This is a genomic window from Pseudomonas sp. IT-P253 (assembly GCF_949768125.1).
GTDB lineage: Bacteria > Pseudomonadota > Gammaproteobacteria > Pseudomonadales > Pseudomonadaceae > Aquipseudomonas.
In genome coordinates, this window is record NZ_CATKPT010000008.1 from 1 (window position 1) to 57671 (window position 57671).

Sequence of the window (57671 nt, forward strand, 5' to 3'; positions counted from 1 at the left end):
GACACTAGCAGCGCCGGGGGCGGTGTGTTTAGGGAAGGACCGTCCACAATGCGAACCCGGCGTACCAGAGCACCGCGGCTCGCAGCAGCAGTTCCCAGATCCGGTCCAGGTTGTTGATGCCGTCGGGCCCGACCACCGGCGCCGGGATTTCACCGGCCACCATCCCGACCTTTTCGATCAATTGGGCGGCGCTGATGTTCCAGTTCAGCAATTCGTGCAACATCACCCGGCCGACCGCAACAAAGTTGCCCACTAGCGCAAAACTCACTGCCAGCAGGCGCACCGGCACCCAATCGAACGCGTGACGCAGCTTTGCGGCACGCTCGACCACAGCGGGGTTCTGCCCGTGTTCTTCGGCCAGGGCCAGCAGTCGATAGCTCAATGCCGCGACGGGCCCCAGCAGGAAGTACCAGAAAATCACCGCGAAAAAGCTTTGATAGGCCTCCCACAACAGATGCCCTTCGACCCGTTCCAGCAATTGCTCGCCATCGTCGGCGCAAATACCCACGTCGCGTTGCGCAACATGGGCGGCAGCTTGCAGGTCTTCCCGGCGCCAGGCATCACGGAAGGGCCCCAGGCCGGCCAACAGATCACCGCGTCCCAAACTGTAAATCACCACCAGCAAATGCAGCGGCAACACCAGCAGACCGTAGGCCACCGGGTCCAGCACCACCAGCAACAAACCCAGCAACGCCACCGGCAACAACACCAGCACTACCAGGACCAGCCACGGACTTTTCGCCAGGCGTGGGCTGGACTCAAGCTTGTTCAACTCGCGTACCCAACCACCATCACGTTGAACCCGATGGCGCAGCGCCGAGAACTTCTCGATCCAGACGGCCAACAGCAGCACAAGAAAACTCATTGTTGTTCCTCTTTTGCCAGGACGGCACGATAGCGTGCCCAGTCGAACGCCGGTCCCGGATCTGTTTTGCGCCCAGGTGCAATGTCGCTATGCCCGCAAATACGCTGTGCGGTGATGGCCGGGAAAGCGTTTTGCAACTGCCGGGTCAAGGCTGTCAACGCTCGATACTGTGCGTCAGTGAACGGTAGATCATCCGTGCCTTCAAGCTCGATGCCCACGGAAAAATCGTTACAGGTTTCCCGCCCTTCGAAACTGGAGACGCCGGCGTGCCAGGCGCGTTCAAGGCACGAGACAAACTGAGTGACGGTGCCGTCACGTTCGATCAAAAAGTGCGCAGATACCCGCAGGTCAGCAATCCCTTCAAAGTAAGGGTGCTCCATGACATCCAGACGATTCTGGAAAAATTCCTGCACCTTGCCGGTGGCGAACTGCGCCGGCGGCAGGCTGATGTTGTGGATCACCAGCAGGGAAATTTCGCCCGAGGGGCGCGCATTGTAGTTGGGCGAGGGGCATACACACACGCCCTGACACCAACCGCTCGCGGGGTCCAACTGCATACAGGTTCCTTCTATGACGACTGCGTTGCCCCCAGTATGCCGCGATAGACCCTCGGCGCGCGATCACTTGCCGTGATTGAGGCGCCGCAGGTGGTCGATCACCGAATCCAGGGCCCGGTCGAACAACAACGTGTCGTCGAGCGCGCGCACCGTGCCATGGCGGAACTCCAGAGCCAGGTCGGTGCGACTGCGCTCCTGCACTTTCATCCCGGTACGGTCGACGAAAATGTACTTGCCGCTGGCATCGATGACCGCCGCCAGTTTGCAGCGAAGGGTGTGTTCCTCGTCTTCCTTGAACTCGACCCAGCAGCCCAGACGCAGGCGACCGACCTGAAGCAAACCCGCATCGTCCTCCGGCAAACGGATCGAGGCAGCCTCCACCGGGCCTTCGTCGGCCGTTCGCAGAAAGTCGGCTTCCCTCACCTCGATCATCACCGGTTCATTCCCTGCCTGTTCAAGTGCCTGCCGCGGACGCTCGAACAACTGAACGTGCAAGCTTTCCAGCTCGCTGAAAAACTCACCGGTGGCGAACGGATCGAACGCCGAACCGTTCAGCCCGTCACGCAATGACTTGAGCAAGCCCGGCACCAGCGCCAACAAACGCAGGCTCGCACCGGGTTCATCATGACGCTGCACACTCCAGATCAGTTGCTCCATGGTTTGCACATCAGCATGCCACTCGGCTGAGTCATCGCCGTGTTTGAGGCAAGTCAGCAGCAGCACGTTGCTCCAGGCGTCCCGGACAAATACCACGACGCGCTGTGGCAAGACTTTTCCCTGCAACGCCTGATTCAGCACCTGCTCGACGCGTTGGCGGGCCATTTCGGTTCTGACGCGCCCCTCTTCGGCGTCTCGGGTTCGCTGCTCCAGCAGATCGCTGCGCCGGCGCTCGTCGCTGGTGAACGCGAGAAAATCCGCCAGCAGTTCTGAAAAGATCGCCGGGTCATCGACAAAATCATCCAACAAGCGCTGCACCACTTGCTCGATGCGCAAATACAGGCTGTCGCGTTCATGGTCATCGCACTCGCCCCAGCCCATCGCGGCCGTGGCGATTTCGTTGAGCAGGCGCCGGGCCGGGTGACTGCTGCGGCTGAAGAAGCTCTTGTCGAGCACCGCGACCTTGAGCATCGGGATCTGCAATCGGCCGATCAACGCCTTGAGGGAATCAGGCAGGTTGCGGTCGTCGAGAATGCGTTCGAAAAGCAGGGCGATCAGATTGATCACATCTTCGTCGGCCACCTCGACAACGCGCGACTTGCCGCTTTTGACGCTGATCCTGGTCAGCAATTGTTCGAGCTGGTTTCGCAGGTCAAAATCGTCCTGGGCCGCTGGCGCCGGCACGTATTGCTGCAAGTGCGAGAGCAGCCGCAACAGGTCGCGGGTGGAAATCGGCTGGGTCTGGGCACTGACTTCGAGCGTCGGTGCGACACTGCCGCGCACATGGCGCAGCAGCTCTTGCAAAGCCGCAAAGACGGCGTGCACACCGTCGTCGATCTGCGTTCCGTTTGAGCGGGCGCTGGCCTGCGCCGTGTCAGTACGAACACTGGCGGTCGCACGATCCGTGGCCCTGCGCGCGGGGGCGGGCTTGAGGTCGGGCAGCACGCCAGTGGCGATCAGCAGTTGATTAGCGTCGGCATAGAGCTGATTGGCATCACTGAGGACATAACGTTCGAACAGTTTGAGGATGATCAACTTGACCTTGATCTCCACGCCCAGATTACGCCCGGCCTGCAAGAAGTACTCGCAGAGCATCGCCGGTCCCAAGGGGTTGTGTCGATCGGCCAGTGGCTTGCCCAGCAATGCGCTGAGTCGCGCAGTCAGTTGGTCAAGGGCGAAACCGTCGCGGTTCAGTACTTTGCTGACCATGGCGTCCACCGCCACGTTGCGCTCCAGGTCGTCATTAGGTGGCGACATCGAGGATTCGACGGCCAATGCCCGTGGCAGGGTTGCTTGAGTGATGTCGAGGGGAGTGAGGCTGACAAACGCATCGAAGAATTGCTCGAGAAAGACCCGTTCGATGCTTTTTCGCTTGAGGCGCAGGTCGCGCATGGCCTCGAAGAAAAGATGCCGCTCAACACCATTGCGAGCACGATCAGCCATTTCAAACAGGGTATCGTCGGCGTTGTCGAACAGATCCTGCAAACCACGCCTGAGCTGCTGCTCAGCCTTGTCGCGAACCTGAAGCAGAATCACAGGCAGGCGGGCGAGCGGCGAAGGAATCGCCTGATCGGCAGTGGCCCTGTGCAAAGGCACTACTTTCCCGTCGTTGTGCATCCAGCCTCCTGACACGGGGAGTGGGTTGGTAAAGCGAGAAACGTCAAAGTCATGACGTCAAACGCAAGGCGAATTATCTGCAAAAGGTGTCACTTGTACCAGCAGACTCTGCACGCCTCCTGGAAATAGACACTTACGAATGACCGTTGCGCAGGCCGATTTCTCCAGGGAATCGACCAAATGCAGACTTCAGAGCGATCTGAACCACGCGGATGCCTTGGGTTGCCCTGCGCCATGGCCCTATAATCGAGCCACTTTGTTTGTGGAGTCCGTTATGCCGAATCTACGTCTCGCCGATTTGACCGCCGAAATCGAAGCCAACGTGCGCCGTGCGTTGCTCGAAGACATCGGCAGCGGCGACATCACCGCGCAGCTGATCCCGGCCGAACGGCTGGCCAAAGCCACCATCATTACCCGGGACGACGCTGTCATCAGCGGCACAGCGTGGGTCGATGCAGTATTCCGACAGCTGGACCCGCGTGTAGCGGTGCACTGGCAGGTGCGCGACGGTGAACGGGTGAAACCTAATCAGGCGCTGTTCCACCTCGAAGGCCCGGCACGCTCGCTACTGACCGGTGAACGCTGTGCGCTGAACTTCCTGCAATTGCTCTCTGGCGTGGCCACGCGCGCGCAATACCTGGCGGATTTCGTTGCCGGGACCCAGGTGAAGCTGCTCGACACCCGCAAAACCCTCCCGGGCCTGCGCCTGGCCCAGAAGTACGCCGTGACCTGTGGCGGCTGCCACAATCACCGCATCGGCCTGTATGACGCGTTTCTGATCAAGGAAAACCATATTGCCGCCTGCGGTGGCATTGCCGAGGCCATTAAGGCCGCGCACAAGATTGCCCCAGGCAAACCTGTAGAAATCGAAGTAGAGAGCCTGGGTGAGCTGAAAGAGGCGCTGGCCGCTGGTGCAGACATCATCATGCTCGACGAACTGAGCCTGGATGACATGCGTGAAGCCGTTCGTCTGAACGCGGGCAAGGCGAAGCTGGAGGCCAGCGGTGGCATCAACGAAAGCACGCTGCTGCCCATCGCCGACACCGGGGTGGATTACATTTCGATTGGCGCGATGACCAAGGATGTGAAGGCTGTGGACCTGTCGATGCGTCTGAGCCTCTGATCAAACGCCTGCCTGTGCTCCACTGTGGGAGCGAGCTTGCTCGCGATGGTCGTTAACGATAACGCGTGTTTACTGGCTAAACGCGGCGCTCTTTAGCCCATCGCGAGCAAGCTCGCTCCTACAATGTCGGCTGGTGTTTTTTCAGACCACCAGATTGTTCATCTCGCAGTACTCTTCCCACTCGACGCCCAGCACCTCGGCCGCCTCTTTATGCAATTCCAGGCGCTTCGCCTCGAACTCTTCCGGGGTCGAGGTGTACTTGAGCGTCAGCTCCCAAGGCTGCAAGCCCTGAGCTTCCGCCTCATCCTCGAATGCCCACTGGATCTGGTCCTTCTGATCATCGGCAGGCAAGTCCTTGATCTCTTCCATCAACTCGTGCGCGTCTAGTGCGTACTTTTTGAGCGCTTCTTCGTGTCTGGCTTCTTGGGTCAATTCTTTAACGGTCATGGCGTTCTCTTTGATCTGGGGAATGGAAGATGGATCTGGATCATCAAGGATCTCTCTGACGCAAAAAAACCGTTTAAAGCCCGGTTTGTCTGGCCTTCAGAACCATTCGGGATCGTCTGAAAACAAGGTGTCGCTGGTGCCCGAGACAGGAATTGAACCTGCGACCTTCGCGTTACGAGTGCGCTGCTCTACCAACTGAGCTACACGGGCCGTGGGCTAAACCTAGCACTGACCGTAGAGTCAGGCAACTTTGTACACCGTTAAGATTTTTTGATTTTTCTCCAGACAGCAAAACGCCCCGAACCAGTCGGGGCGTCTTGTTGTTCAGCGGTCAGGCGCGGGGGTGATTAAACGCCCGAAGCCTTGGCTGCTGCTACGTCTTTGATGGACAGCTTGATACGGCCGCGGTTGTCCACGTCCAGTACCAGAACTTCCACTTCCTGGCCTTCTTTCAGGATGTCGGTCACTTTCTCGACACGAGCGTCGCTCAGCATCGAGATGTGTACCAGACCGTCCTTGCCAGGCAGGATGTTGACGAATGCGCCGAAGTCGACGATGCGCTCAACCTTACCGACGTAGATTTTGCCGATTTCTGCTTCTGCGGTGATGCCCAGAACGCGCTGGCGTGCTGCTTCAGCCGCTTCCTTGGTTTCGCCGAAGATCTTGATCGAACCGTCGTCTTCGATGTCGATCGAAGCCTTGGTCTCTTCACAGATCGCACGAATGGTCGCGCCGCCTTTACCGATGACATCACGGATTTTGTCGGTGTCGATTTTCATCGCGATCATGGTCGGAGCGTTTTCCGACAGCTCGGTACGCGACTGGCCAATGATCTGGTTCATCTGACCGAGAATGTTCAGGCGCGCTTCCAGGGCTTGGCCCAGAGCGATTTCCATGATTTCTTCGGTGATGCCTTTGATCTTGATGTCCATCTGCAGCGCGGTCACACCTTTGGCGGTACCGGCTACTTTGAAGTCCATGTCGCCCAAGTGATCTTCGTCACCCAGGATGTCGGTCAGGACGGCGAATTTCTCGCCTTCTTTAACCAGACCCATGGCGATACCGGCAACCGGTGCCTTCATTGGAACGCCGGCGTCCATCAGTGCCAGGGAAGCGCCGCAGACCGAAGCCATGGAGCTCGAACCGTTGGACTCGGTGATTTCCGACACAACACGGATGGTGTACGGGAACACGTCGGCAGCAGGCAGCATGGCCTGAACCGAACGACGAGCCAGACGGCCGTGACCGATTTCGCGACGACCAGCGCCACCCATGCGACCACACTCACCTACCGAGAACGGAGGGAAGTTGTAGTGCAGCATGAACGGGTCTTTTTTCTCGCCTTCCAGGGTGTCCAGCAGTTGTGCGTCACGGGCAGTACCCAGCGTCGCGACTACCAGAGCCTGTGTTTCGCCACGGGTGAACAGCGCCGAACCGTGGGTCTTTGGCAGAACACCGACTTCGATGTTCAAAGGACGTACGGTCTTGGTGTCGCGGCCGTCGATACGTGGCTTGCCGTTAACGATGTTTTCGCGAACGGTGCGGTATTCGATTTCGCCGAAAGCAGCTTTGACTTCGCTGGACGAAGGCTGGCCTTCCTCACCGGACAACTTGGCAACCACCTGGTCTTTCAGTTCGCCCAGACGAGCGTAACGGTCGGCCTTGATGGTGATGGTGTAAGCCTGGGAGATCGCGTCGCCGAACTCGGCACGGATAGCGCCCAGCAGAGCAGTGGCTTCAGGCTGTGGAGCCCAGGCCCAGGTCGGCTTGGCAGCTTCGGCAGCCAGTTCTTTAACAGCGTTGATCACAACCTGGAACTCGTCGTGAGCAAACAGTACCGCGCCCAGCATCTGGTCTTCGGTCAGCTCTTTGGCTTCCGATTCAACCATCAACACGGCTTCCGAAGTACCGGCAACGACCATGTCCAGGCTCGATGCTTTCAGTTGTTCGTAAGTCGGGTTCAGCAGGTAGCCGGTGCTTTCGTGGAACGCAACGCGGGCAGCGCCGATCGGGCCATCGAAAGGAATGCCGGAGATGGCCAGGGCGGCCGAGGTACCGATCATCGCAGCGATGTCCGGATCGGTCTTCTTGCTGGTGGAAACGACGGTGCAGACAACCTGCACTTCGTTCATGAAGCCTTCTGGGAACAGCGGACGGATCGGACGGTCGATCAGTCGGGAAGTCAGGGTTTCTTTCTCGGAAGGACGGCCTTCGCGCTTGAAGAAACCGCCAGGGATCTTACCGGCAGCGTAAGTCTTTTCCTGGTAGTGAACGGACAGAGGGAAGAAGCCCTTGCCTGGATCGGCTTGTTTGGCACCGACTACGGTCACCAATACGCTGACGTCGTCGTCAACGGTGACCAATACTGCGCCGGAGGCCTGACGGGCGATGCGGCCAGTCTCGAGGGTAACGGTCGACTGACCGAACTGGAATTTTTTGATTACCGGGTTCACGGTGTCCTACCTTCTTTTGTGGCTCTTGGGGAACTTGTCTTCTTGCGAAATTCTTGGGCAATGTCGGGAATCGGCCCAACGCCTGTCCAGAGTAAAACGTATATCCAGATAAAACTTGAGGCTGGGAGCCTGCCATGCGCCAGCGGGAAACCCACTGGCGTACGACAGACAACCAACCTCTAGCGCAATCGCTTATTAGCGACGCAGACCCAGGCGACCGATCAGAGCCTGATAACGACCCAGATCCTTGCCTTTCAGGTAGTCCAGCAGCTTACGACGCTGGTTTACCATGCGGATCAGACCACGACGGGAGTGGTGATCTTTACCGTTGGCCTTGAAGTGACCTTGCAGCTTGTTGATGTTGTGAGTCAGCAGTGCAACTTGCACTTCTGGCGAACCAGTGTCACCAACAGCTTGCTGGTAGTCAGCTACGATTTGAGCTTTTTCTTGAACGTCGAGAGCCATGAGGCAATCCTTTTATCAGGAAACTGTTTCAAAGAAACAGCTTCAACAGGCCAGGGACAAATCCCTGTATCTAAAAATGAGTAGTGACCGTGCCTGTTAACAGCCACCCTCTTCCGGTCATTCTGACCGAATCAGTCGACGCGGCGCGATGCGCCCGTCTTCGCTCACTTCACCGATACCGATGAAGCGACCGTTGTGATCCTGTACCCGCACCATGCCGAACTTCGGCGCGTCCGGGGCTCGTACCGGTTGGCCGTTAAGCCAGTAGAACGAGCTGTGCTCCGAGAACTGCAACAGTGGCCAATCCAGCAGGCCGCTGTCGGATGGCATCAAGAAGCGGTCGACCGCTTCGTTACCGCCTTCGGCATGTACGGCTTCCAGCTCTTCAAGCGTGACAGTTTGCGCCAGCGTGAAAGGCCCGGCCTGGGTACGTCGCAATTCAGCGACGTAAGCGCCACAACCGAGTTGCTCACCAATGTCCTCCACCAGGGTGCGGATATAGGTGCCTTTGCTGCAATCCACCGCAAGCCGCGCAGTATCACCTTCGAAGGCCAGCAATTCCAAGCGCGCAATAGTAACAGAACGCGGTTCACGCTCCACTACTTCGCCTGCACGAGCCAACTTGTACAGCGGTTGACCATCACGCTTGAGTGCCGAGTACATCGGCGGTATCTGACTGATTTGCCCACGAAAATTGGGCAGCACCGCTTCGACATCGGCGCGACCAACGGTCACCGGGCGTTCCTGCAAAACTTCACCTTCGGCATCAGCCGTGGTGGTGGTCTTGCCCAGTTGCGCCAGGGTTTCATAAGCCTTGTCGGAATCGAGCAGGTATTGCGAGAACTTGGTGGCTTCACCAAAGCACAACGGCAGCACACCGGTGGCCAGCGGATCGAGACTGCCGGTGTGTCCGGCCTTCTCGGCGTTCAGCAACCAGCGGACCTTCTGCAACGCGGCATTGGAGGTGAACCCCAGCGGTTTGTCGAGCAGGATGATACCGCTGACGTTACGACGGATACGTTTGACCTGAGCCACCGATTACTCCTTGGTGTCTTCGGCTTCAGCCGCCACCGGGTGCTGATTGTCTTCAGCCACCGCACGCTCGATCAGCGCCGACAGGTGCGCACCACGCACGACGCTTTCGTCGTAGTGGAAGTGCAACTGTGGAACGCTGCGCAACTTCATCTCACGGGCCAACTGCATGCGCAGGAAACCGGCGGCGGAGTTGAGCACCTTGATGCTTTGCGCGATGTCTTCGGCGTTGTCCTGCCCCATCACGGTGATGAAAATCTTGGCGTGACCGACGTCACGGCTGACTTCAACAGCGGTAATGGTGACCAGGCCGACGCGCGGGTCTTTGACTTCACGACGGATCAGCTGTGCCAGCTCACGCTGCATCTGATCGCCGATACGTTGGGTACGGCTGTATTCTTTTGCCATGTCTTGTTACCTGTTACTGCCTCACGGTGAAACCCGTGGGGTCTGAAAGCGGCAAACGCCCGGCCTGACAAAAGCCAGACCGGGCGTTGCGTTTAGAGTCCTGCTGATGCGCCGCGCAACTGCATGCGGCTGGCCATCACGGCTCTTGAAGTGCGCGAGTTAGAGGCTGCGAGCAACCTGAACCTTCTCGAAGACTTCGATCTTGTCACCGACTTTGACGTCGTTGTAGCTCTTCACGCCGATACCGCATTCCATGCCGGCACGTACTTCGGAAGCGTCATCCTTGAAGCGGCGCAGGGATTCCAGCTCGCCTTCGAAGATAACGATGTCTTCACGCAGTACACGGATTGGACGGTTACGGTGAACAACACCTTCGATAACCATGCAACCGGCGATCGCGCCGAACTTCGGCGAACGGAACACGTCACGCACTTCAGCGGTACCCAGGATGTTCTCGCGAACATCGCTGCCCAGCATACCGGTGAGGGCTTTCTTGACGTCTTCAATGATGTCGTAGATCACGTTGTAGTAACGCATATCCAGACCTTCCTGCTCGACGATCCTGCGAGCGCCAGCATCGGCACGCACGTTGAAGCCGAACAGTACAGCATTGGAGGCCAGTGCCAGGTTGGCGTCGGACTCGGTGATACCACCGACACCGCCACCGACAACACGCACTTGCACTTCGTCGTTACCCAGGCCATTCAAGGCACCGTTCAACGCTTCCAGCGAACCACGGACGTCAGATTTGAGGACGATGTTGAGCGTCTTCTTCTCTTCCTGACCCATGTTCTCGAAGATGTTTTCAAGCTTGCCAGCGTGAGCACGGGCCAGTTTGACTTCGCGGAACTTGCCTTGACGGAACAGAGCCACTTCACGGGCTTTCTTCTCGTCGGCAACCACGCTCATCTCGTCGCCAGCATCCGGAGTACCGTCCAGGCCGAGGATCTCGACAGGGATGGAAGGACCGGCTTCTTTAATTGGCTTGCCGTTCTCGTCGAGCATGGCGCGAACGCGGCCATAGTTCGAACCGACCAGCACCATGTCGCCTTGGCGCAGGGTACCGTCTTGAACCAGAACGGTTGCAACCGGGCCACGACCTTTGTCGAGACGCGATTCAACCACAACGCCACGGCCAGGAGCCGAAGGAGTCGCTTTCAGTTCGAGAACTTCGGCTTGCAGCAGGACAGCTTCGAGCAACTCGTCCACACCAGTACCGACTTTCGCCGAAACCGATACGAACGGGGTGTCGCCGCCCCACTCTTCCGAGGTCACGCCGTGAACCGACAGTTCGCTACGGATGCGATCGAGATCGGCGCCCGGCTTGTCGATCTTGTTCACTGCAACAACCAGCGGAACACCGGCAGCCTTGGCGTGCTGAACGGCTTCAACGGTCTGCGGCATTACGCCGTCGTCCGCTGCAACCACCAGGATCACGATGTCGGTCGCCTTGGCACCACGGGCACGCATGGCGGTAAACGCGGCGTGACCTGGGGTGTCGAGGAACGTCACCATACCGCGGTCAGTTTCAACGTGGTACGCACCGATGTGCTGGGTGATACCACCGGCTTCGCCAGCAGCTACCTTGGCACGACGGATGTAGTCGAGCAGCGAGGTCTTACCGTGGTCAACGTGGCCCATTACGGTCACGACTGGTGCACGGGAGAACGACTCACCTTCAAACTTCAGGGACTCGGCCAGGGAATCTTCCAGGGCGGTGTCGCTGACCAGGGTCACTTTGTGGCCCAATTCCTCGGCCACAAGCTGAGCAGTTTCCTGATCCAGTACCTGGTTGATGGTCGCTGGAGTACCCAGTTTGAACATGAACTTGATGATTTCAGCAGCCTTGACCGACATCTGCTGGGCGAGATCGCCAACAGTGATGGTCTCGCCGATCTTCACTTCGCGCACTACAGGGCCGGTTGGGCTCTGGAAACCGTGAGCGTTGCGTTTCTTCAGCTTGGCCTTGCCGCGACCACCGCGACGGAAGCCATCGCTTTCTTCGTCGGTAGTACGTGGCGCAACCCGTGGAGCAGGCGCTTTCTCTTTGACCGAAGCACGATGCGGAGCGTTTTTGCGCTCACCATCGCCACTGCCACGACGACTGTTATCGTCGGCACGTGGTTTGTCCGGACGGCGCTGTTCGTTCTGCTTGCGAGCATCGGCAGACGGTGCCGATGCCGGTGCAGCAGCCATAACCGGAGCGCTTTCACGCACTGGCTCGGCAACCGCAGCAGGTGCTGCGACAGCGTCGGTAGTAGCGGTTCGCGCAGCAGCAGGCTGGCGACGCGCTTCTTCTTCGGCGCGACGCTTGGCTTCTTCTTCAGCCTTCTGACGAGCAGCATTTTCTACTGCGCGACGTTCGTCCAGTTCGCGTTTGCGCTCGGCTTCGATTTCTTCCGGACTGCGCTGTACGAAAACTTTCTTTTTACGGACTTCAACGCTGATGCTTTTGCTGCCAGCAACACGCAGGGTGCTGGTGGTTTTACGCTGCAGCGTGATCTTGCGTGGTTCTTCCACTTTCGCCTTGTGGCTGCTTTTCAAGTGAGTCAGCAAAGATTGCTTCTCACTGTCAGTCACATGTTCTTCGGCGGCGGTGTGCGGCAGACCTGCCTCACGCATCTGCTGCAACAGGCGCTCTACCGGTGTTTTGACCTCATCGGCCAGTTGTTTCACCGTGACTTGCGTCATGCACTTCTCTCCTCAGGCCGCGCCTAATTACTCGAACCAGTGGGCTCGGGCGGCCATGATCAACTTGCCGGCACGATCATCGTCAATGCCGTCGATGTCGAGCAGGTCGTCAATAGACTGCTCGGCCAGGTCTTCGCGGGTAATTACGCCGCGCACCGCCAGTTCCATCGCCAAATCCTTGTCCATACCCTCAAGCGAGAGCAGGTCTTCGGCCGGATGGGCGTCTGCCAGCTTTTCCTCAGTAGCGATGGCTTTGGTCAACAAACGATCCTTGGCACGAGCACGAAGCTCGTTGACGGTTTCTTCGTCAAAGCCGTCGATGTTGAGCATTTCTTCCAACGGTACGTAGGCAATCTCTTCCAGGCTGGTGAAGCCTTCATCTACCAGCACCTGTGCCAGGTCTTCGTCGACTTCCAGCTCGTCGATGAAGTTGCGCAGGATGTCGCCGGTTTCTGCTTGCTGCTTAGCCTGGATGTCCGATTCGGTCATCACGTTCAGGGTCCAACCAGTCAACTGGCTAGCCAGACGCACGTTCTGACCACCACGACCGATGGCCTGAGCCAGATTGTCTGCGCCGACGGCGATGTCCATTGCATGGGCATCTTCGTCAACGATAATTGCCGCCACTTCAGCTGGCGACATTGCATTGATCACAAACTGAGCCGGGTTATCGTCCCACAGGACGATGTCCACACGCTCGCCGCCCAATTCGCCGGACACTGCCTGGACGCGCGAACCGCGCATACCGATGCAAGCGCCTTGCGGATCAATGCGTTTGTCCTTGGAGCGGACCGCGATCTTGGCGCGCGAACCCGGGTCACGGGAGGCGGCCATTACTTCGATCAGGCCTTCAGCGATTTCCGGCACTTCGATGCGGAACAACTCGATCAGCATTTCCGGCGCGGTACGCGACAGGATCAGCTGCGGGCCGCGGTTCTCGGTGCGGATTTCCTTGAGCAGCGCACGCAGACGCACGCCAACCCGGAAGGTTTCGCGAGAAATGATGTCTTCACGAGCCAGCAACGCCTCAGCGTTGTTGCCCAGGTCGACGATCACGTTGTCGCGGGTCACTTTCTTCACGGTGCCGGAGATGATTTCCCCCAGGCGCTCGCGATAGGCGTCAACGACTTGAGCACGCTCGGCTTCGCGAACTTTCTGCACGATGACTTGCTTGGCAGTCTGTGCAGCGATGCGGCCAAACTCGATGGATTCGATCTTTTCTTCGACTACATCACCGACCTGGGCGCCTGGATGCGTTTGGGCAACCTTGCTCGGCCAGGTTTCGATGGCCGGATCGTCCAGGTCTGCTTCTTCGACGACCGTCCAGCGACGGAATGTCTCGTAAGCACCGGTGTGGCGATTGATTTCCACACGCAGATCGACTTCGTCCTCGAAACGTTTTTTGGTAGCAGTGGCCAGGGCCAGCTCCAGCGCTTCAAAAATTACGTTTGCCGGTACGCCCTTTTCATTGGATACCGACTCAACAACCAGCAGTACTTCTTTGCTCATCGTACGCCTCGCCTTTCGCAAGCCATTGGATCCGCGGGATCCGCGTCTCAGTCAAAACTGGGAATAATGTTGGCCTTGTCGATCATATCGATCGGCAACAGGAACTCATGGTCTTCAACCTGCACCACGACGTCCTGCTCTTCTACACCGCGCAGAAGGCCCTGAAAGTTGCGTCGTCCTTCAAAAGGCGAGCGCAGCTTGATCTTCACTTGTTCACCGGCAAATTTTGCAAACTGCTCAATAGTGAACAGCGGGCGTTCCATGCCAGGCGAGGAAACTTCAAGGGTGTATTCAACGGCGATTGGATCTTCAACATCCAGGACACCACTGATCTGACGACTGACGATGGCACAATCGTCCACCAGCACGCCGCCCTCTTTATCAATATAAACGCGCAACATTGAGTGGCGACCTTGAGCCGAAAACTCAATACCCCAGCATTCATAGCCTAGGGCCACGACCACCGGGGCCAGCAAGGCCTGCAACTCTTCTAGCTTGCTCGACACCTGAACCCCCTCGTGCATGTATGTGCATGCTGTGCAAAATAAAAAAATGGGCGAAACGCCCATCCTTGAAACGCCGTTGAATAGCGGCGTTGAAAGTGTCCAGCTAACAAAAAGCCCCTTAAAAGGGGCTCCTTAAACTGGTTGCGGGGGCCGGATTTGAACCGACGACCTTCGGGTTATGAGCCCGACGAGCTACCAGACTGCTCCACCCCGCGACAAAGCTGGGGCGGAAGTATACGACCGATCCCTGACAGGGTCAATGTAACCTTCCACCTACAAGAAAGCCCGCAACAGCGGGCTCTCCTGATAATTGGTACCGAGAAGGGGACTCGAACCCCTACACCCTATGGGCACAACCACCTCAAGGTTGCGTGTCTACCAATTCCACCACCTCGGCAATACTACGTTTGAAACCCTTCTTACTTTTGCTCTTGAGCTGGAGGTACGTCAGTCGCTGGAGTAGCCGACTTTTGCTCTTGAAGCACCGGTACATCATCAGAAGCCGGCTTTTGCTTTGGAACTTCCAACACTGCCGGGTTTGGCAAACCTACTTGAGTCAGCTGGTGAGCCTTCTCTTTAGCAAAGTAACCTAACCCTAAGCTGGTTATGAAGAAACCGGCGGCAAGTATAGCAGTAAACTTACTAAGAAAGGTAGAGGAACCTTGGCTTCCGAACACAGTATTTGAAGCACCTGCTCCGAAAGACGCGCCAGCATCCGCACCTTTACCCTGCTGCAGCAAAACCAGAGCAACTACGCCCAATGCACCCAGCAGATGAAAAACGACTACGACTGTTTCCAGCATTTTTTCAGTTTCCCGCGGCGCGACAAATCGCACCGAACTCATCTGCATTCAGGGACGCTCCACCAATGAGCCCCCCATCGATATCCGGCATGCCGAACAGTTCGACCGCATTGGCCGCCTTCACGCTGCCGCCGTATAGAAGCCGCACACCTTGCGCGACTTCAGAATTCTCTGCCGCCAACTGAGCGCGGATGGCTGCGTGCACATCCTGCGCCTGTTGCGGCGAAGCAGTCAGCCCGGTGCCAATGGCCCAGACCGGCTCGTAAGCGATTACTGCCTTTGCAAACGCACCAACACCCAGCTCTTCTATGATACTGCCCAGCTGACGCAAGACAACCTCAAGAGTTTTTCCGGCTTCGCGCTGCTCAAGGGTTTCCCCTATGCACAACACCGGAATCAAGCCACATGCCTGTGCCGCTGCGAACTTGCGATTCAGCATACCGTCTCGCTCGCCCATAATCTGGCGGCGCTCGGAGTGCCCGACAAGCACAAGGGAACAACCTGCATCCACCAACTGACTCGGCGCGACCTCACCGGTCAAGGCGCCCTGCATGGATTCCACCGCAGAATTCTGCGCGCCGACCAAAATCGACTTTCCTTTCAAACCATCAATCACTTGATTGATATGCAAGCAAGGCGGGAACACCGCAACATCAACACCGCTCGGCAAGGCCAAATGACTAAGGCCGTTGATCAGCTCAGCGACGCTGGCGCGGGTACCGTGCATCTTCCAGTTACCAGCTACCATAGGGCGACGCATGCTGTACCTCGTCGGTCAAAGTGGGCGCAGATGTTACCCAACACAATGATGGCTGGCAAGCCGAAATCAGACAGAAACTTCAGTAACCAGATTTGCCAGCTCTTCGGCGTAGCCGCGAACCTGTGCTTCATCTTCGCCTTCAACCATTACACGCACCAATGGCTCCGTCCCGGACTTGCGCAACAACACGCGCCCACGGCCGGCCATCGCCTTGGTAACGCGCTCACTGGCCTCTTTAACCAACGGATGATCGAGCGGGCTCTCACCCCCTCCGAAACGCACGTTAATCAACACCTGAGGGCATTTGCGCAGCGCCTGACGGGCTTGCGCCAGCCCTTCGGAGCGAGTCTTGAGCGCCATCAGCACTTGCAGCGCAGCGATGATCGCGTCGCCGGTAGTGGTGTGATGGAAACAGACGATATGTCCCGAGTTTTCGCCACCGACCATCCAGTCGCGCTCGAGCAGATCAGCAATCACATAACGGTCGCCCACATTGGCACGGACAAATGGAATCGATAGATCCGCCAGGGCCAGTTCAAGCCCCAGGTTACTCATGAGCGTACCCACTACGCCGCCCTGCAACCTACCGTGGTCTTGCAGATCGCGAGCAATGATGTACAGCAGTTCGTCACCGTCGACGACAGCGCCAGTGTGATCGACCATCAGAACCCGGTCACCATCGCCATCAAACGCGATACCCAGGTCGGCATGCTCAGCCAACACGGCAGCCTGCAACTGAGCCATGTGGGTCGAACCGCAGTTTTCGTTGATGTTCAGACCGTTTGGTTGCGCGGACAGCACGACAACATCGGCGCCCAGCTCACGGAACACGCTAGGTGCGACCTTGTAGACCGCGCCATGAGCGCAGTCGACCACGATTTTCAGGCCAGCGAAGTTGGTGCCTGTCGGCACACTGCTCTTGCAGAATTCAATGTAACGACCCGAGGCATCGTTGATTCGCGACACCTTGCCGATCTTGCTCGACTCAACCACGGTCATCGGGGTGTCGAGCAACTCCTCGATCATCAACTCGACTTCGTCTGGAAGTTTGGTGCCCTTCCCGGAGAAAAACTTGATGCCGTTGTCGTCGTGTGGATTGTGCGAGGCGCTGATTACGATTCCGGCTTCCGCATGAAATGTACGCGTCAGATAGGCAATGGCCGGCGTCGGCATCGGCCCCAGAAGCATTACGTCAGCGCCCGCCGACGTCAACCCCGCCTCGAGCGCGGACTCGAACATGTAACCGGAAATCCGGGTGTCCTTGCCCACCAGCACTTTGCACGCACCCATTTTGCGGAACGCCATGCCAGCGGCCCAGCCGAGCTTGAGCATGAAGTCAGGAGTAATCGGATATTCACCAACCCGACCACGAATGCCGTCAGTACCAAAGTATTTCTTAGTCATAAGCGCTCCATCATTCTTATTCCGATGATTGTACTGCGGCGATCATCCTCACCACATCGACTGTTTCGGCTACATCGTGGACGCGCAATATACGCGCCCCCTTGAACGACGCCAGCGCCGCGAGCGCAAGACCGCCATACAGACGCTCCCCGACCGCTCGATTCAAGGCCTGGCCGATCATGCTCTTTCGCGAAACCCCGACCAACAGAGGCCGCCCCAAGGCATGCAAGGCTTCCATATGCTTGAACAGGCTTAGATTGTGCTGCAAGGTTTTAGCGAAGCCAAAGCCAGGATCAAGGATGATCCGCTCAGCAGGAATCCCCACCGAGGCACACTGAGCCATGCGATCGGCGAGAAACACGCCCACTTCTTTCGTAACGTCCTGATACTGCGGATTGTCCTGCATGTCGCCCGGCTCACCGAGCATATGCATCAGACAGACCGGCAGACCTGTGGCCGCAGCCGCATCCAGAGCGCCATCGCGCTGCAGTGAACGAACATCATTGATCAACCCCGCCCCTAGTCGTGCGGTTTCGCGCATGACGGACGGCGTGGAGGTATCGACCGAAATGATCACATCCAGTTCGCGATGAATGCGCTCAACGATGGGGGCTACGCGCTCCAGCTCTTCGAGTGGTGAAACCGCCCTGGCACCCGGCCGGGTCGACTCACCACCGACATCAATCAGCGTCGCGCCAGCCACCACCATGGCTTCGGCGTGGCGCAGGGCCGCATCGAGCTGGCTGTATTGGCCGCCATCAGAGAAGGAGTCAGGAGTGACATTGAGAATGCCCATGACATGCGTCTGGGCCAAATCAAGAACCCGATTGCCGCAAGGCAACCGGGTCGAGGACTGAACAAAAGTCATTTCAAACCTTAAACGTCAGCAGCCGGACCGCCGATCGGTGTTTCCGGACGCTCATCCTGCACCACCGGAGGTGTTCCGGAAGTACCGGTGCCGCCCGACCAGTCACGAGGTTCGCGAGGCGTACGACCTGCCATGATGTCGTCGATCTGATCGGCATCGATCGTTTCGTACTTCATCAAGGCATCAGCCATGGCATCGAGCTTGTCACGGTTATCCGTAAGGATCTGTTTGGCCGTGCCGTAGCACTGGTCAATGATGCTGCGAACTTCGGAGTCGATCAACTTGGCGGTCTCACCGGAGAAGCTTGCACTCTGACCACCACCGCCGCGACCAAGGAATACTTCACCCTCTTCTTCGGCATACATCAACGGACCGAGTTTTTCCGACAACCCCCACTTGGTCACCATGTTCCGTGCAATCTGGCTGGCTCGCATGATGTCGTTGGACGCACCAGTGGTCACGCCATCGAAGCCCAGAGTCATTTCTTCAGCAATACGACCGCCGTACAACGAGCAGATCTGGCTGATCAGTGCACGCTTGGACAGGCTGTAGCGATCTTCTTCCGGAAGGAACATGGTCACACCCAGCGCACGACCGCGCGGGATGATCGACACCTTGTAGACCGGGTCATGCTCTGGCACGACACGACCGACAATGGCGTGGCCCGCTTCGTGATAAGCGGTGTTCTGCTTCTCTTTCTCGGACATGACCATGGATTTGCGCTCGGCGCCCATCATGATCTTGTCTTTGGCCAGTTCGAACTCTTTCATTTCGACGATTCGCTTGCCGGTACGAGCAGCAAACAACGATGCTTCGTTCACCAGGTTTGCCAGGTCGGCACCTGAGAAACCAGGCGTACCGCGAGCGATCACAGCCGGAGCAACGTCGTCACCCATCGGCACTTTACGCATGTGAACTTTGAGAATCTGCTCCCGACCACGAATGTCCGGCAGACCAACCACGACCTGACGGTCGAAACGGCCTGGACGCAGCAACGCAGGGTCCAGTACGTCCGGACGGTTGGTTGCGGCAATGACGATGATGCCGTCATTCATTTCGAAGCCATCCATCTCCACCAGCAACTGGTTGAGAGTCTGTTCGCGCTCGTCGTGACCGCCACCCATGCCGGCGCCACGATGGCGACCAACGGCATCGATTTCATCGATGAAGATGATGCATGGAGCATGCTTCTTGGCCTGCTCAAACATGTCACGTACACGGCTGGCACCGACACCCACGAACATTTCGACGAAATCGGAACCGGAAATAGTGAAGAACGGCACTTTGGCTTCGCCGGCAATCGCCTTGGCCAACAAGGTTTTACCAGTACCAGGAGGACCCACCATCAGTACGCCGCGAGGAATACGACCGCCCAGGCGCTGAAACTTGCCCGGATCACGCAGGAACTCGACCAGTTCGCCGACTTCTTCTTTAGCTTCGTCGCAACCGGCAACGTCGGCCAAGGTGGTTTTCACCTGATCTTCGGAAAGAAGGCGTGCCTTGCTCTTGCCGAAGCTCATTGGCCCGCCCTTGCCCCCGCCACCGCCCTGCATCTGCCGCATGAAAAACATGAAAACGGCGATGATCACCAGGATCGGGAAGCTTGCGACCAGGAGTTGAGTCCAGATGCTTTGCTGTTCAGGCTGCTTGCCTTCGACTACGACGTGGTTATCCACGAGATCGCCGATAAGACCGTTATCCGTAATTGCAGGACGAATGGTCTTGAAGCTGTCGCCATCGTTGCGCTTGCCGGTAATCACGTAGCCGTCAACCGCCACGCGCTCGACCTTGCCATCCTTAACCTGCTGGATGAAGTCGGAATAGTTGAGGGTCTGCGGCTCGTTAGGGCTGGAGAAGTTGTTCATCACCGTCACCAGGACAGCCGCGATGATCAACCACAGGATCAGATTCTTTGCCATATCGTTCAATTAACTACCCTCTGAAGCAAGCTCCGCTAATGGCGCGCGCTTCGCATGATATTCACCGGCCTAACTTACTACATTACCTACGGCTCTGGCAGGCGCCGTCTGTAACCCTTTGTGAAACACTTTCTACACAATATTCGCTAAAGCTCACGGGGCGAAATACGAAAAACCTATCACCCCGGTCGAAAAACCTCTTATTCCTCACTGCGCCCGCGGAAACCACGGCCCAGCAAGTACTGCTCACGGGAGCGGTCACGCGACGATTTCGGCTTGCGCGTCGTAACCTTCTCGAACTGCTTGCGAACGCTCTTGTGGTATTCGTCGAAACCTTCACCCTGGAAGATCTTGATCAAAAAGTCACCACCTGGCTTCAACACTCGAGTCGCCAGATCCAGTGCCAACTCGCACAGGAACATCGATTTCGGCATATCAACAGAGGCCAGTCCACTCATATTGGGGGCCATATCGGAAATCACAAGGTCCACTTCCTTATTTCCGACCGCTTCAAGGATTTGTGCCAGTACGGCGTCCTCAGTGAAGTCGCCCTGAATGAAGGTCACATCAGGGATGCTGTCCATTTCCAGGATGTCGGAAGCAATCAGCGTCCCTTGCCCGCCAATCAGACGACTGGTCACCTGGGACCAGCCACCCGGGGCTGCACCAAGGTCGATAACGCTCATGCCAGGACGGATCAGACGGTCTCTTTCCTGAATTTCCAGCAATTTGTAACTGGCACGGGAGCGATACCCGTCTTTTTGCGCCATTTTGACGAATGGGTCGTTGAAATGCTCTTGCAGCCATTTAAGGCTTGTCTTGGAACGGGCCACGGGCCACCTCGAAAATAAAACGGGTCGTGATTAACTGGGCGGTCCCGGACTCGCTCGGGTAAACTGGCCGCCGCTTTTTACAAGATCAGACGCAGGGGTCAGATTATGCCGCTCACTCAAGAGCAGAAGAAACAGTACAAATCCATTGGCCACCATCTGAAACCAGTTTTGATTGTGGCTGACAACGGTTTGACTGAAGGTGTGTTAGCCGAACTTGAACGCGCGTTGGCGGATCACGAGCTGATTAAAATCAAACTCAACATCCTCGATCGCGAATCGCGCCTGGCGTCCATTGCAGAGCTCTGCAAGGTCGGCAAAGCGGATCTGGTTCAGGTCATCGGCAAGATGGCACTGATTTACCGCAAGAACTTCAGCGTCAACAAGCAGCTGTCGAACGTCCATCGCTTCAAGTGATGGCAAGGGTCAAGGGTGTGCTTCGCGCACCCTGCCACTCCATCCCGGCACCGGTTGCAACACCAGCACCAGCCCGGAAAAGCCCAGAACAAGATAGCTGAACACCTGCCAACGCACTGCATCCGGCCAAAAGACGCGCGCGACGAAAAACATCGCACTCGCAGACAGCGCCATCAACAGCAGTTGCCCACGAATATCGCACCATAGACTGACAAGGCCCTCGGCCTGAATCAGCACCAAAGCCTGAAAAATCACACACGCTGTGGCGAATCCCACCATCAGCGAATTCAGCATGCCTGCAATTTCGTCGATCAGCAGCGGTGCCAGGCCAATTTGCCCCAGCACCGGCAGCAGACCGATGTGCAACAGCCACAGGCCGCCAACCCACAACATCTGAGTCAGCTGCCAAAGCATGGCGCCCGCACGGAGCGGGCGCGTTCTTTCAGAGGTGGCGAACTTCGACAATCTCGTACTCGATCACACCACTGGGTGTTTTCACGGCGACCACGTCACCCTCTTCCTTGGCAATCAAGGCACGGGCCAGTGGCGATCCAACGGAAATCTTGCCGAGTTTGAAGTCAGCTTCATCCTCACCCACGATGTGGTAAGTGACGCGCTCATCCGACTCGACGTTAGCGATTTCAACAGTGGTGCCAAAAATCACTTTACCGGTGTGAGCAATGGTCGTGACATCAATGATGACCTGATTCTGAATCCGGCCTTCGATGTCACGGATCCGCGCCTCGACCATACCCTGCTGCTCGCGAGCAGCATGGTATTCAGCGTTCTCCTTCAAATCACCCAACTCGCGGGCCGTACCGATATCCTGGCTGAGCTTCGGACGAACGACCTTGGTCAGGTGAGCGTGTTCTTCTTCCAGGGCTTTGGCGCCCTGGACGGTCATTGGGTACTTGATCATGCCTTCAATCCTGCGTGTAGATCCTGCAAGCGGCGCACGGTCTTTTCGGGACCGAACTTCAGCGCTTCACAGATAGCTTCGCCAGCAGCAATGGTGGTGGTGCAGTAAATCTTGTGCTGCAAGGCATTACGACGAATGGAATACGAGTCAGCGATCGACTGACGACCTTCGGTGGTGTTGATGATCAGCGTGACTTCGTCATTCTTGATCATGTCGACCACGTGCGGACGACCTTCGGTCACCTTGTTCACACGACGCACTTTCAAGCCTGCGGCTTCGATCATCTTGGCAGTACCGGCAGTAGCAACCACTTCGAAGCCCAAGTTGATCAGATCACGGGCCACGCCTGCAACCAGTGGCTTGTCGTCGTCACGCACGCTGATGAACGCGGTACCGCCGGTCGGCAGCAATTCGCTGGCGCCCATCTGAGCCTTGGCGAATGCTTCACCGAAGGTGTCGCCCACGCCCATCACTTCACCCGTGGACTTCATCTCCGGGCCCAGGATCGGGTCCACGCCAGGGAACTTGGCGAACGGAAATACCGCCTCTTTCACACTGTAGAAGTTCGGAATGATTTCTTTGGTGAAGCCGATTTCCTTCAGGGTTTTACCGGCCATGACGCGAGCCGCGATCATTGCCAGGGAAACTCCGATGCACTTGGACACGAACGGTACGGTACGGGACGCGCGCGGGTTGACTTCGATGACGTAGATGTCTTCGCCCTGCAGCGCCAACTGAACGTTCATCAGGCCGACAACACCCAGCTCCAGGGCCATTTTCTTGACCTGTTCGCGCATTTCGTCCTGGATGTGGCCAGGCAGCGAGTACGGCGGCAGGGAGCACGCGGAGTCACCGGAGTGAACGCCGGCCTGCTCGATGTGCTGCATGATTGCGCCGATCACCACGTCAGTGCCGTCGCAAACTGCATCCACGTCCATTTCGATGGCGCAGTTGAGGAAGTGGTCAAGCAGCACCGGGCTGTCGTTGGACACTTTCACCGCGTCACGCAAGTAGCGCTTGAGCTCTTCTTCTTCGTAAACGATTTCCATCGCACGGCCGCCCAGGACGTAGGACGGACGAACCACCAGCGGGTAGCCAATCTTGGCCGCTGCGCGAATCGCTTCGTCTTCGCTGCGCACAGTGGCGTTTGGCGGCTGACGCAGGTTCAGACGCTCAACCATTTGCTGGAAGCGTTCACGGTCTTCTGCACGGTCGATGGCGTCAGGGCTGGTGCCGATGATCGGCACGCCGGCTTCTTCCAGGGCACGCGCCAGTTTCAGCGGGGTTTGGCCGCCGTACTGGACGATCACGCCTTTCGGCTTCTCGACGCGGACGATTTCCAGCACGTCTTCCAGGGTTACCGGCTCGAAGTACAGGCGATCGGAGGTGTCGTAGTCGGTGGATACGGTTTCCGGGTTGCAGTTGACCATGATGGTCTCGTACCCGTCTTCGCGCAGTGCCAGCGCTGCGTGTACGCAGCAGTAGTCGAACTCGATGCCTTGGCCGATACGGTTAGGACCGCCGCCCAGGATCATGATCTTGTCGCGACCCGACGGCGCGGCTTCGCACTCTTCTTCGTATGTCGAATAGAGGTAGGCGGTGTCGGTGGCGAACTCGGCCGCGCAGGTGTCAACACGCTTGTAGACCGGGAACACTTCGAGCTTGTGACGGTGGCGACGCAGGCTCTTCTCGGTCACACCGAGCAATTTGGCCAGACGCATGTCGGAGAAGCCTTTGCGCTTGAGCTTGAACATCATGTCGCGGTCGATGCTGGCCAGACCCAGGGTCTTGACCTTCTCTTCGTCCTTGATCAGATCTTCGATCTGCACCAGGAACCACGGATCGATCATGTTCATGCCGAAGATATCTTCGACCGACAGACCGGCGCGGAAGGCGTCAGCCACGTACCAGATGCGCTCGGCACCCGGCACGGTCAGTTCGCGCTTGAGCACGCTCATGCTTTCCGGGTTGCTCAGGTCGAGTTTTTCGTCCAGACCGCAAACGCCCACTTCCAGACCGCGCAGTGCTTTCTGCAGGGATTCCTGGAAAGTGCGGCCGATGGCCATGACTTCACCGACCGACTTCATTTGAGTGGTCAGGCGAGCGTCGGCTTTCGGGAATTTCTCGAAGGCGAAACGTGGCAGCTTGGTGACGACGTAGTCGATGGACGGCTCGAAGGACGCAGGAGTAGCGCCGCCGGTGATTTCGTTCTGCAGCTCGTCCAGGGTGTAGCCGATCGCCAGCTTGGCAGCGATACGCGCGATCGGGAAACCAGTGGCTTTCGAGGCCAGTGCCGAAGAGCGGGATACCCGCGGGTTCATCTCGATCACGACCATACGGCCGGTGTCCGGGCAGATGCCGAACTGAACGTTGGAGCCGCCGGTTTCAACGCCGATCTCACGCAGTACCGCCAGGGAGGCGTTACGCATGATCTGGTATTCCTTGTCCGTCAGGGTTTGTGCCGGAGCCACGGTGATCGAGTCACCGGTGTGCACGCCCATCGGGTCGAAGTTTTCGATCGAGCAAACGATGATGCAGTTGTCCTTCTTATCGCGGACAACCTCCATCTCGTATTCTTTCCAGCCGATCAGGGATTCGTCGATCAGCAGCTCTTTGGTCGGCGACAAGTCGAGACCGCGGGCGCAGATTTCTTCGAACTCTTCACGGTTGTAAGCGATACCGCCACCGGTGCCGCCCATGGTGAAGGACGGACGGATGATGCACGGGAAGCCGAGCTTTTCGAGGACCGCGTTGGCCTCTTCCATGCTGTGGGCGATACCCGAGCGCGGGCAGTCCAGGCCGATGGATTTCATCGCCTTGTCGAAGCGCGAACGGTCTTCAGCCTTGTCGATGGTGTCAGCGTTGGCGCCGATCATCTCTACGCCGAACTTCTCCAGAACGCCTTCGCGCTCCAGGTCCAGTGCGCAGTTCAGGGCGGTCTGGCCACCCATGGTTGGCAGCAGCGCGTCCGGACGCTCTTTCTCGATGATCTTGGCAACGGTCTGCCACTTGATCGGTTCGATGTAGGTCGCGTCGGCCATGTCCGGATCGGTCATGATGGTGGCCGGGTTGGAGTTCACCAGGATGACGCGGTAGCCCTCTTCGCGCAGGGCTTTACAAGCCTGGGCGCCGGAGTAGTCGAATTCGCAGGCCTGGCCGATTACGATCGGGCCAGCGCCGAGAATCAGGATGCTTTTAATGTCTGTACGTTTTGGCATGGGTTTGTCACTCAAATCCGCAGGTCAGTCGGCAAGCCGTCTTGTTCAATCTTTGAAGCCTTGAGGGGGTCGCCGGTGCGGGACCGCCCTCAAGCTTTGCTGCATCAAGGCGAGCGATTAGCGTCGCTTGGCCATTTCGTTGATGAAGCGATCGAACAGTGGTGCTACGTCGTTCGGGCCAGGGCTGGCTTCAGGGTGACCCTGGAAGCTGAAGGCGCTCTTGTCGGTACGCTCGATGCCTTGCAGGGTGCCGTCGAACAGCGATTTGTGGATCGCCCGAACGTTGGCTGGCAGGGTCGTTTCGTCTACCGCAAAACCGTGGTTCTGGCTGGTGATCATCACAACGCCGGTGTCCAGATCCTGAACCGGGTGGTTGGCGCCGTGGTGGCCGTGACCCATTTTCAGGGTCTTGGCACCAGAGGCCAGGGCCAGCAGCTGGTGACCGAGGCAGATGCCGAATACCGGAATTTCGGTCTCCAGCACGTCCTTGATCGCCTGGATCGCGTAGTCGCAAGGCTCCGGATCACCAGGGCCGTTGGACAGGAATACGCCGTCCGGCTTCAGAGCCAGCGCTTCAGCGGCTGACGTTTGAGCCGGCACCACGGTCACGCGGCAACCGCGCTCAACCAGCATGCGCAGGATGTTCAACTTGACGCCGTAGTCGTAGGCAACCACGTGGTACGGCAGTTCAGACGCGTCGATGGTTGCGTGGCTGTCAGTTTTCAGATCCCAGACAGTCGAGCGCCACTCGTACTTTTCTTTGGTGCTGACGACTTTCGCCAGGTCCATGCCTTTCAGGCCTGGGAAACCCTGAGCGGCGGCGATGGCGGCTTCTTCGGAAATGTTGTCGCCAGCCATGATGCAGCCGTTCTGCGCGCCTTTTTCACGCAGAATGCGTGTCAGGCGGCGAGTGTCGATACCGGCGATTGCCACAACGTTGTTGGCTTTCAGGTAGTCGGACAGAGACATCGTGTTACGCCAGTTGCTCGCAACCAGCGGCAGGTCACGGATGACCAGGCCAGCGGACCAGACGCGGTCGGACTCGGCGTCTTGCGGCGTGGTGCCGGTGTTGCCGATGTGCGGGTAAGTCAGGGTAACGATCTGTTGGGCGTAGGAAGGATCGGTAAGGATTTCCTGATAGCCGGTCATGGCGGTGTTGAACACCACCTCACCAACGGTTTGACCGTCGGCTCCAATGGCTTCGCCGCGAAAAATGCTGCCATCAGCAAGGGCGAGTATGGCTGGCTTAGTCAAGAAGACCTCCCGTAAATAAAGCCTGAAAGGGCGATCGCAGGTTGTAAAAAAGCGGAGTGACGTATGGACACGTCACCCCGCTTCTTCACCGAATAATTCTGCGCGCTTTTAGTGGACACACTAAAGCTGTAGCTTACAGAAAAAGGCATTTTTGGTCTACCGCCAATGAGCCTTAAAGGCTGGAGAATGCGACAGGACGTCGCTTGGCGGAGTAAAACCGGGCTCAAACGCTACGTCTGAACCCGATTTCGGGCACATATTAACGCAGGTCGAGCACATCTTGCATGTCATAAAGGCCTGGTTCACGACCATCCAGCCACAAAGCAGCACGTACCGCCCCCTTGGCGAAGGTCATGCGACTGGAAGCCTTGTGCGTGATTTCCAGGCGCTCACCCTCACAGGCGAACAGCACGGTGTGATCGCCGACCACATCACCACCGCGAACAGTGGCAAAGCCAATCGTTTCACGCTCACGCACACCGGTGTGCCCTTCCCGGCCATACACCGCGACCTTCTGCAGATCACGGTCCAGCGCGCTGGCGATTACCTCACCCATACGCAGCGCCGTACCTGAAGGCGCATCGATCTTGTGCCGATGGTGAGCCTCGATGATTTCGATATCCGCCTCATCGCCGAGCACACGAGCTGCCATATCCAGCAGCTTCAACGACAGGTTCACACCCACACTGAAATTGGCCGCGAAAACGATAGGAATGTCCTTGCCCGCCTCCGCCAGCAAGTGCTTCTGCGCAGCATCCAATCCGGTCGTGCCAATCACCATGGCCTTGCCCGCCTTACGGCAGAACGCCAGGTTTTTCAACATGACTTCCGGGAGGGTAAAGTCGATCAACACATCGAACTCATCCGCCACTGCGTCCAGATTACCGGACAACGGCACACCGATACGTCCCAGCGATGCCAGCTCCCCAGCATCCACACCTATCAGCGTGCTGCCGGGTCGCACGATGGCGGCCGTCAAACCGGTCAGCGGCGCGCGTTGCTGCACCGCTTCGACCAGAATCTTGCCCATGCGCCCGGCGGCACCCATCACTGCAATACGTCGCATGCCTGTCTCCTTACAAATCGCCGAAGAAACGCTTCACGCCTTCGAACCAACCGGTGGTTTTCGGCGAATGACTGTTGTCGTCCGCCAGCAGGCTGCGGAACTCTTCCAGCAACTCGCGCTGACGACGACCCAGATTGACCGGCGTTTCGACCGCCACACGGCACATCAGATCACCAGCACCACCGCCACGCACTGGCGCAACGCCTTTGCCGCGAACACGGAACTGCTTGCCGGTCTGGGTCCCTTCCGGGATTTTCAGCTTGACGCGACCATCAAGGGTCGGGATTTCCAGCTCGCCACCCAATGCAGCATCTACAAAACTGATCGGCACTTCGCAGAACAGGTGCTTGCCGTCGCGCTGGAAGATCGCGTGCTCGCGCACATTGATCACCACGTACAAGTCGCCAGTAGGGCCGCCCTGCGCACCCGCCTCGCCTTCACCGGACAGGCGAATGCGATCACCGGTATCGACACCGGCCGGCACTTTTACCGACAGGGTTTTGTATTCTTCGACACGCCCTTCGCCATTGCAGGAGTTGCACGGATCGGAAATGATTTTGCCTTGACCATGGCAACGCGGGCAGGTTTGCTGCACCGAGAAAAAGCCTTGCTGCATGCGGACCTGACCGATACCGCCGCAAGTCGGGCAGGTGATCGGCGACGAGCCTTTCTTGGCACCCGAGCCGTCGCATGGCTTGCAGTTGACCAGTGTCGGAACACGGATATTCACGGTCGTGCCGCGCACCGCTTCTTCCAGATTCAGCTCCAGGGTGTAACGCAGGTCGCTGCCGCGCTGCGCGCCGCCACGGGAACCGCCGCGACCGCCACCAAAGAAGTCACTGAAAACATCACCAAAGATGTCGGAGAAGTTCTGACCACCAAACCCGGCACCGCCACCACCCATGCTTGGGTCGACACCGGCATGACCATACTGGTCGTAGGCTGCGCGCTTGCTGGAATCGGACAGCACTTCGTAGGCTTCATTAGCCTCTTTGAACATATCTTCCGACGATTTGTCATCGGGATTACGGTCCGGGTGGTGCTTCATCGCCAGGCGACGGTAGGCCTTTTTCAGGTCCGCTTCGCTTGAGCCACGCTCAACACCCAATACTTCGTAATAGTCACGCTTTGCCATAAGTCTTTGCACTCTTAAGGACGTTTGACAAACCTCTCCTGAGCCTCGCCAAACTCGTTGAGCCCCAATACAGGCCCGGACCCAACTCACGTCAATTCAACGATCCTGGTCTTTGATTCAATGCGGTACTTTCGGCTCGAAAAGCAGGAGCATTCCCGGCCATACCTTCAGCACTGGGGCGGAGTGAATGGCTTGTTCGTTAGGCAACTCCGGCGCCCGAACCCCATACCCTGCGTTGCTGCTCCTCCCCATAGCGAGCTATGAGTCGTCGCAGCGCCTTGGTTATGGCGTCCAGGCATCCGAACTTGCTCTAACGAACAAGCCACTCACTGCGCCTTGGTCGCATGCTGTAAAAATTCACTAACTCCAGACACGCCAACGCGGGAGCAAGCTCCCGCGCGGCGACATCCTACCAGTCACCGCCTGAAGGCAGTCAACCGGGCGACCAATAACTTACTTGTGGTCTTTGACTTCTTCGAACTCAGCATCGACAACGTCGTCCGCTTTTTCAGCTTTTTCGTCGTGCGGTGCTGCGCCTTCAGCTGGCTGAGCCTGTTCGGCATACATCTTCTGCGCTACTGGAGCGGAGACTTTCGACAGCTCTTCAACCTTGGCTTCGATTGCAGCCTTGTCGTCGCCTTTAACAGCGGCTTCCAAAGCAACCACAGCCGCTTCGATTGCAGTCTTTTCTTCGGCAGTCACTTTATCGCCAGCGTCAGCGACCATTTTGCGAGTCGAGTGAACCAGCGCATCGCCCTGGTTGCGAGCGGTTGCCAGCTCTTCGAACTTGCGGTCTTCGTCGGCGTTGGTTTCAGCATCGCGAATCATCTGCTGAATCTCTTCCTCGGACAGACCGGAGTTGGCCTTGATCACGATCGACTGAGTCTTGCCGGTGGCCTTGTCTTTGGCGCCTACGTGTAGGATGCCGTTGGCGTCGATGTCGAAGGTCACTTCAATTTGCGGCACGCCACGTGGTGCTGGTGGAATCTCGGCCAGGTCGAACTTGCCCAGGGACTTGTTCTGGGCAGCTTGCTTACGCTCGCCTTGCAGCACGTGAATGGTCACAGCGCCCTGGTTGTCGTCGGCTGTCGAGAACACTTGCGATTTCTTGGTAGGAATCGTGGTGTTTTTCTCGATCAGCGCGGTCATCACGCCACCCATGGTTTCGATACCCAGGGTCAGCGGGCTGACGTCGAGCAGCAGAACGTCTTTCACGTCGCCGGCCAATACTGCGCCCTGGATAGCAGCACCCATGGCAACGGCTTCGTCAGGGTTCACATCTTTACGCGCTTCTTTACCGAAGAATTCGGTCACCAGCTTCTGAACCAGTGGCATACGGGTCTGACCGCCGACCAGGATCACGTCGTTGATGGCGCCAATGTCGATGCCGGAGTCTTTCAGAGCGATGCGGCAAGGTTCGATGGTGCGTTGAACCAGGTCTTCTACCAGCGCTTCGAGCTTGGCGCGGGAGATTTTCACGTTCAAGTGCTTGGGACCGGTGGCGTCTGCAGTGATGTACGGCAGGTTCACGTCGGTCGACAGAGCAGAGGACAGTTCGATCTTGGCTTTTTCAGCGGCTTCTTTCAGGCGCTGCATCGCCAGCGGGTCACCTTTAAGGTTCATGCCGCTTTCTTTCTTGAATTCGTCGACGAGGTAGTCGATCAGGCGAATGTCAAAGTCTTCACCGCCCAGGAACGTGTCACCGTTGGTGGCCAGTACTTCGAACTGGTGCTCGCCATCGACTTCAGCAATTTCGATCACGGAAACGTCGAAAGTACCACCGCCCAAGTCGTAAACGATCACGGTGTGATCGCCTTTCGCCTTGTCCATACCGTAAGCCAGAGCGGCTGCGGTTGGTTCGTTGATGATACGTTTTACGTCCAGGCCCGCGATACGGCCGGCGTCTTTGGTCGCCTGACGCTGGCTGTCGTTGAAGTAAGCCGGAACGGTGATGACCGCTTCGGTCACTGGCTCGCCGAGGTAGTCTTCGGCAGTTTTCTTCATTTTCTTCAGAATTTCAGCCGAGATTTGTGGCGGCGACATTTTCTGGCCGTTCACTTCAACCCAAGCGTCGCCATTGTCAGCCTTGGCGATTTTGTAAGGCACCATCTTGATGTCTTTCTGAACGACTTCTTCGTCGAACTTACGACCGATCAAACGCTTCACCGCGTACAGGGTGTTGTGCGGATTGGTCACTGCCTGACGCTTGGCCGACTGACCCACGAGGATCTCGCCATCGTTGGCATAAGCGATGATCGACGGCGTAGTACGCGCGCCTTCAGCGTTCTCAATAACTTTGGCTACGCCGTTTTCCAGCACGGAGACGCAGGAGTTGGTAGTCCCCAGGTCGATACCGATAATTTTGCCCATGTTCACTCTCCCGAAACTTTGGATTTGGTTGCCGCAGCAGTGGTGGCTAACTGCGGTAGCACTTAAACGCTTGACTTCTAAATGGGGGCCTTGCGGCTAATTTCAAGCCTGCTCGTCAATCGAAGGCGAAACCGGCGCAGGCGCCTTGCTGACGACGACCATGGCCGGACGCAGCAGGCGCCCATTGAGCTGGTAGCCCTTCTGGAACACCTTGAGCACGCTGTTCGGCTCAACGTCGGCGCTTTCCTGCATGGCCATCGCCTGATGATGAACAGCGTTGAACGGCTCGCCATGCGGATCGATCGCTTCCAGGTGATAACGCTTCAAGGTGTCTTGAAACATCTTCAGGGTCAGCTCGATGCCTTCGCGCATTGGGCGAATGCTTTCGTCGTCCGGGTTGGACAACTCCAGGCCTCGCTCCAGGCTGTCAACGATCGGCAGCAAGTCGCTGGCGAATTTTTCCAGCGCGAATTTGTGAGCCTTTTCGACATCCTGCTCGGCGCGACGGCGGACGTTCTGCAGATCGGCGGCTACACGCAAAGCCTGATCCTGTGCGCCTGCCAGTTGCTCTTCGAGCACTTGTACACGAGCCGCCAGGTCTTCACCCGAAGCCGCGGCCCCTTGGTTGGCGTCTTGATTTTGCGTATCCACTGTCTGTTCGTCAGCCATAGATTTCTCCTTTCAATATCGTCCGCGAGCTCAACTCGCGCTTCTGCCCAGCTATATGGGGCCGCAAAAACGAGCTTCAAGGGGGACTTGATGATTAACCCTACAAAAACAACTGCATTGTCACTCCATACCGCTCCAAGTATTTCGTCGGACCAAGCACATCGAGCTAAAGGAGGGCATTGTCAGCCAGAAACAAAACACTGTATAAATAACCAGACCTAAAGCCTGGGAGCGGCCTTTATGCTGGTGCACCTGTCCGTACACAACTACGCCATCGTTGAACATCTCGATCTCGAACTCGATCGCGGGATGAGCGTGATCACTGGGGAAACCGGCGCCGGCAAGTCGATCATGCTCGACGCCCTGGGCCTGACCCTGGGCGATCGCGCCGACAGCGGCGTGGTCCGTCCCGGCGCCGACAAGGCGGACATCCTGGCAACGTTCGACCTGATCGACATTCCGGAAGCCAGCGCCTGGCTGGCCGAGCGCGATCTCGAGAGCGACGGCCCCTGCATCCTGCGCCGGGTCATTACTGCAGAAGGGCGATCACGCGGCTATATAAACGGCACGCCCTGCCCGCTCGGCGATCTCAAGGCATTGGGTGAGTTGCTGATCGATATCCACAGCCAGCATGAGCACCAGTCCCTGCTCAAGACCGACACCCACCGCCGCTTGCTCGACGAATACGCAGGCGCCACCGACCTTGCCCGCCAGGTACAGTTGGCCGCCCAACGCTGGCGCCAGACCCGCCAAGAGCTGGAGCGCCTCTCCAACTCCGGCGACGAGCAACGCGCTCGCCATCAGTTGCTCAGCTATCAACTGGAAGAGCTGGAAAACCTCGGCCTCGGCGAAAACGAGCTGGAACAACTGGAGCAGGAACACAAGAACCTCACCAACGCCGAAACCCTGCTGGGCATCTGCCGACAAGTGGTCGAACAGTGCAGCGAAAGTGATTCCGGCAATGTCCTGAATGCGTTGACCGCCAGCCTCAATCGCTTGTCGAGCGTCAACAATTCGATCGGCGCCCTGGGTGAGGCCAGCAGCCTGCTGACCAGCGCGCAGATTCAGGTTGAAGAAGCCGTGGGCGAGCTGAATCGCTTCCTTGATAACTTTGACGCCGACCCAGCGCGCCTTCAGTACCTGGAAGAACGCCTTGATGCGATCTATACCATGGCGCGCAAACACCGTATCCAGCCAACCGAAGTTGCCGATATGCAGCAAAAACTGCTGGATGAAATCGAAACCCTGAATGCCAACGATGAATCCATCGAACGACTGAGCGACGAACTGGCCGCTTACGCCCGCCACTATCAGGAGAAAGCGAGGGACCTGAGTGACTTGCGCCATCAAGCTTCGAACAGCCTGGCCAGTGCCGTGGAGCAGGAAATCCAGCGTCTGGGCATGCCCGGCGGGCGCTTTACCATCGAACTGCGCCCCAACAGCAGCGATGAACTGCTACCTAATGGCCTGGAACAGGTAGAACTATTGGTGAGCGCCAACCCCGGGCAGCCGCTCAAAGCCCTGGCGAAGGTTGCATCGGGTGGCGAACTGTCGCGGATCAGCCTGGCCATTCAGGTCATCACCGCGCAGACCTCTCGCGTACCTACTTTGGTGTTCGACGAAGTGGACGTGGGCATCGGTGGCCCGACCGCCGAGATCGTCGGCCAATTGCTACGCCGACTCGGTGAACGCGGGCAGGTTCTGACGGTGACTCACTTGCCGCAAGTGGCAGCACAGGGTCATCAGCACCTGTTTGTGCACAAAGTGCGCGGCGAGGATGCGACTCACACGGCGGTCTCCAAGTTAAGCAAGAACGATCGTGTCGAAGAAGTGGCGAGGATGCTGGGCGGCATTGATCTGACCAAGGAATCCTTGGCTCACGCGAAGAAAATGGTCATCACCGCAAAAATTTAACAACAGCAGAAAGCACGAAGGCGACCCTGGGGTCGCCTTCGCTCGTTTCGCGAACCTTTAATTCGCGCGACATGCTTACTTTTTCTTGCGTACGTACAGCACCAAATTGTGATCAACCATCTCGAAGCCATATTTGTCGACGATGGCTTTCTGTAGCCGCTCGATTTCTTCGTCGAAGAATTCGATGACTTCACTGGTCTCGACATTGACCATATGGTCGTGATGCTTGCCGTCGTCCAGCTCGAAGACCGCATGGCCTCCGTCGAAGTTGTGCCGCACCACAAGGCCAGCTGCCTCGAACTGAGTCAGAACACGGTAAACCGTGGCCAGGCCGACGTCCTCACCAGCCTCCATCAGCGCCTTGTATACATCTTCGGCGCTCATGTGGCGTTGCTCGGCGGAATCGAGCATTTGCAGAATTTTGACCCGTGGAAGGGTCACTTTGAGGCCGGCTTTGCGTAGTTCGCTATTTTCAACCATGGTCAGCTTTCTCGCGATGCTGCTTCGCAGCTTCTCTTAATGCGGGTATGATCGGCGTTTACGTTGTCCCAGCCAAGATAGTGGAAGTCGCCCACCGATGCAAAACACCAAGCTCTTGCTAACCAGTTTCACCTTTGTGGGACTGCTCGCACTCGCCGGTTGTTCATTCCCCGGGGTTTACAAAATCGACATCCAGCAGGGCAATGTCGTCACGCAGGACATGATAGACCAGTTACGCCCGGGAATGACCCGCAAGCAAGTACGGTTTATTATGGGCAACCCGCTGCTGACCGACACGTTCCATGCCGATCGCTGGGATTACCTGTATAGCCTGCAACCCGGTGGCGGTGAACGCCAACAGGAACGCATTAGCGTCATCTTCAGCCCTAACGACCAGCTTGTCAGCCTCTCTGGTGACTTCAGACCAGGCGTGAGCCGCGACGAAGCCATTCTGGGCAAGGACAGCGGCACGAAAGTGACCACTCCTGTAGAGAACGCCGAGAAGCCGAAACCGGAAAAACCGGTCAAGCCAGGTTCGTTGCTGGACCAGATTCAGAAGGACGTCGACGGCGTAGAAACCGTTCCGGTCCCGACTCCAGAACCTCTGGAAACCTCGCCGCAATAATTTGCGACGCAATAAAAAACCCGGCATCTCCGGGTTTTTTATTGCCTGACGTTCAGCACGTTATTGATTTCGAGCCTTGGCCTCGGCAGCCTTGACGGCACGCAACCGGCGAACCTCTTTCGGATCAGCCAGCAATGGCCGGTAAATCTCGATGCGATCCCCCGCCTGCATCAGTCGCGTGTCTGGATCAACGATCACTTTGCCGAAGATCCCTACCGGACAATCAACCAGATTCAGCTCTGGAAACTCCCTGGCCATCCCCGATTTCAACAAAGCCGCCCGCACAGTCGTGCCTGTGGGCACCGTCAGGCAGAGAAGCACCTGACGATCAACGGCGGCATACACCACCTCAACCTCGATCATGAGCTCAACCATGCATCTGCTTGGCGCGTTGGCAGAACGCATCGACCAGCGTATTAGCCGCCTGATTGAACAACGGTCCCAAGGTCGCGCGAACAATCGGCCCGGCGTAATCGAACGACAGGTCCAGACTGATCTTGCAGGCCTTATCGGTTAATGCCTTGAACACCCAGATGCCATGCAACTGAGTGAACGGACCCTCCTCGAGATTCATCTCGATTGATTGTCCGGGCACCAAAATATTACGCGTCACAAAGTGCTGGCTGAGGCCACCCTTGGCCACACCCACGCTGGCGCGCATGTGCTCGGGCGAGCTTTCCAGCACTTCGGCGGCAGAGCACCACGGTAGAAACTCCGGATAACGTGCCACGTCGTTGACCAGGTCATACAGCGCTTGTGCCGGGTACGGCAGCAAGGCCGAACGTTGAATGTGTGTCGTCATGTCAGCGTCACTTCCACAGCTGGGCGGCAAACACTACGAGAATGCCGATGGGCGCCACATAGCGCATCAAGAACAAGGACAGGGCGAATAGCACCGGGCTACGGATCGACAACTCGTCGCGCACCGTTTCACGGCCCATCACCCAGCCCGCAAACACCACGAAACACAAACCACCGAGTGGCAACATGATCCGCGAAGTAAAGAAATCAATGACCCCAAAGAAGTCCAGGCCACCGGCAGCGCCCCACTGGTAGAGATGAAACATCCCACCGTCGCTCACGAAAAATTTGGCCTGCTTCCAGATATTGAAGGAAAACACCGTGCCCAGACCGACAAACCAGCAGATGAACGCCAGCCAGAAGGTCACCCAGGCGCGGCTGACTTTTGTCCGTTCAACCAGGTAAGCCACCATGGGTTCGAGCAAGGAAATCGCTGAACTCCAGGCCGCAATCGCCACCAACACGAAGAACACTACGCCCATCAGCTGGCCGAACGCTACGTTACCAAAGGCAAATGGCAGGCTGACAAACATCAGACCAGGGCCTTCGCTCGGGTTCAGGCCGGCGGCGAACACAATCGGAAACAATGCCAGACCGGCCACCAGGGAAACGAAGGTGTCGAGCAACGCCACGCCAACGATGGTGCCGGAAATCGATGAATGCTTAGGCATGTAGGCGCCGTAGATCATGATCGAGCCGACCCCTACGCTCAGGGAGAAAAACGCGTGCCCCATCGCGGGCAGTAAACCGTCGAGTACTTTTTCCGGGTGGAAGTCGAACATGAAATGCACGCCCTCCATGAAGTGGCCGGTGGTCATGCTATAGCCGAGCAGAACAATCACCATCACAAACAGCAGCGGCATCATGATCCGCAAGCTGCGCTCCAGACCGGCGACCACACCCTTGGCGATCACGGCCGCGGACAGCAGCATAAATATTGTGTGCCAAAGTGTCAGGCGCCAGGGATCGGCGATCACATGACCGAAGTACGCGCCGACCTGATCGGCCGTCACACCCTGGAAGTCACCGCGCCCCATGTCGATGATGTAATCCAGCGACCAGCCGCCGACAACACTATAGAAAGACAGAATCAGCAAAGCCGTGATCATCCCGGCAAAGGCGCCCCAGGACCATTTCGCCGAATGCCCCGCTTCCAGCGCCAGCACCTTCAAGGCATTGGCCGGGCTCTGGCGGGCACGGCGGCCGATCAGGGTTTCCGCGAGCATGACGGGCATACCGATCAGCGCGATACAGACCAGAAACATCAACACAAACGCGCCGCCACCATAGACGCCGACCATGTACGGGAACTTCCATATGCTACCCAGCCCCACGGCCGAACCGGTCGCGGCGAGTATGAAGACCCAGCGGCTAGCCCAACTGCCGTGGACTGAAACCTTGTCTGTCGACATCCTTAACACGCCCAAGCATTCAAAAAAGAGGCCGCATTGTCCGGGATTCAATCAACCTGCTCAAGCACGCAGCATCACCGTAGCCGACTCGCTTGCAACTCCCTATAATGCCGCCCCTATGGCTAAACAGAAGAAACACCCAACAGGGACCATCGCGCAGAATAAAAAGGCGCGACACGATTACTTCATCGAACATCGGTTCGAGGCTGGTCTGGTCCTGGCCGGCTGGGAAGTAAAAAGTCTGCGGGCAAGCAAGCTCCAACTGGTTGACAGTTATGTGCTGCTCAAGGATGGCGAAGCCTGGCTGCTCGGCAGCCACATCACGCCCCTGATGACGGCCAGCACCCACGTCATCGCTGACCCGACCCGCACCCGAAAATTGCTGCTCAACCGGCGCGAGCTGGAAAAGCTGGCCGCTGCCGTGCAGCAAAAGGGTTACGCCTGCGTGTGCCTGTCCTGGTATTGGAGCAAGCACATGGTCAAGTGCGAGATCGCTTTGGGCAAGGGCAAGAAGGAATACGACAAGCGTGATACCGAACGCGAACGCGACGCCGGTCGCGAATTGCAGCGTGCGGTTCGCAACAAGGGCAAGGAAGATTAATCTTTCACCTTGAGATCGCTTTCGCGGGCAAGCCTCGCTCCTACGGGACTCCCTGTAGGAGCGAGGCTTGCCCGCGAACGTTTCACCGCAAATTTACCTGACTACATCCCCTTGCGTCGCTCCGCCCGAGCCATGCGCTGTACTTCTTGCCGCACCTCCTCGAGTACTTCCTGCACATACAAGATGTGTCGGCTGGAGACTTCCCGCGCCTGTTCCGCCCTGCCTTCGATAATGGCCGTGTACAACTCCCGGTGCTGAGTAATCAGCATGTCGCGGGTTTCGGTGCGCTGCTTGTACATGCCGCCAATGTTGGTCACCACGTTACGCTTGAGCAGATCGAACAGCCCGCGAATGGTGTGCAATAACACCGCGTTGTGACTGGCCTCGGCGATTGCCAGGTGAAATTTCGCATCCGCCGCGCCCTCTTCCGCACGACTGACTTCATCGTGACGTGTGTAGCAGTCCTGCAATTCGTTGAAGGCCGTGGTCAGCCGCTCGCGATCAACATCCGTCGCACGCAATGCCGCGTAGTAGGCGCATGAGGCTTCCAGGGTATGGCGAAACTCCAACAGATCGCGCTGAGCTTCGGGATTACTTTCCAGCAGGTGCAACAGCGGATCGCTAAAGGTCGACCCCAGCGACTCCACCACATAATTCCCGCCGCCCTGACGACTGACCAACAGCCCTTTGGCCGCCAGTTTCTGAATCGCTTCACGCAACGAAGGGCGTGACACGCCGAACTGCTCAGCCAGCGCGCGCTCGGCCGGCAAGCGCTCGCCAGCTTTCAGCGTGCCTTCGAGGATCATTCCCTCAAGCCGCTCGACAATATCGTCAGACAAACGGCGCTGACGAATCTGATCAAACCCCATAACTCATTTCTCCAAGGTCCCGACGGCTCGCCGGGGCCTCTATTCTGGCCCATAGGCGCTGCGCCAGCACCTACTCAGGCGGTATTTGATCGAGCGGTCCGCGGGATCTGCGCATCGCGTATTCGACAAAAGTTTTAGGGCGGCAAATTGACACACCACCTAGAAGGCTTTTACCCTAGCCAACAGCGATTGTAAATTGGTATTACCAATTAACCAAGCACGCTGACAGTGCCTGACCAACAACAATTAGGGGCCACCCCATATGCAAACCTGGCAACAGCTCTATACCCCGCTCGGCAGTCTCGGCGTGTCCGCGCTCGCAGCCGTTATCCCCATCGTATTTTTCTTCCTGGCGTTGGCCGTGTTCCGCCTCAAAGGCCATGTGGCCGGCAGCATCACGCTCGCCCTGTCCATTGCAGTGGCCATCTTTGCCTTCCAGATGCCGGTCGACATGGCTTTCGCGGCAGCCGGGTATGGCTTCGCCTACGGTTTGTGGCCGATTGCCTGGATCATCGTGGCGGCCGTATTCCTCTACAAATTGACGGTCAAGAGCGGCCAGTTCGAAGTGATCCGCAGCTCCGTGCTGTCGATCACCGACGACCAGCGCCTGCAAGTGTTGCTGATCGGCTTTTGCTTCGGTGCGTTTCTTGAAGGTGCAGCCGGTTTCGGCGCACCGGTAGCGATTACCGCCGCACTGCTTGTAGGACTGGGTTTTAACCCGCTGTACGCCGCAGGTCTCTGCCTGATCGCCAACACCGCGCCGGTCGCCTTCGGCGCCTTGGGGATTCCGATCATTGTTGCCGGGCAAGTCACCGGCATCGACGCGTTCAAGATTGGCGCCATGACCGGTCGTCAACTGCCGCTGCTGTCGCTGTTCGTGCCGTTCTGGCTGGTGTTCATGATGGACGGCATGCGTGGCGTGCGTGAAACCTGGCCAGCCGCATTGGTGGCCGGCTTGAGCTTTGCCGTCACCCAATACTTCACCTCGAACTTCATCGGCCCGGAACTGCCGGACATCACCTCGGCGCTCGTCAGCCTGATTTCCCTGACACTGTTCCTGAAAGTCTGGCAGCCAAGACGTGCCGCTGGCCAACACATCGCCGGCGCAGTCTCGGCTTCCGTGGTCACCGCCAGCGTCGGCGGTTTCGGCCAAAAGCGCACAACAGTGGCTTCGCCCTTCAGCCTCCTGGAAATTTTCAAAGCCTGGTCGCCGTTCCTGATCCTCACCGTATTGGTCACCATTTGGACCCTGAAACCGTTCAAGGCGATGTTTGCCGCTGGCGGCTCGATGTACAGCTGGGTGTTCAACTTCGCGATCCCGCACCTGGATCAGATGGTGATCAAGGTCGCACCGATCGTGACCGCTCCGACCGCCATTCCGGCGGTGTTCAAACTTGATCCGATTTCCGCGACCGGCACGGCTATTTTCTTCTCCGCACTGATTTCGATGCTGGTACTGAAGATCAACATCAAAACTGGTCTGACCACTTTGCGAGAGACCTTCTACGAGCTGCGCTGGCCCATTCTCTCCATCGGCATGGTGCTGGCTTTCGCCTTCGTCACCAACTACTCGGGCATGTCATCCACCATGGCGTTGGTATTGGCCGGCACTGGCGCGGCGTTCCCGTTCTTCTCGCCATTCCTCGGCTGGCTGGGCGTGTTCCTGACCGGTTCCGATACGTCGTCCAACGCGCTGTTCAGCTCATTGCAAGCGACCACCGCACACCAGATCGGCGTCAACGATGTGCTGCTCGTGGCGGCGAACACCAGCGGCGGCGTGACCGGCAAGATGATCTCGCCCCAATCGATCGCCGTGGCCTGCGCCGCGACCGGACTGGTGGGCAAGGAGTCGGATCTGTTCCGTTTCACCCTCAAGCACAGCCTGTTTTTTGCAACGATTGTCGGCCTGATCACCCTGGCTCAGGCCTACTGGTTCACCGGCATGCTGGTGCACTAAAAACTACAGGCAGCATGGAAAAAACCGACGCCGGATCACGATTCCGGCGTCAGCTATTCACAACCCGGTCTGTAAGGCTGCTGAAAGCTTCCCTCTCTATATTCGGCAGCCTCAACAGACGGATAACCGGGATCACCCGGAGACACGCCTGATGAGCGAGCTTTTTTACAACGCCGTGCCGAATGCGACCCGTGTCGCCCCGCCACTGCCCGAGCCTCGGCAATACCCCAGCGAGAAACCGTCACGGGTCTACCTGTTCGGAACCTGCGTGGTGGATTTGTTCTACCCGGAAGCCGGGATGGACGCGATTCACTTGCTGGAGCGCGAAGGCATCCGTGTCGAGTACCCGCAAGGGCAAAGTTGCTGTGGACAACCGGCCTACACCTCGGGTTACACCGAGCAAGCCCGAACCGTCGCGCGCTCGCAATTGGCGCTGTTTGCCGGGGACTATCCAGTGGTGGTGCCGTCGGGATCGTGCGCCGGGATGTTGCGCGAACACTACGCCGACTTGTTCAAGGATGAGCCGCAAACGTTGAAACAGGTCCAGGCACTGGCCGCCCGGACTTATGAACTGGCCGAGTTTCTGTTGTTTGTCTGCAAGGTACAGCTCAAGGACAGCGGCGCACCGGTGAAAGTGGCGTTGCATACGTCGTGTTCGGCGCGCCGCGAAATGAACACCCACCTGCACGGTCGTGAGTTGTTGGCGCAGCTGAGCAACGTGGAGCGTGTGGACCACAGCCACGAAAGTGAATGTTGTGGCTTCGGCGGGACTTTCAGCGTCCGTATGCCAGACATTTCCGGCGCAATGGTGGCTGACAAGACCCGGTCATTGAAGGAGTCCGGCGCGCACAAGGTACTCAGTGCCGACTGCGGTTGCCTGATGAACATCAACGGTTCGCTGGAAAAACAGAAGGAAGCGTTACGCGGCCAGCACCTGGCCAGTTTCCTTTGGCAGCGAACCGGAGGTGCCCAATGAGCATGCCGGAGCTGATTCCGACCGTTGCCGTATCGGAAGATTTTCGCACCCGCGCGCACGAGGCGTTGGGTGACGCGCAACTGCGAAACAACTTTCGCACGGCGATGGATTCACTGATGACAAAACGGGCAGCGTCCTTCAGCGATGCCCACGAAAGAGAACATTTGCGAGCACTGGGCAATGCTGTCCGCGCTCGTGCGTTATCCAAGTTGCCCGACCTGCTTGAGCAACTTGAACAGAACCTGACCCGCAACGGTGTGACAGTGCACTGGGCGGAAACGGTGGACGAGGCCAATGGCATCGTCCTCTCGATCATCCGCGCTCACGAGGGGCGGCAAGTGATCAAGGGCAAATCGATGGTCAGCGAAGAAATGGAGATGAATCATGTCCTCGCTGATCAGGGCATTGAATGCCTGGAATCGGACATGGGCGAGTACATCGTCCAGCTCGACCACGAGAAGCCTTCACACATAATTATGCCGGCGATCCACAAGAATGCCGGTCAGGTCGCGTCCTTGTTCCACGACAAACTTGGCGTGGAATACACCAAGGACGTTGACCAACTCATTCAGATCGGTCGCAAGGTCTTGCGACAGAAATTCTTCGAAGCGGACATCGGCGTCTCCGGCGTCAACTTCGCCGTGGCCGAAACCGGCACCCTGCTGCTGGTGGAAAACGAGGGCAACGGCCGCATGACTACCACCGTGCCACCCGTGCACATCGCCGTCACCGGCATCGAAAAAGTCGTGGAAAACCTGCGGGACGTGGTACCGCTGCTGTCGCTGCTGACCCGCTCGGCCCTCGGCCAGCCCATCACCACCTACGTCAATATGATCTCTGGCCCGCGCAAGGCGCATGAACTCGACGGCCCTCAGGAAGTACACTTGGTATTGCTCGACAACGGTCGCAGCCAGGCCTTTGCCGACAGCGAATTGCGCCAGACCCTGAACTGCATCCGCTGCGGCGCCTGTATGAATCATTGCCCGGTCTACACCCGAATCGGCGGCCACGCCTATGGGGAGGTTTACCCTGGGCCGATCGGAAAAATCATCACCCCACACATGGTTGGCCTGGCGAAAGTCCCGGACCATCCGAGTGCCTCGTCATTGTGCGGAGCCTGCGGTGAAGTGTGTCCGGTAAAAATTCCAATCCCTGCCTTGCTGCGTCGCCTGCGGGAAGAGAATGTCAAAGCCCCGGACAGCCCACATCAGGTCATGCGTGGCCAGGGCAGTAAGTACTCGCGCAAAGAACGTTTTATCTGGAACGCCTGGGCGAAGCTCAACAGCTCACCGACGCTGTATCGGCTGTTCGGGTTCTGCGCCACCCGCCTGCGCGCCCTCGCGCCGAGCAACGTCGGCCCGTGGACACAAAACCACAGCGCCCCGAAACCCGCTGCCCGCTCATTGCATGACATGGCCCGCAAGCATCTGGCCAAACAGGGAGATCGTTGATGAGCGCCAAGCAAAACATCCTCGCCAAATTGCGCAAAAGCCTGACGGGCACCACACCGGTGCCCGACGAGTTCGACGTCGAACTGGTGACACAGCCTTACACCTACACGCCCGAACAACGCATCCCGCAACTGCGCAAGCTGATGGAAGCGGTGCACACCGAAATCCATCTGACCTCCGGTGATGGCTGGCCCGAGTTGCTGGCGCAATTGCTGCGGGACCGCCAATTGCCGAGCCTGTTGATCGCACCGACTACGCCTCACGGTCAACGTATCACTCAGCACTGGGCGAAAAATCCTGGCCTGCCCGCGCTCAAGGGCTACGACCGTCCGGTTGAAGCGTGGAAAGCCGAATTGTTTAACGACACCCCGGCCAGCCTGACGACTACCCTCGGTGCAATCGCTGCGACGGGCAGTCTGATTCTGTGGCCAACGCGGGAAGAACCGCGCTTGATGAGCCTGGTGCCACCGGTGCACTTCGCGCTGCTCAAGGCCAGCGAAATCCGCGACAACTTCTATCAGGTCCAGCAGGAATTTGAATGGGCTCAAGGCATGCCGACCAATGCCTTGCTGGTGTCCGGCCCGTCGAAAACCGCAGACATCGAGCAAGTCCTGGCTTACGGTGCCCATGGTCCGAAAGACCTGGTGGTACTGATCCTGGAGGACCAATGACTTTACCCGCGACTTTCCTGCGTGATGCACAGAAGCTGATTCCTCCGCAGCGACGTTTCGACGACCCGCTGTCGACGTTGGCGTTCGGCACCGACGCCAGTTTCTATCGGCTGATTCCGAAACTGGTGATCCGCGTCGAGTCCGAAGATGAAGTGGTGGCGCTGCTCGAACTGGCGCAGCGGGATCAGGTGCCGGTGACCTTCCGTGCCGCCGGCACCAGCCTGTCCGGCCAGGCCATCAGCGACTCGGTACTGATCGTCCTTGGGGATAACTGGAACGGTCGCGAGATCCGTGGCCAGGGCACACAAATTCGCCTGCAACCAGGCGTTATCGGCGCTCAGGCCAACGCGTGGCTGGCACCGTTTGGACGCAAGATCGGTCCCGACCCGGCCTCGATCAACGCCTGCAAAATCGGCGGTATCGTCGCCAACAATGCCAGCGGCATGTGCTGCGGTACAGCGCAAAACACCTATCACACGCTGGCCGGCATCCGTCTGGTGCTGGCCGATGGCAGCCGCCTCGATACCGAAGATGCGGCGAGTGTTGCGGCGTTCCGTGAGAGCCACGCTATGTTGCTGGAACGTCTGGCAACGTTGGGCCGCGAGACCCGCGCCAACTCCGAATTGGCAGCGAAGATTCGCCACAAATACCGTTTGAAAAACACCACCGGCCTGTCACTCAACGCCTTGGTGGATTTCGACGAGCCTGTGGATATATTGAGCCACTTGCTCGTGGGTTCCGAAGGCACCCTCGGCTTCATCAGCGCGGTGACCTACGACACGGTGATCGACCACCCGAACAAGGCGTCGGCGCTGATCGTGTTCCCGGACGTGGAAACCTGCTGCAACGCGGTCACCGTGCTGAAAAGCCAACCGGTCTCCTCCGTGGAGTTGCTGGACCGTCGCAGCCTGCGTTCGGTGCAGGAAAAACCCGGCATGCCGGCTTTCGTACAGCACTTGTCGAACAAGGCTTGCGCCCTGCTGATCGAATCCCGCGCCGCATCCTCGACATTGCTGCACGAACAACTGGCGCAAATCATGGCGTCGCTGACTTCGTTTCCGGTGGAGAAACAGGTCGATTTCACCGAAGACCCGATCGAAAACGCTCGGCTCTGGGCGATCCGCAAGGACACCTTCCCCGCCGTCGGCGCCGTGCGCAAAACCGGCACCACGGTGATCATCGAAGACGTGACCTTCCCGGTGGAACAACTGGCCAGCGGCGTGAATCGTCTGATCGAACTGTTCGACAAACATCACTACGACGAAGCCATCCTTTTCGGACACGCCCTGGAAGGCAATCTGCACTTCGTCTTCACTCAAGGCTTCAATAACCCGGAAGAAGTCGCACGCTATCAGGCGTTCATGGACGACGTGGCGCAATTGGTGGCAGTGGAATTCGGCGGTTCGCTGAAGGCTGAACACGGTACCGGCCGCAACATGGCGCCCTTCGTCGAACTGGAATGGGGCAGCGATGCTTACCAGTTGATGTGGCAGCTCAAACGCCTGCTCGACCCCAACGGCATACTCAACCCCGACGTGGTGCTCAGCGACGACCCGCAGATCCACCTCAAGCACCTGAAACCGTTGCCGGCCGCTGACGAAATTGTCGATAAGTGCATCGAGTGCGGTTTCTGCGAGCCGGTCTGTCCGTCGAAAGGACTGACCCTGAGCCCGCGCCAACGCATCGTGATCTGGCGCGATATTCAAGCGAAGAAGCGCGCAGGCGTGGACACCAGCGAACTCGAAGCCGCTTACGAATACCAGGGCATCGACACCTGCGCCGCCACCGGCCTCTGTGCGCAACGTTGTCCTGTAGGCATCAACACTGGCGAACTGGTGAAAAAGCTCCGCAGTCGTCAGGCAACTCATACGAAAACGGCCAATTGGCTGGAAGGTCATTTCGCTACCGCACTGCAAGGCGCGCGCTTGACCCTGCACGTGGCCAACGGCGCACGGATGCTGCTGGGAGCGCCACGCCTGGCGAAACTCTCGGCAACGCTGACGCGCTTGTCCAACGGTCAGGTCCCGCAATGGACCAACGCCATGCCACAACCGGAAAAAGCCATTCGCTTTAGCCCGACCGTGTCGGACCAACGTCCTCGAGTGGTGTACCTGGCGGCCTGCGTGTCGCGGGTCATGGGCCCCGCGGCGGGTGATAAAGAGCAGATGTCGCTGTACGACAAAACCCTCGGGCTACTGGAAAAGGCCGGTTACCAAGTGGTCTTCCCGGACAATCAGGACAGCCTCTGCTGCGGCCAGCCTTTCGCTTCCAAGGGCTACTCCGAACAGGCCGAGCACAAGCGCCAGGAACTGATCGGCGCGTTGCTGCACGCCAGTCGCGGCGGGCTCGACCCGATCTACTGCGACACCAGCCCCTGCACCTTGCGACTGGTCCAGGACCTGGGCGACGTTCGACTGGACCTGTACGACCCGGTGCGCTTCATCCGTACACATTTGATGGATCGGCTGGAATTTACGCCGCAGGAAGCGCCGATCGCGGTGCACGTCACCTGTAGCACTCAACACCTGGGCGAGAGCCAGGCGCTGATCGATCTGGCGCGCAAGTGCAGCAAAACCGTGGTTATCCCCGAAGGCATTCACTGCTGCGGGTTTGCCGGCGACAAGGGTTTCACTACGCCGCAATTAAATGCTCACGCCCTGAGAACGCTCAAGGACGCGGTTCAGCAGTGCAGCGAGGGGATTTCGACCAGTCGCACCTGTGAGATTGGACTGACGCAACACGGCGGAATTGACTACCACGGGCTAGTCTATCTGGTGGACCGCGTGACCAAGGCCAGGGTGACCTGATCGCCAGACCTCAAGGAAGGCGTATTCAGTCGCCTTTTTAATGGTTCTGCCGGAATCGACAGGGTTACCGTAGAAAACCAGAACCCTGACGTGTCGCCGCAGTCCACTGATCAAACCCCGCAAACGCGGGGTCTCTCAAAACTCGGCAGCCCGTCCTGATGGTCAGCGATGCCTAGTCCCTCAGCTCAAGGAGATACACATGAAACGTTCTGTACTGTTTGGTCTGTTCGTTACTGCTTCCATGATGGCTTCTGCTTCGTTTGCCGCCGACGACCTTTGCACGGTCAACCTGCAAGCCATCGCCAACGCCAAGGCACAGATTCCTGCGGAGATGTCTGACCAGGTCGAGGCTTCCGTCAAGCAAGCCAAAGCCGACCAGGCAAAAGGCACCAAGCAAGGTACTGATGATTGCATCGCCGAGACCACCCAAACCATCCAGGACCTCAAGAACGCGAGCAAAGGCGGGAAGTAACTCAGCTCAGGGCCAACCATGAAGCAAACCAAAACCCGCCAATTGCGGGTTTTGTTGCATCTGGGGTTTGGTAATGTGTGAACCGCCCGCGTCGCTGTAAAAAAACCGACACCATGCCCAAATACATGGAAGACGCGAAGCCCGTAGGAGCGAGCGCTGCGGCGATCCGATGTGCCCTTGAAGAGGCCACCAGCGAAAAGCCATTATGCGATCTGTAGCAGCTGGCGAAGCCTGCGTTCGGCGGCGCAGCCGTCGTGAAATCAGCCGACGCGGTGCATCAGAAACACCTCGTGCACAGGTTTACGACGGCTTCGTCCGATCGCGGCCCGCGCCGAACGCAGGCTTCGCCAGCTGCTACAGGAAGCGTGTTGCGCCTGAGATTTCCTGGCTGACGGGCATTAGCATTTGCGCCTCTTTTTAGCGCCATTGCGCCTATCAAACAGTTTTTTCATAGCCATTCTGAAAAAAACGAACTCCTGCGCAGCGCCGTAGTCATTTAGGTAGGCCCCATCAATCGTGGCTTATTTTTCGGACTCGGCCGAGCCGCCCGCTCATACGGCAGCACCGAGACCATCAGCTCAAGGATATATCCATGAAACGTACCGCACTCGCTGGTCTGTTCATTTCTGCTGCGATGTTGGCCTCTCCTGTATTTGCTGCGGACAACAACCTTTGTACGAGCAAGCTGCAAGAGCTCAAAGGCAAAGTGAACTCACTACCGGCGACCTCCGCAAGCGCCATAATAGAGATCAAAAGACTGGTCTCCAGCGCCGAAGCTTCACAAGCCTCCGGGGACGACAAAAAATGCGTCACCGAGGCCACCCAGGGATTGGCACTCGCTGACCAACAGAGCAACCAACCCAACCCATAATCTGTGGTGGCCAACCTTCGGGTTGGCCTTCTCACGCGCGTTGGCGTACACTGCACAGGCTTGTTGCTCACTTTGATTCACAGAGCAATGGGCTCGGGGCCGTTTAGGATTCGACGCCGGTTGCGAAACTTTAGGTGCATGCCGAGTTGGTAACAGAACTCGTAAATCCACTGTTGCAACTACTTATAGTTGCCAATGACGATAACTACGGCCAGGAATTCGCTATCGCTGCGTAAGCAGCCTTAGACCTGAGCTTCTGGTACCTTCGGGTCCAGCAATCATCCGGGGATGTCTGTAAACCCAAAGTGATTGTCATATAGAACAGAATCGCCGTGCAGTACGTTGTGGACGAAGCGGCTAAAACTTACACAACTCGCCCAAAGCACCCTGCCCTTCGGGTCGCTGAGGGTTAACTTAATAGAAACGGCTACGCATGTAGTACCGACAGCGGAGTACTGGCGGACGGGGGTTCAAATCCCCCCGGCTCCACCAAACAAACATCTAAAGACGTCCACGGACGTCTTTTTTTGTGCCTAAAATCCAGTGAAACCAAGGGTTTAAGCGCTACTGGGCGCTGGAGAGGTTTTTTGATTTCCAGCCGTTTGGGTATTCCAAGTGGTATTCCAAGCCATCCGGTGCTATTTTTTGGAATACCAAAACGGTGTCAGAGGTAGCTCTCATGCCTGCTCCAGCCCTTCGCCTTTCCGACCGCCAGCTCAAGGCAGTCAAGGCAAAAGACAAGGATTACGTCCTCAGCGATGGTGACGGCCTTCAGCTCCGAGTCAGGAGCAATGGCTCGATGCTGTGGAACTTCAACTACCGCGAGCCGGTAACCAAAAACCGTATCAATATGGGGCTGGGCACATACCCAGAGCTCTCGCTAGCGAACGCCAGGAAGAAAGTGGTGGAAGCACGCGAGCTGCTTGCACAAGGCATTGATCCCAAGGTGCAACGCAATGCACAGGACGAAGCCAAACGAGCGGAGACGGAACATACGTTCGAGAACGTGGCCACCGCCTGGTTCGAGCTGAAGAAGGACTCCGTCACGCCGGCGTACGCCGAAGACATTTGGCGATCGCTCACACTGCATGTATTTCCAGACCTGAAAACAACGCCGCTCTCGAAAATTACCGCACCGATTGTCATCGAACTGCTTCGCCCAATCGAGGCCAAAGGCAGCCTCGAGACCGTGAAGCGATTGAGCCAACGGCTCAACGAGATCATGACCTACGGGGTGAACTCCGGGTTGATTTTCGCTAACCCCCTCAGTGGCATTCGGGCGGTATTCAAGAAACCCAAAAAACAGAACATGGCCGCGCTACGACCCGATGAGCTTTCCGAGCTCATGATCGAAATCGCGAACGCCAGCATCAAGCGGATCACCCGCTGCCTGATCGAATGGCAACTGCACACCATGACCCGTCCTGCCGAAGCGGCTACCACCCGCTGGACAGATATCGACTTCGACAAACGCATCTGGACCATCCCGCCGGAGCGCATGAAAAAGCGGCGTCCGCATACCATCCCGCTGACCGAACAGGCACTCGCGTTACTGGAGGCGCTCAAGTCCCTCAGCGGCCATAGGGAATACGTGTTCCCGGCAGATAGAAATCCGCGCACCCACGCCAACAGCCAGACCGCCAACATGGCGTTGAAACGCATGGGCTTCCAGGACCGCTTGGTCAGCCACGGCATGCGCTCCATGGCCAGCACCATCCTGAACGAGCATGGCTGGGATCCGGAGCTGATCGAAGTCGCGCTGGCGCATGTCGACAAGGATGAAGTCCGAAGCGCTTACAACCGAGCTGACTACATCGAACGCCGGCGCCCGATGATGGCCTGGTGGAGTGAGCACATCCAGAAAGCAGCCACTGGCAACCTGTCGGCATCTGCGATCAATCAAACCAGGGACCACAACGTCGTGCCAATACGGTGATCGCTCACCGGACGCCGCCAGTAACCGAAAATGACTCTTCAGATGGAGTGATGGTTGATTTGGCGACAGCGGCGACACCGGCGGCGACCCGCGCAATACCTGGCCTGCAGCATGGCGACAGAAGTGGCGACTGTCGCCGTTGCAAGCCTTACTCTTGGGGCTTTCTCGGCCAAGCCCACGCGAGTGGGAAGGCTCCGCATTCCCACTCGCGTGGGCTCTGCGTAATTGCATCTCACTTGACCACCTAATTGCATTGCCACTGACCAGTCATTTACATTCGCGCTGACCTGCCGTTTGCAGTTGATGGGGGTCAGCGGGTGCCACTTAGCGCGAGTGTGTCAGCCAAGCACTGAAGGACTGTAACCGACCCAAAGCCGACCTCAACAGATCTCCTCCATCAGGCACTGGGCAATCTCATTTTACGGAAGCTTGGGCGGCACCAAGCAAACAGCAGTTTCCAGCCGCCTCTCCTCCCGCTCCGGGACAAACCGTAGATATCAAATTCGACCAAGCAATCATGGGCATTTAAAGATGGTCGCTGATTCGTCTATCTGGCAGACTTATAACGATTTAAAGCGACTTTAGAAGCCTTTGAGCATCAATGCCATGACTACCGAACCTTGGGTTACTGCAATCGATGTTGCCCGGCATCTAGGCGTAGTGAAGGACACCGTTTACCGCTGGCGGGAGCACAAGGGACTTCCCGCGCACAAGATCGGGCGCCTGTGGAAATTTCAGCTCTCGGAGATTGATGAATGGGTGCGCGCAGGTGGTGCCGATGACGATGCAGAGCGCAGGAGCGAACCAAAATGAATACAGCGCGGAAGCATCGTTAGTCTGGAGAGGGTGCCTCGACAAGAAAATCTTACAACCACTACCAGCAGGAAGGCAGGCTCCAAAGAAAGCGCCAAGGAGTCCATTGCTTTTGCCAATGCAGCAGATGACCACCTTCTGACGGCCATCGAGGATGGCCAAAAAGCGCCTCCGGCGGATCATAAGATCCCGGAGAGCTCTCTGGCAGGCGGTAGCGCAAGCTGGTCAAGCACATTCGATACCTCCCAAAGCCTCTTCATCGCGCGATGGAGTGGCCAAGTAAAATGAATTTAACAGGAAAACACCATGACCAGCACCCAACAACGTGCCGCCCTGCAACGCCAGATCTGGCAAATCGCCAACGATGTGCGTGGCGCAGTCGACGGTTGGGACTTCAAGCAATACGTGCTCGGCACTCTGTTTTACCGCTTCATCAGCGAAAACTTCGCCACCTATATCGAAGGCGGTGACGAGAGCGTCCGCTATGCCGAGCTGCCCGATAGCGTAATTACCTCAGACATCAAAGACGACGCCATCAAGACCAAAGGCTACTTCATCTACCCCAGTCAGCTATTCGCCAAGGTGGCGGCCAGTGCCCACAGCAACGCAAGCCTGAACACCGATCTGGCTAACATCTTTCAAGATATTGAGGCGTCCGCCAGCGGCTACCCCTCCGAGCGCGATATCAAAGGCCTGTTTGCCGACTTCGACACCACCAGCAATCGCCTGGGCAACACGGTCAAAGACAAAAACGAACGACTGGCGAAGGTGCTCAAAGGCGTAGCAGGGCTGGACTTTGGCACCTTTGACGACAGCCACATCGACCTGTTTGGCGATGCTTACGAATTCCTCATCTCCAACTACGCTGCCAACGCCGGCAAATCAGGAGGTGAGTTCTTCACCCCGCAGCAGGTCTCCAAGCTGATTGCCCAGCTCGCCATGCACAAGCAAACCAGCATCAACAAGATTTACGACCCGGCCTGCGGCTCGGGCTCGCTGCTGCTGCAAGCCAAGAAGCACTTCGAGGACCACATCATTGAAGACGGCTTTTTCGGTCAGGAACTCAACCACACCACCTATAACCTGGCGCGGATGAACATGTTCCTGCACAACGTCAACTACGACAAATTCAACATCCAGCTAGGCGACACTCTCATCGAGCCACACTTTGGCGATGACAAACCTTTCGATGCCATCGTCTCAAACCCGCCGTACTCAGTGAAGTGGAAGGGCATGGACGACCCCACCCTGATCAACGACGACCGCTTTGCCCCGGCCGGCGTGTTGGCGCCTAAGTCCAAGGCCGACTTCGCCTTCGTGCTGCATGCCCTTAGTTATCTCTCGGCCAAAGGCCGAGCGGCCATCGTCTGTTTCCCCGGCATCTTCTACCGGGGCGGCGCCGAGCAGAAAATCCGCCAATACCTGGTCGACAACAACTATGTGGAAAGCGTGATTTCGCTCGCCTCCAACCTGTTCTATGGCACCACCATTGCAGTCAACATTCTGGTACTGTCCAAACACAAGACCGACACCACCACACAGTTTGTCGACGCCAGCGGCCTGCTCAAGAAGGAAACCAACAACAACGTGCTGCTGGATTCGCATATAAAGCAGATCATGCAGGTGTTCGACAGCAAGGCGAATATCGATCACTTCGCCCAGTCCATCCCTCTGGAGAAGGTGGCGGCCAACGACTACAACCTGTCCGTCAGCAGCTATGTGGAAGCCAAGGACAACCGCGAAGTGGTGGATATCGCTCAGCTTAATGCCAGCCTGAAAATCACGGTCGCCAAGATCGACCAGCTACGCAAAGAAATTGACGCGATCGTTGCGGAGATCGAGGACAAGGAACTGGAGGCATGAGCAGCGTGAATTTCTTGAAAAGGCTGCTGGATGGGGTTGATGTCGAGTGGAAGCTGCTGGGCGAAGTTGTACACATGCGCGCTGGGCAACATATTTCGGCAAGCAGCATCATGGAGGAGGCTAGCAACGAGCACCCATATCCATGTTTTGGTGGGAATGGGATTCGTGGCTTTGTTGCAAAGAACAGCCATGATGGGAGGCATTTGCTCATTGGTCGGCAGGGTGCATTATGTGGAAACGTGCAGCGAACAAACGGAAAATTTTATGCGACAGAACACGCGGTCGTTGTTACGCCAAGTGATTGCATAAATATTGATTGGGCATTTCACTTACTGACGCTAATGAATCTAAATCAGTATGCATCACAATCTGCTCAGCCCGGATTGGCTGTTGGGAAAATTGAGAGTTTAAAAATCCCCATCCCCTGCCCAGAAAGTCCCAAAAAATCGCTTGAAATCCAAGCCGAAATCGTCCGCATACTCGACAACTTTACCGAGCTCACCGCCAGGCTTGCCGCCGAGCTTACCGTCGAGCTTACCGCCCGAAAAAAGCAATACAAACATTATCGTGACCAGTTGTTGAGTTTTAAAGAAGGGAATGTGGAGTGGAAGGCGCTAGGAGAGATTGGCGTATTTATTCGTGGCAAACGTTTTACCAAAGCTGATTATGTTGAAGACGGTATCAGCGTTATTCATTACGGCGAGATATACACGCGTTACGGCGTTTCTACGACACGAGCTTATTCTCAGGTCAGAAACGATATGGCAGGGTCACTACGCTACGCAGAGCCGGGTGACGTGGTAATGGCCGGTGTTGGTGAGACTGTTGAGGATGTTGGTAAGGCGGTGGCGTGGCTCGGAAATGAAAAAGTTGCCATCCACGATGATAGCTACGCTTTTCGTCACTCAATGGACCCAAAGTTCATTTCTTATGTAATGCAAACAGCTAAATTCATCGATGAGAAAGCGAAGCATGTATCTCGCGGAAAAGTTAACAGATTGTTAACAGATGGCGTTGCAAAGGTTCGGATACCAGTTCCTTACCCGGACGACGCTGAAAAATCGCTTTCAGAGCAAGCACGTATCGTCGTCATACTGGACAAATTAGACGCCCTCATCAATTCCATCAGCGAAGACTTGTCGCGCGAAATTGCTTTACGCCAACGGCAATGCGAGCATTACCGTGACTTGCTGTTGCGTTTCCCCAAGTCGGAAGAGGTAGCAGCGTAATATGGGTAAGACTCTTAACGAAATTGCCCGAGAGCTGAAAGACATCAAGAAGAAGGTGCAGTTGATCTACGCCTTCAACGGCACGGGCAAGACGCGTCTGTCGCGGGAATTCAAGCAGCTAATCGCTCCAAAAGCGGATGCCAGTGAAGAAGGCGATAGCGCGGATCAACCTGGGCTATCACGCAACAAAATTCTCTATTACAGCGCCTTTACTGAAGATTTGTTCTATTGGGACAACGACCTGGCCGACGACGCCGAGCCCAAACTGAAAATCCAACCCAACACCTTCACGGATTGGGTGCTTATGGATCAGGGGCAGGATCAGAACATCATCACGACCTTTCAACGTTACACCAACGACAAGCTCACGCCACGATTCAATGCAGAGCGAAAAGAACAGGACAAGGATGGTAACGAGGTCACCATCAAGGCGTTCTCGGAAGTCACGTTCTCGATGGAACGTGGTGATACGACAAATTCGGGAAACCTGAAAATCTCCAAGGGTGAAGAAAGTAATTTCATCTGGAGTATTTTCTATACGCTGCTTGAGCAGGTGATCGGCGTGCTCAATGTCGCTGAACCGGCTGATCGCGAAATCGACCAATTTAATCAGCTGGAATATGTTTTTATTGATGATCCGGTCAGCTCTCTGGATGAGAATCACCTGATTCAGCTGGCGGTAAACCTGGGGCAATTGATCAATTCGAGTGAGTCGAGCATCAAATTCATCGTATCTACACACAACGCGCTTTTTTACAACGTTCTTTACAATGAGGTTGGGGCAAAGAGTGGCTATATTTTCAGCCGCTTGGATGATGGCACATTTGTGCACGAGGAAAAGAAGGGCGATTCGAACAAAAGCTTTTCTTATCACCTGCACATTAAAACGATTATCGAGCAAGCGGTCGCTACCAATAGCGTACAGCGCTACCATTTTGCGCTACTGCGTAATCTGTATGAAAAAACCGCTAACTTTCTGGGGTATCAAAAATGGTCTGAGCTGTTGCCGGAGGATAAAAAGGCTTACGCCGCTCGGGTTATGAATTTTTATCCCCACAACACCCTGTCCAACGAAGAGATTGCAGAACCTACACCGCCCGAAAAAGAGATGGTTGGCCTGCTACTTGAAAAACTGAACACCTACGGCTACTGGCAGCAGAATAAAGAGAATGTTTGATAAAATATTTCCCCAGCTGGCAGCTGGAACAGAAAGCATTTGCCGAGTGTAAAAATTCAATAGGCAGCAGCGTATCGAGTCCGATTTAGACCGAGAAGCGAAAAAGCTGTTGCAAAAAAGGGACGCGCCAGAATGAGCGACTACAAAGCCATTGCCGAACTGAAGAACTTCATCGTTTTGGAGCAATACCAAAAGGAATGGCCGGTTGCCGAGAGCTATCAGAGCGAAGGCGATCTGGAGCGTGAGTTCATTGAGGACTTGAAGAAACAGGGCTACGAATATCTACCCGGCCTGAACACGTCTCAAGCCCTATTGGCCAACATGCGCGTGCAGCTACAGACCCTCAACAGCGCGCAGTTTTCCGACAGTGAGTGGCAGCGCTTTGTCGAAACCTGGCTGGACAGGCCCAGCGATGGCATCGTCGAGAAAACCCGCAAGATTCACGACGACTACATTTACGACTTCGTCTTCGACGATGGCCGTATCCAGAACATCTACCTGTTGGACAAAAAAAAAGTCCTGCGCAACAAGGTGCAGGTGATCAAGCAGTTCGAGCAAACCGGCAGCCACGCCAATCGCTACGACGTGACGATTCTGGTCAATGGTCTACCCTTGGTGCAGGTGGAATTGAAGAAGCGCGGCGTAGCGATTCGTGAGGCCTTCAATCAGGTGCACCGCTACAGCAAGGAAAGCTTCAATAGCGCGAACTCCCTGTTCAAGTACCTGCAACTGTTCGTGATTTCCAACGGTACTGACAGTCGTTACTTTGCCAACACCACCCAGCGCAACAAGAACAGCTTCGACTTCACCATGAACTGGGCGAAGGCGGATAACAGCCTGATCAAGGATCTGAAAGACTTCACCGCCACTTTCTTCCAGAAAGACACCCTGCTGAAAGTGCTGCTGCGCTACTCGGTCTTCGATACCAGCAACACGCTGCTGGTGATGCGCCCGTACCAGATCGCCGCCACGGAGCGCGTTCTATGGAAGATCAACTGCGCGTTTCAGGCCAAGAAGTGGAGCTCGCGCGAAGGCGGCGGCTTCATCTGGCACACTACCGGCTCCGGCAAGACGCTCACCAGCTTCAAGGCCGCTCGCCTGGCTACCGAGCTGGAGTTCATCGATAAGGTGTTCTTCGTGGTGGACCGCAAGGATCTGGATTACCAGACCATGAAGGAGTACCAGCGCTTTTCCCCGGAAAGTGTCAACGGTTCGGACAGCACGGCGGGCCTGAAACGTAACCTGGACAAGGACGACAACAGGATCGTCGTCACCACCATCCAGAAGCTCAACAACCTGATGAAGAGCGAGCCTGACCTGCCCATCTACGGCAAGCAGGTGGTCTTCATTTTCGACGAGTGCCACCGCAGCCAGTTTGGTGAAGCGCAAAAGAACCTGAAGAAGAAGTTCAAGAAGTTCTATCAGTTCGGCTTTACCGGCACGCCAATCTTTGCAGGCCACAACGCGTTAGGTGCAGAAGATACGGCAAGGGTGTTTGGCCTTGAATTGCATTCGTACGTGATCACCGATGCGATTCGCGACGAAAAGGTGCTCAAGTTCAAGGTCGATTACAACGATGTGCGGCCGCAGTTCAAGGCGATTGAAACTGAGCAGGATGAGACAAAAATTAGCGCGGCGGAAAACAGACAGGCCTTATTGCACCCCGAGCGTATCCGCGAGATCACGCAGTACATCCTGAACACCTTCCGGCAGAAAACCCACCGCCTGCAAGCGGGCAATAAGGGTTTCAACGCCATGTTCGCGGTCAGCAGCGTGGAGGCCGCCAAGCTGTACTACGAGTCTTTCAAGGAACTGCAGAAAGACAGTGACAAGCCGTTGCGGGTGGCTACTATCTTTTCGTTCGCGGCCAATGAGGAGCAGGACGCGGTCGGCGAGATCGAGGACGAGAGCTTCGACGTTTCTGCCATGAACAGCACCGCCAAGGAGTTCTTGAACTCGGCCATTGCGGACTACAACGCGTTGTTCAAATCCAACTTCAGTGTCGACAGCAAAGGCTTTCAGAACTACTACCGCGATCTGGCCAAGCAGGTCAAAGCGAGGGAAGTCGACCTGTTGATCGTGGTGGGCATGTTCCTCACCGGCTTCGATGCGCCCACACTCAACACGCTGTTCGTCGACAAGAATCTGCGCTATCACGGCCTGATACAGGCCTATTCTCGTACCAACCGGATCTTTGATGCGACCAAGACCTTCGGCAACATCGTGACCTTCCGCGATCTGGAACAGGCAACCATCGACGCTATCACCTTGTTCGGCAACAGCAATACCCGAAACGTGGTGCTGGAGAAGAGCTACAAGGAGTACATGGAGGGCTTTACCGATGTGCTGACGGGTGAGGCGCGGCGTGGTTTCGTTGAGATCGTTTCCGAGCTGGAACAGCGTTTCCCCCACCCTGCGACGATTGAAAAAGAGTCTGACAAAAAGGCCTTTGCCAAGCTGTTTGGCGAGTATTTGCGCGTTGAGAACGTGCTGCAAAACTACGATGAGTTCGCCAGTCTGAAGGCATTGCAAAGCGTGGACATGAACGATTCTACGGCGGTCGAGGCGTTCAAGGCTCAGCATTATTTAAAGGATGAAGACCTTGTCGCGCTGCAAGCGATCAAGATGCCGGCGGAGCGGAAAATCCAGGATTATCGTTCGACCTATAACGATGTGCGCGATTGGCTGCGCCGGGAAAGAGCGGGCGCTGAAAAGGAAAAATCCACCATTGATTGGGATGACGTGGTATTTGAAGTGGATCTGCTCAAATCGCAGGAAATTAAT

General features: G+C 57.2%; 48 protein-coding genes, 3 tRNA genes and 1 other RNA gene (1 of these 52 running past the window's edge). 19 read left to right on the top strand and 33 right to left on the bottom strand.

The genetic code is table 11. The features are described 5' to 3' along the window. Nucleotides 1-28: 28 nt before the first annotated feature. The 3 genes from ampE to ACM6IR_RS04240 all read right to left on the bottom strand — a co-directional run bounded on the left by ampE (nt 29) and on the right by ACM6IR_RS04240 (nt 3696). On the bottom strand, nt 29-865 hold the full coding sequence (gene ampE, locus ACM6IR_RS04230; protein ID WP_414906533.1) for a regulatory signaling modulator protein AmpE: 837 nt from the start codon (nt 863-865) through the stop codon (nt 29-31). Continuing rightward, nucleotides 862-1422 carry a 1,6-anhydro-N-acetylmuramyl-L-alanine amidase AmpD gene (ampD, locus tag ACM6IR_RS04235; protein ID WP_414906534.1) on the bottom strand — a complete coding sequence of 187 codons (561 nt, stop codon included), beginning with the start codon at nt 1420-1422 and terminating at the stop codon, nt 862-864. Before ampD ends, ampE begins: the two co-directional genes overlap by 4 nt. A 63-nt stretch (nt 1423-1485) precedes the next feature. Next, complete coding sequence (locus ACM6IR_RS04240) at nt 1486-3696, bottom strand: DUF1631 domain-containing protein (protein ID WP_414906535.1); 2211 nt, start codon at nt 3694-3696, stop codon at nt 1486-1488. Between the two features lie 274 nt (nt 3697-3970). Between ACM6IR_RS04240 and nadC the strand changes: the two genes are divergently transcribed. After that, nucleotides 3971-4819, top strand: a complete 849-nt coding sequence (gene nadC / locus ACM6IR_RS04245; protein ID WP_414906536.1) for a carboxylating nicotinate-nucleotide diphosphorylase — start codon at nt 3971-3973, stop codon at nt 4817-4819. 141 nt (nt 4820-4960) lie between these two features. Here the strand turns inward: nadC and ACM6IR_RS04250 are convergent, their stop codons facing one another. The 17 genes from ACM6IR_RS04250 to rlmE form a co-directional block, all read right to left on the bottom strand. Next, nucleotides 4961-5266: a DUF6388 family protein gene (locus tag ACM6IR_RS04250; protein ID WP_414906537.1), complete on the bottom strand. Its 306-nt coding sequence runs from the start codon at nt 5264-5266 to the stop codon at nt 4961-4963. Nucleotides 5267-5400: 134 nt separating this feature from the next. Continuing rightward, nucleotides 5401-5476 (bottom strand) — tRNA-Thr (locus ACM6IR_RS04255). 137 nt (nt 5477-5613) lie between these two features. Beyond that, nucleotides 5614-7719, bottom strand: a complete 2106-nt coding sequence (gene pnp / locus ACM6IR_RS04260) for a polyribonucleotide nucleotidyltransferase (protein WP_414906538.1) — start codon at nt 7717-7719, stop codon at nt 5614-5616. A 195-nt stretch (nt 7720-7914) separates the two neighbouring features. Continuing rightward, complete coding sequence (gene rpsO / locus ACM6IR_RS04265; RefSeq protein ID WP_003176135.1) at nt 7915-8184, bottom strand: 30S ribosomal protein S15; 270 nt, start codon at nt 8182-8184, stop codon at nt 7915-7917. 117 nt (nt 8185-8301) lie between these two features. After that, nucleotides 8302-9219, bottom strand: coding sequence for a tRNA pseudouridine(55) synthase TruB (gene truB / locus ACM6IR_RS04270; RefSeq protein WP_201114932.1), 918 nt, complete (start codon nt 9217-9219; stop codon nt 8302-8304). 3 nt (nt 9220-9222) lie between these two features. Continuing rightward, nucleotides 9223-9624, bottom strand: a complete 402-nt coding sequence (gene rbfA, locus ACM6IR_RS04275) for a 30S ribosome-binding factor RbfA (protein ID WP_008149016.1) — start codon at nt 9622-9624, stop codon at nt 9223-9225. 159 nt (nt 9625-9783) lie between these two features. After that, nucleotides 9784-12315, bottom strand: coding sequence for a translation initiation factor IF-2 (gene infB, locus ACM6IR_RS04280; protein ID WP_414906539.1), 2532 nt, complete (start codon nt 12313-12315; stop codon nt 9784-9786). Nucleotides 12316-12342: 27 nt separating this feature from the next. Further along, on the bottom strand, nt 12343-13824 hold the full coding sequence (gene nusA, locus ACM6IR_RS04285) for a transcription termination factor NusA (RefSeq protein WP_414906540.1): 1482 nt from the start codon (nt 13822-13824) through the stop codon (nt 12343-12345). A gap of 47 nt (nt 13825-13871) precedes the next feature. Beyond that, nucleotides 13872-14330, bottom strand: a complete 459-nt coding sequence (gene rimP / locus ACM6IR_RS04290) for a ribosome maturation factor RimP (protein ID WP_010463487.1) — start codon at nt 14328-14330, stop codon at nt 13872-13874. A 138-nt stretch (nt 14331-14468) separates the two neighbouring features. Then, nucleotides 14469-14545 (bottom strand) — tRNA-Met (locus tag ACM6IR_RS04295). 96 nt (nt 14546-14641) lie between these two features. After that, a tRNA-Leu gene (locus ACM6IR_RS04300) sits at nt 14642-14727 on the bottom strand. Between the two features lie 22 nt (nt 14728-14749). Further along, a complete protein-coding gene (gene secG / locus ACM6IR_RS04305) occupies nt 14750-15133 on the bottom strand; it encodes a preprotein translocase subunit SecG (RefSeq protein ID WP_201194393.1) in 384 nt (127 codons plus the stop codon). Between the two features lie 4 nt (nt 15134-15137). Next, nucleotides 15138-15893, bottom strand: a complete 756-nt coding sequence (tpiA, locus tag ACM6IR_RS04310) for a triose-phosphate isomerase (RefSeq protein ID WP_414906541.1) — start codon at nt 15891-15893, stop codon at nt 15138-15140. A gap of 66 nt (nt 15894-15959) precedes the next feature. After that, nucleotides 15960-17297 (bottom strand): phosphoglucosamine mutase, encoded by a 1338-nt coding sequence (gene glmM, locus ACM6IR_RS04315; protein ID WP_414906542.1) that lies wholly within the window; start codon nt 17295-17297, stop codon nt 15960-15962. 16 nt (nt 17298-17313) lie between these two features. Beyond that, nucleotides 17314-18165: a dihydropteroate synthase gene (gene folP / locus ACM6IR_RS04320; RefSeq protein WP_414906543.1), complete on the bottom strand. Its 852-nt coding sequence runs from the start codon at nt 18163-18165 to the stop codon at nt 17314-17316. A gap of 8 nt (nt 18166-18173) precedes the next feature. Then, complete coding sequence (gene ftsH, locus ACM6IR_RS04325) at nt 18174-20084, bottom strand: ATP-dependent zinc metalloprotease FtsH (protein WP_414906544.1); 1911 nt, start codon at nt 20082-20084, stop codon at nt 18174-18176. A gap of 200 nt (nt 20085-20284) precedes the next feature. Beyond that, complete coding sequence (rlmE, locus tag ACM6IR_RS04330; RefSeq protein WP_223516380.1) at nt 20285-20917, bottom strand: 23S rRNA (uridine(2552)-2'-O)-methyltransferase RlmE; 633 nt, start codon at nt 20915-20917, stop codon at nt 20285-20287. A 105-nt stretch (nt 20918-21022) separates the two neighbouring features. Between rlmE and ACM6IR_RS04335 the strand changes: the two genes are divergently transcribed. After that, a complete protein-coding gene (locus tag ACM6IR_RS04335; protein ID WP_007942889.1) occupies nt 21023-21331 on the top strand; it encodes a YhbY family RNA-binding protein in 309 nt (102 codons plus the stop codon). 9 nt (nt 21332-21340) lie between these two features. On the opposite strand, the gene ACM6IR_RS04340 is transcribed toward ACM6IR_RS04335, so the two are convergent. The 8 genes from ACM6IR_RS04340 to grpE all read right to left on the bottom strand — a co-directional run bounded on the left by ACM6IR_RS04340 (nt 21341) and on the right by grpE (nt 31962). Continuing rightward, nucleotides 21341-21745, bottom strand: coding sequence for an MFS transporter (locus ACM6IR_RS04340; protein ID WP_414906545.1), 405 nt, complete (start codon nt 21743-21745; stop codon nt 21341-21343). 28 nt (nt 21746-21773) lie between these two features. Beyond that, nucleotides 21774-22250: a transcription elongation factor GreA gene (gene greA / locus ACM6IR_RS04345; protein WP_414906546.1), complete on the bottom strand. Its 477-nt coding sequence runs from the start codon at nt 22248-22250 to the stop codon at nt 21774-21776. Then, on the bottom strand, nt 22247-25468 hold the full coding sequence (gene carB, locus ACM6IR_RS04350) for a carbamoyl-phosphate synthase large subunit (RefSeq protein WP_414906547.1): 3222 nt from the start codon (nt 25466-25468) through the stop codon (nt 22247-22249). Before carB ends, greA begins: the two co-directional genes overlap by 4 nt. A 117-nt stretch (nt 25469-25585) precedes the next feature. After that, nucleotides 25586-26722, bottom strand: coding sequence for a glutamine-hydrolyzing carbamoyl-phosphate synthase small subunit (gene carA / locus ACM6IR_RS04355; RefSeq protein WP_414906548.1), 1137 nt, complete (start codon nt 26720-26722; stop codon nt 25586-25588). 259 nt (nt 26723-26981) lie between these two features. Then, entirely contained in the window at nt 26982-27788 is an 807-nt protein-coding gene (gene dapB, locus ACM6IR_RS04360) for a 4-hydroxy-tetrahydrodipicolinate reductase (protein ID WP_414906549.1), read from the bottom strand. Nucleotides 27789-27798: 10 nt separating this feature from the next. Then, complete coding sequence (gene dnaJ / locus ACM6IR_RS04365; RefSeq protein WP_414906550.1) at nt 27799-28923, bottom strand: molecular chaperone DnaJ; 1125 nt, start codon at nt 28921-28923, stop codon at nt 27799-27801. A 453-nt stretch (nt 28924-29376) separates the two neighbouring features. Further along, nucleotides 29377-31293 carry a molecular chaperone DnaK gene (gene dnaK, locus ACM6IR_RS04370; RefSeq protein WP_414906551.1) on the bottom strand — a complete coding sequence of 639 codons (1917 nt, stop codon included), beginning with the start codon at nt 31291-31293 and terminating at the stop codon, nt 29377-29379. A gap of 102 nt (nt 31294-31395) precedes the next feature. After that, nucleotides 31396-31962, bottom strand: coding sequence for a nucleotide exchange factor GrpE (grpE, locus tag ACM6IR_RS04375; protein WP_414906552.1), 567 nt, complete (start codon nt 31960-31962; stop codon nt 31396-31398). 240 nt (nt 31963-32202) lie between these two features. Between grpE and recN the strand changes: the two genes are divergently transcribed. Beyond that, nucleotides 32203-33876, top strand: a complete 1674-nt coding sequence (recN, locus tag ACM6IR_RS04380; RefSeq protein WP_414906553.1) for a DNA repair protein RecN — start codon at nt 32203-32205, stop codon at nt 33874-33876. 75 nt (nt 33877-33951) lie between these two features. Here recN and fur read toward each other — a convergent pair whose 3' ends face one another. Then, a complete protein-coding gene (gene fur / locus ACM6IR_RS04385) occupies nt 33952-34356 on the bottom strand; it encodes a ferric iron uptake transcriptional regulator (RefSeq protein WP_003197684.1) in 405 nt (134 codons plus the stop codon). Between the two features lie 97 nt (nt 34357-34453). Here fur and ACM6IR_RS04390 point away from each other — a divergent pair, with 97 nt between their 5' ends. After that, nucleotides 34454-34981, top strand: coding sequence for an outer membrane protein assembly factor BamE (locus ACM6IR_RS04390; RefSeq protein WP_414906554.1), 528 nt, complete (start codon nt 34454-34456; stop codon nt 34979-34981). A 60-nt stretch (nt 34982-35041) separates the two neighbouring features. Here the strand turns inward: ACM6IR_RS04390 and ACM6IR_RS04395 are convergent, their stop codons facing one another. Genes ACM6IR_RS04395 through ACM6IR_RS04405 form a run of 3 tightly spaced genes read right to left on the bottom strand, consistent with a single transcriptional unit; the run spans nt 35042 to nt 37194 of the window. After that, nucleotides 35042-35356, bottom strand: a complete 315-nt coding sequence (locus tag ACM6IR_RS04395) for an RnfH family protein (protein WP_414906555.1) — start codon at nt 35354-35356, stop codon at nt 35042-35044. Next, nucleotides 35349-35783 (bottom strand): type II toxin-antitoxin system RatA family toxin, encoded by a 435-nt coding sequence (locus ACM6IR_RS04400; protein WP_201114951.1) that lies wholly within the window; start codon nt 35781-35783, stop codon nt 35349-35351. The genes ACM6IR_RS04395 and ACM6IR_RS04400 overlap by 8 nt, the downstream gene beginning before the upstream one ends. A gap of 7 nt (nt 35784-35790) precedes the next feature. Continuing rightward, nucleotides 35791-37194: a sodium-dependent transporter gene (locus ACM6IR_RS04405; protein WP_414906556.1), complete on the bottom strand. Its 1404-nt coding sequence runs from the start codon at nt 37192-37194 to the stop codon at nt 35791-35793. A 118-nt stretch (nt 37195-37312) separates the two neighbouring features. Between ACM6IR_RS04405 and smpB the strand changes: the two genes are divergently transcribed. Continuing rightward, nucleotides 37313-37795, top strand: coding sequence for an SsrA-binding protein SmpB (gene smpB, locus ACM6IR_RS04410; protein WP_028623113.1), 483 nt, complete (start codon nt 37313-37315; stop codon nt 37793-37795). A gap of 101 nt (nt 37796-37896) precedes the next feature. Here smpB and ACM6IR_RS04415 read toward each other — a convergent pair whose 3' ends face one another. Continuing rightward, the gene (locus ACM6IR_RS04415; protein WP_414906557.1) at nt 37897-38664 is read right to left on the bottom strand and encodes a GntR family transcriptional regulator; all 768 of its coding nucleotides are present in this window, start codon (nt 38662-38664) and stop codon (nt 37897-37899) included. A 262-nt stretch (nt 38665-38926) separates the two neighbouring features. On the opposite strand from ACM6IR_RS04415, the gene ACM6IR_RS04420 reads away from it, so the two are divergent. From ACM6IR_RS04420 to ACM6IR_RS04485, 14 genes are all read left to right on the top strand, one after another. Beyond that, nucleotides 38927-40621, top strand: coding sequence for a lactate permease LctP family transporter (locus tag ACM6IR_RS04420; protein ID WP_414906558.1), 1695 nt, complete (start codon nt 38927-38929; stop codon nt 40619-40621). 151 nt (nt 40622-40772) lie between these two features. Beyond that, nucleotides 40773-41597 (top strand): (Fe-S)-binding protein, encoded by an 825-nt coding sequence (locus ACM6IR_RS04425; protein ID WP_414906559.1) that lies wholly within the window; start codon nt 40773-40775, stop codon nt 41595-41597. Continuing rightward, entirely contained in the window at nt 41594-43048 is a 1455-nt protein-coding gene (locus tag ACM6IR_RS04430; protein ID WP_414906560.1) for a LutB/LldF family L-lactate oxidation iron-sulfur protein, read from the top strand. Before ACM6IR_RS04425 ends, ACM6IR_RS04430 begins: the two co-directional genes overlap by 4 nt. Continuing rightward, entirely contained in the window at nt 43048-43719 is a 672-nt protein-coding gene (locus ACM6IR_RS04435) for a LutC/YkgG family protein (protein WP_414906561.1), read from the top strand. The genes ACM6IR_RS04430 and ACM6IR_RS04435 overlap by 1 nt, the downstream gene beginning before the upstream one ends. Further along, on the top strand, nt 43716-46526 hold the full coding sequence (locus ACM6IR_RS04440; protein WP_414906562.1) for an FAD-binding and (Fe-S)-binding domain-containing protein: 2811 nt from the start codon (nt 43716-43718) through the stop codon (nt 46524-46526). The genes ACM6IR_RS04435 and ACM6IR_RS04440 overlap by 4 nt, the downstream gene beginning before the upstream one ends. Nucleotides 46527-46725: 199 nt before the next feature. Further along, on the top strand, nt 46726-46998 hold the full coding sequence (locus ACM6IR_RS04445; protein ID WP_414906563.1) for a hypothetical protein: 273 nt from the start codon (nt 46726-46728) through the stop codon (nt 46996-46998). Nucleotides 46999-47590: 592 nt separating this feature from the next. After that, nucleotides 47591-47869 carry a hypothetical protein gene (locus ACM6IR_RS04450; protein WP_414906564.1) on the top strand — a complete coding sequence of 93 codons (279 nt, stop codon included), beginning with the start codon at nt 47591-47593 and terminating at the stop codon, nt 47867-47869. Nucleotides 47870-47964: 95 nt separating this feature from the next. Continuing rightward, nucleotides 47965-48361: a transfer-messenger RNA gene (ssrA, locus tag ACM6IR_RS04455) on the top strand. A 187-nt stretch (nt 48362-48548) separates the two neighbouring features. Continuing rightward, entirely contained in the window at nt 48549-49805 is a 1257-nt protein-coding gene (locus tag ACM6IR_RS04460) for an integrase domain-containing protein (protein ID WP_414906565.1), read from the top strand. A 606-nt stretch (nt 49806-50411) separates the two neighbouring features. Then, a complete protein-coding gene (locus ACM6IR_RS04465; RefSeq protein ID WP_414906566.1) occupies nt 50412-50618 on the top strand; it encodes a helix-turn-helix domain-containing protein in 207 nt (68 codons plus the stop codon). A 306-nt stretch (nt 50619-50924) separates the two neighbouring features. Next, a complete protein-coding gene (locus tag ACM6IR_RS04470; RefSeq protein WP_414906567.1) occupies nt 50925-52481 on the top strand; it encodes a type I restriction-modification system subunit M in 1557 nt (518 codons plus the stop codon). Beyond that, nucleotides 52478-53710 carry a restriction endonuclease subunit S gene (locus ACM6IR_RS04475; RefSeq protein WP_414906568.1) on the top strand — a complete coding sequence of 411 codons (1233 nt, stop codon included), beginning with the start codon at nt 52478-52480 and terminating at the stop codon, nt 53708-53710. Before ACM6IR_RS04470 ends, ACM6IR_RS04475 begins: the two co-directional genes overlap by 4 nt. A 1-nt stretch (nt 53711) precedes the next feature. After that, nucleotides 53712-54887, top strand: a complete 1176-nt coding sequence (locus tag ACM6IR_RS04480) for an anticodon nuclease (RefSeq protein WP_414906569.1) — start codon at nt 53712-53714, stop codon at nt 54885-54887. Nucleotides 54888-55019: 132 nt separating this feature from the next. Then, nucleotides 55020-57671 carry the 5' portion of a type I restriction endonuclease subunit R gene (locus ACM6IR_RS04485; protein ID WP_414906570.1) on the top strand. Its footprint extends 450 nt past the window's final position, so the window shows 2652 of its 3102 coding nt (coding positions 1-2652); the start codon lies at nt 55020-55022; its stop codon lies beyond the right edge, outside the window.

What these genes read in the sequence shown, in the direction of transcription:
- ampE (WP_414906533.1), bottom strand. Translation starts at nt 865, where the DNA reads ATGAGTTTTCTTGTGCTGCTGTTGGCCGTCTGGATCGAGAAGTTCTCG.
- ampD (WP_414906534.1), bottom strand. Translation starts at nt 1,422, where the DNA reads ATGCAGTTGGACCCCGCGAGCGGTTGGTGTCAGGGCGTGTGTGTATGC.
- ACM6IR_RS04240 (WP_414906535.1), bottom strand. Translation starts at nt 3,696, where the DNA reads ATGCACAACGACGGGAAAGTAGTGCCTTTGCACAGGGCCACTGCCGAT.
- nadC (WP_414906536.1), top strand. Translation starts at nt 3,971, where the DNA reads ATGCCGAATCTACGTCTCGCCGATTTGACCGCCGAAATCGAAGCCAAC.
- ACM6IR_RS04250 (WP_414906537.1), bottom strand. Translation starts at nt 5,266, where the DNA reads ATGACCGTTAAAGAATTGACCCAAGAAGCCAGACACGAAGAAGCGCTC.
- rpsO (WP_003176135.1), bottom strand. Translation starts at nt 8,184, where the DNA reads ATGGCTCTCGACGTTCAAGAAAAAGCTCAAATCGTAGCTGACTACCAG.
- rbfA (WP_008149016.1), bottom strand. Translation starts at nt 9,624, where the DNA reads ATGGCAAAAGAATACAGCCGTACCCAACGTATCGGCGATCAGATGCAG.
- infB (WP_414906539.1), bottom strand. Translation starts at nt 12,315, where the DNA reads ATGACGCAAGTCACGGTGAAACAACTGGCCGATGAGGTCAAAACACCG.
- nusA (WP_414906540.1), bottom strand. Translation starts at nt 13,824, where the DNA reads ATGAGCAAAGAAGTACTGCTGGTTGTTGAGTCGGTATCCAATGAAAAG.
- secG (WP_201194393.1), bottom strand. Translation starts at nt 15,133, where the DNA reads ATGCTGGAAACAGTCGTAGTCGTTTTTCATCTGCTGGGTGCATTGGGC.
- tpiA (WP_414906541.1), bottom strand. Translation starts at nt 15,893, where the DNA reads ATGCGTCGCCCTATGGTAGCTGGTAACTGGAAGATGCACGGTACCCGC.
- glmM (WP_414906542.1), bottom strand. Translation starts at nt 17,297, where the DNA reads ATGACTAAGAAATACTTTGGTACTGACGGCATTCGTGGTCGGGTTGGT.
- folP (WP_414906543.1), bottom strand. Translation starts at nt 18,165, where the DNA reads ATGACTTTTGTTCAGTCCTCGACCCGGTTGCCTTGCGGCAATCGGGTT.
- ftsH (WP_414906544.1), bottom strand. Translation starts at nt 20,084, where the DNA reads ATGGCAAAGAATCTGATCCTGTGGTTGATCATCGCGGCTGTCCTGGTG.
- ACM6IR_RS04335 (WP_007942889.1), top strand. Translation starts at nt 21,023, where the DNA reads ATGCCGCTCACTCAAGAGCAGAAGAAACAGTACAAATCCATTGGCCAC.
- ACM6IR_RS04340 (WP_414906545.1), bottom strand. Translation starts at nt 21,745, where the DNA reads ATGCTTTGGCAGCTGACTCAGATGTTGTGGGTTGGCGGCCTGTGGCTG.
- greA (WP_414906546.1), bottom strand. Translation starts at nt 22,250, where the DNA reads ATGATCAAGTACCCAATGACCGTCCAGGGCGCCAAAGCCCTGGAAGAA.
- carB (WP_414906547.1), bottom strand. Translation starts at nt 25,468, where the DNA reads ATGCCAAAACGTACAGACATTAAAAGCATCCTGATTCTCGGCGCTGGC.
- dapB (WP_414906549.1), bottom strand. Translation starts at nt 27,788, where the DNA reads ATGCGACGTATTGCAGTGATGGGTGCCGCCGGGCGCATGGGCAAGATT.
- dnaJ (WP_414906550.1), bottom strand. Translation starts at nt 28,923, where the DNA reads ATGGCAAAGCGTGACTATTACGAAGTATTGGGTGTTGAGCGTGGCTCA.
- dnaK (WP_414906551.1), bottom strand. Translation starts at nt 31,293, where the DNA reads ATGGGCAAAATTATCGGTATCGACCTGGGGACTACCAACTCCTGCGTC.
- grpE (WP_414906552.1), bottom strand. Translation starts at nt 31,962, where the DNA reads ATGGCTGACGAACAGACAGTGGATACGCAAAATCAAGACGCCAACCAA.
- recN (WP_414906553.1), top strand. Translation starts at nt 32,203, where the DNA reads ATGCTGGTGCACCTGTCCGTACACAACTACGCCATCGTTGAACATCTC.
- fur (WP_003197684.1), bottom strand. Translation starts at nt 34,356, where the DNA reads ATGGTTGAAAATAGCGAACTACGCAAAGCCGGCCTCAAAGTGACCCTT.
- ACM6IR_RS04390 (WP_414906554.1), top strand. Translation starts at nt 34,454, where the DNA reads ATGCAAAACACCAAGCTCTTGCTAACCAGTTTCACCTTTGTGGGACTG.
- ACM6IR_RS04395 (WP_414906555.1), bottom strand. Translation starts at nt 35,356, where the DNA reads ATGGTTGAGCTCATGATCGAGGTTGAGGTGGTGTATGCCGCCGTTGAT.
- ACM6IR_RS04400 (WP_201114951.1), bottom strand. Translation starts at nt 35,783, where the DNA reads ATGACGACACACATTCAACGTTCGGCCTTGCTGCCGTACCCGGCACAA.
- ACM6IR_RS04405 (WP_414906556.1), bottom strand. Translation starts at nt 37,194, where the DNA reads ATGTCGACAGACAAGGTTTCAGTCCACGGCAGTTGGGCTAGCCGCTGG.
- smpB (WP_028623113.1), top strand. Translation starts at nt 37,313, where the DNA reads ATGGCTAAACAGAAGAAACACCCAACAGGGACCATCGCGCAGAATAAA.
- ACM6IR_RS04415 (WP_414906557.1), bottom strand. Translation starts at nt 38,664, where the DNA reads ATGGGGTTTGATCAGATTCGTCAGCGCCGTTTGTCTGACGATATTGTC.
- ACM6IR_RS04420 (WP_414906558.1), top strand. Translation starts at nt 38,927, where the DNA reads ATGCAAACCTGGCAACAGCTCTATACCCCGCTCGGCAGTCTCGGCGTG.
- ACM6IR_RS04425 (WP_414906559.1), top strand. Translation starts at nt 40,773, where the DNA reads ATGAGCGAGCTTTTTTACAACGCCGTGCCGAATGCGACCCGTGTCGCC.
- ACM6IR_RS04430 (WP_414906560.1), top strand. Translation starts at nt 41,594, where the DNA reads ATGAGCATGCCGGAGCTGATTCCGACCGTTGCCGTATCGGAAGATTTT.
- ACM6IR_RS04435 (WP_414906561.1), top strand. Translation starts at nt 43,048, where the DNA reads ATGAGCGCCAAGCAAAACATCCTCGCCAAATTGCGCAAAAGCCTGACG.
- ACM6IR_RS04440 (WP_414906562.1), top strand. Translation starts at nt 43,716, where the DNA reads ATGACTTTACCCGCGACTTTCCTGCGTGATGCACAGAAGCTGATTCCT.
- ACM6IR_RS04445 (WP_414906563.1), top strand. Translation starts at nt 46,726, where the DNA reads ATGAAACGTTCTGTACTGTTTGGTCTGTTCGTTACTGCTTCCATGATG.
- ACM6IR_RS04450 (WP_414906564.1), top strand. Translation starts at nt 47,591, where the DNA reads ATGAAACGTACCGCACTCGCTGGTCTGTTCATTTCTGCTGCGATGTTG.
- ACM6IR_RS04460 (WP_414906565.1), top strand. Translation starts at nt 48,549, where the DNA reads ATGCCTGCTCCAGCCCTTCGCCTTTCCGACCGCCAGCTCAAGGCAGTC.
- ACM6IR_RS04465 (WP_414906566.1), top strand. Translation starts at nt 50,412, where the DNA reads ATGACTACCGAACCTTGGGTTACTGCAATCGATGTTGCCCGGCATCTA.
- ACM6IR_RS04470 (WP_414906567.1), top strand. Translation starts at nt 50,925, where the DNA reads ATGACCAGCACCCAACAACGTGCCGCCCTGCAACGCCAGATCTGGCAA.
- ACM6IR_RS04475 (WP_414906568.1), top strand. Translation starts at nt 52,478, where the DNA reads ATGAGCAGCGTGAATTTCTTGAAAAGGCTGCTGGATGGGGTTGATGTC.
- ACM6IR_RS04480 (WP_414906569.1), top strand. Translation starts at nt 53,712, where the DNA reads ATGGGTAAGACTCTTAACGAAATTGCCCGAGAGCTGAAAGACATCAAG.